The following is a 41467-nucleotide window of genomic DNA, read 5'->3' as shown; positions in this document are numbered from 1 at the left end:
CAGCAGCGGGGGCGACAGCAGGGCCCAGGCCAGGTCACGCACGGCCGGGCGGCGCAACTGGCGGGGCAAGTCGTGAAGTTGGGTGAATGGCATCATGCTGCGAGCATAGCCGGTTTGCCGCTGCCCGGTCGTTTCGCCCATAATCGCGGCATAGTCACCCCGCCGCAGAGCCTCGCAGGAGCCCCATGGAGCAATTTCGCAATATCGGTATCATCGGCCGCCTTGGCAGCTCGCAGGTGCTGGACACCATTCGCCGACTGAAAAAATTCCTCCTCGAGCGCCATCTGCACGTGATTCTCGAGGACACCATCGCCGAAGTGCTGCCAGGCCATGGCTTGCAAACCTCAACGCGCAAGCTGCTGGGCGAAGTCTGTGACCTGGTCATCGTGGTCGGTGGCGACGGCAGCCTGCTTGGCGCCGCCCGCGCCCTGGCCCGGCATAACATCCCGGTGCTGGGCATCAACCGTGGCAACCTGGGTTTTCTCACCGATATCCGCCCCGACGAGCTGGAAGAAAAGGTCGCTGAAGTGCTCGACGGCCATTACCTGGTCGAGAACCGCTTCCTGCTGCAGGCCGAGGTGCGCCGCCACCACGAGGCCATCGGCCAGGGTGACGCGCTCAACGACGTGGTCCTGCACCCGGGCAAGTCGACACGGATGATCGAGTTCGAGATCTACATCGACGGCCAGTTCGTCTGCAGCCAGAAGGCCGACGGCCTGATCGTCGCCACCCCGACCGGCTCGACGGCCTATGCCTTGTCGGCCGGTGGCCCGATCATGCACCCCAAGCTCGATGCCATCGTCATCGTGCCGATGTACCCGCACACCCTGTCAGGCCGGCCCATCGTGGTCGATGGCAACAGCGAGCTGAAGATTGTGGTGTCCAAGGACCTGCAGATCTACCCGCAGGTCTCGTGTGACGGCCAGAACCATTTCACCTGCGCCCCCGGCGACACCATCACGGTCAGCAAGAAACCGCAGAAACTGCGCCTGATCCACCCGCTCGACCACAACTACTACGAGGTTTGCCGCACCAAGCTCGGCTGGGGCAGCCGCCTGGGAGGCAGGGACGACTGATGCTCGATCCGGCGCGAAGTTTCGACATCATCGGCGACGTGCACGGCTGTGCGCTGACCCTCGAACGCCTGCTCGACGCCCTGGGCTACAAGCGTGTCGGCGGCGTGTGGCGCCACCCGCGGCGCCAGGCGCTGTTCCTTGGCGACATCGTCGACCGCGGCCCGCGCATACGCGAAGCGCTGCACATCGTCCACGACATGGTCGAGGCCGGCCAGGCGTTCTGCATCATGGGCAACCATGAGTACAACGCCCTGGGCTGGGTTACCCCGGCGCTGCCTGGCAGCGGCAAGGCCTTCGTGCGCGAGCACACGCCTCGCCATGCCAGGTTGATCGACGAAACGCTCGCCCAGTTTGCCCAGCACCCCGGCGACTGGCACGACTTCCTCCAGTGGTTTTACGACATGCCGCTGTTCGTCGACGCCGGGCGTTTCCGCCTGGTGCATGCCTGCTGGGACCCACGGCTGATCGAGCCCCTGCGCCAGCAATACCCTGACGGGCGCATCGACCCCCATTTCATCCAGGCTTCGGCAGTGTCCGGCAGCTTCGCCGCCACCGTGTGCAACCGCCTGCTGCGCGGCACCGACATGCGCCTGCCGGATGGCCTGACGCTGACCGGTGGCGATGGCCTGACCCGCGCCTTCTTCCGCACCAAGTTCTGGGAAGAAGACCCGCAGACCTACGGCGACATCGTCTTCCAGCCCGACGCGCTGCCCGATGAAGTGGCCCGCACGCCGCTCAGCCACACCGACAAAAATGCCTTGCTACGCTATGCCGAGGATGAACCGTTGCTGTTCGTCGGCCATTACTGGCGCAGCGGCCGCCCGGCGCCGATCCGCGCCAACCTGGCGTGCCTGGACTACAGCGCGGTGCTGTACGGCAAGCTGGTGGCCTATCGGCTCGATGATGAAACCCGTATCGACCCGCACAAGTTCGTGTGGGTGGACGTCGACCGACCGCAGGCCAATCAATGAATATCGTCGAAGTGATGCGCCTGCCGCTGTCGGTCGACCTCAGCGGCTTCGTCAAGCTGTTGCAACGCCTGCAGATCCCCCATCGGGTCAGCGAGGAGGGTGAGGTCCAGGTCCTCTGGGCCCCGGAAACCATGGCCGCCGATGTCCTCCAGCTGTACCAGCGCTTCCCCGACGGGAACGCCGACATCGAGCCTGCTACCGACCCTATGGGAGCCAGCTTGCCGGCGAAAGGGCCGACACTGGCTGAACAGGCCCGCGCCTGCAAGGTTACGGCCAGCGTGCTGTTCCTCTGTCTGATCGTTGCCGGCCTTACTGGCCTGGGCGACAACCTTGCCACCATCAGCTGGTTCACGTTCCTCGACTTCCGCGTCCAGGGCGAATACCTGCACTTCACGCCGCTGGCCCAAGGCCTGGCCGAGGGCCAGTGGTGGCGCTTGGTGTCGCCGATGCTGCTGCACTTCGGCGTGCTGCACCTGGCCATGAATGGCCTGTGGTACTGGGAGCTGGGCAAGCGTATCGAACTGCGCCAGGGCTCCTGGCTGCTGCTCGGCCTGACCCTGTTGTTCAGCCTGGTGTCCAACCTGGCCCAGCACTACACCAGCGGCCCGAGCCTGTTCGGTGGGCTGTCCGGCGTACTGTACGGGCTGCTTGGGCACGTCTGGCTGTACCAGTGGCTGGCACCCAACCGCTACTTCAGCCTGCCCAAGGGCGTGCTGGTGATGATGCTCATCTGGCTGGTCATCTGCCTGACGGGCGTGGTCGGCCAGCTCGGTTTCGGGCAGATCGCCAACGCCGCCCACGTCGGCGGGTTGCTCATCGGATGCCTGACGGGCCTCTTGGGCGGGGCGCTGGCCCGGCGTAAACTGTCCGCTTGATTTAGGAGACGCTATGTCCACGTTCGCGCAAATGATCGAAAACATTACCCCGGAAATCTACGAAAGCCTGAAAACGGCCGTAGAGATCGGCAAGTGGTCCGACGGCCGCAGGCTCACCCCCGAGCAGAAAGAGTTGTCGCTGCAGGCCGTGATCGCCTGGGAGATGAAGAACCTGCCCGAAGAGCAGCGCACCGGCTACATGGGCCCGCAGGAGTGCGCATCGAAGTCCGCACCGATTCCCAACATTCTGTTCAAATCGGACTCGGTACATTGATCGAACTCGCTCGTGGCTCTTTGAGCAAGATGGCGGTAAGCCTGGACGCCCCCGTGGTGCAGTACAGCTTGCGCCTGGATGACACGCAGGTGCCGGTCAACCCGCTGATCGGCCAGCGCCTGCGCCTGGAGTACCTGGGCGCTATTCACTGCAGCCATTGCGGCAAGCGCACCAAGACCAGCTTCAGCCAGGGGTACTGTTACCCGTGCATGACCAAACTGGCGCAGTGTGACGTGTGCATCATGGCCCCCGAACGTTGCCACTATGACGCCGGTACCTGCCGTGAACCGTCTTGGGGCGAACAGTTCTGCATGACCGACCACGTGGTCTACCTGGCCAACTCCTCAGGGATCAAGGTCGGTATCACCCGGGCCACCCAGTTGCCCACCCGCTGGCTCGACCAGGGTGCCAGCCAGGCGTTGCCGATCATGCGCGTGGCCACCCGCCAGCAATCCGGCCTGGTCGAAGACCTGCTGCGCAGCCAGGTACCGGACCGTACCAACTGGCGCACGCTGCTCAAGGGTGATGCCGAGGTGCTCAACCTGGTGGCCACCCGTGAACAGATCTTCGACGCCTGTGCCGACGGCCTGCGCGCGCTGCAGGAGCGCTTCGGCCTGCAGGCGATCCAGCCACTGCCCGACGCCGAAGTGGTGCAGATGAAATACCCGGTCGAGGCGTATCCGAAAAAGATCGTCAGCTTCAACCTCGACAAGGACCCGGTGGTGGAAGGCACGCTGCTGGGCATCAAGGGCCAGTACCTGATCTTCGACACCGGCGTGATCAATATTCGCAAGTACACGGCCTACCAGTTGGCCGTGCTCCAGTAAAAAGGACCTGCACATGCGTACCGAACAACCGCAAGTGATCTACCTCAAGGACTACCAGGCGCCCGAGTACCTGATCGATGAGACGCACCTGACCTTCGAGCTGTTCGAGGACCACACGCTGGTCCATGCGCAACTGGTCATGCGCCGTAACCCGGCACGCGGTGCCGGGCTGCCGCCGCTGGTGCTCGACGGCCAGCAGCTGGAACTGTTGCGCGCCTCCCTGGACGACCAGGAACTGCAAGTCAGCGACTACCAGCTCGAAGCCGACAGCCTGACCGTGCACCCCAAGGCCGAGCGCTTCACCCTGGACACCAGCGTCAAGATCCACCCCGAGCGCAACACCGCGCTCGAAGGCCTGTACAAGTCCGGCAAGATGTTCTGCACCCAGTGCGAGGCCGAGGGTTTCCGCAAGATCACCTACTACCTCGACCGCCCTGACGTCATGAGCACCTTCACCACCACGGTGATCGCCGAGCAGCACCGCTACCCGGTGTTGCTGTCCAACGGTAACCCTGTTGGCAGCGGCCCGGCTGAAGACGGCCGCCACTGGGCGACCTGGGAAGACCCGTTCATGAAGCCGGCCTACCTGTTCGCCCTGGTCGCCGGTGACCTCTGGTGTGTCGAGGACACCTTCGTGCGCCAGTCTGGCCGCGACGTGACCCTGCGCATCTACGTCGAGCCCGAGAACATCGACAAGTGCGACCACGCCATGGTCAGCCTGAAGAAGTCCATGCGCTGGGATGAAGAAGTCTACGGCCGCGAGTACGACCTGGACATCTTCATGATCGTCGCGGTCAACGACTTCAACATGGGCGCCATGGAAAACAAGGGCCTGAACATCTTCAACTCCAGCTGCGTGCTGGCCCGCGCCGAAACCGCCACCGATGCTGCCCACCAGCGTGTCGAAGGCGTGGTTGCCCACGAATATTTCCACAACTGGTCGGGCAACCGCGTGACCTGCCGCGACTGGTTCCAGTTGTCGCTCAAAGAAGGCTTCACGGTGTTCCGCGACGCCGAATTCAGCGCTGACATGAACTCGCGCACGGTCAAGCGCATCGAGGACGTCGCCTACCTGCGCACCCACCAGTTCGCCGAAGATGCAGGACCCATGGCCCACCCGGTGCGCCCGGACAGCTTCATCGAGATTTCCAACTTCTACACCCTGACCGTTTACGAGAAGGGCGCTGAAGTGGTGCGCATGGTCCGCACCCTGCTGGGCGCCGAGGGTTTCCGCAAGGGCAGCGACCTTTACTTCGAACGCCATGATGGCCAGGCAGTGACCACTGACGACTTCATCAAGGCCATGGAAGACGCCAACGGCGTCGACCTTACCCAGTTCAAACGCTGGTACAACCAGGCCGGCACCCCGCGCCTGGACGTCAGCGAGGCCTATGACGCCACCGCGCAAACCTACAGCCTGACCTTCCGCCAGAGCTGCCCGCCGACCCCGGACAAGGCCGAGAAGCTGCCGTTCGTGATCCCGGTAGAGCTGGGCCTGCTGGACGCCACTGGCAACGACCTGCCACTGCAACTGGCCGGTGAAGCCCAGGCGACTGGCACCACCCGTGTGCTGTCGGTGACCGAAGCCGAGCAGACCTTCACTTTCCAGGACATCGCCGCCAAGCCGCTGCCGTCGCTGCTGCGCGGTTTCAGTGCGCCGGTCAAGCTGAGCTTCCCGTACGACCGTGACCAGCTGATGTTCCTCATGCAGCACGATAGCGATGGCTTCAACCGCTGGGAAGCGGGCCAGCAGCTGTCGGTACAGGTGCTGCAGGCGCTGATCGGCCAATACCAGCGCGGCGAAGCGCTGAGGCTCGACCAGCGGCTGATCACCGCGCTCGGCACCGTGCTGGGCAACGTATCGCTGGACCCGGCCATGGTCGCCGAGATGCTCTCGCTGCCAGGCGAAGCCTACCTGACCGAGATCAGCCAGGTGGCCGACGTGGATGCCATCCACACCGCCCGCGAGTTCGCCCGCCAGCAGATCGCCGAGCAGCTGTTCGACGCGCTGTGGGCGCGCTACCAGGCCAACCGCGAAGTGTCGCGCAACACCGCCTACGTGGCCGCTGCCGAACATTTTGCCCGCCGCAGCCTGCAGAACATCGCCCTGTCGTACTTGATGCAGAGCGGCAAGCCGCAGGTGCTGGAGGCGACCCTGGAGCAGTTCGAGCACTGCGACAACATGACTGAGCGCCTGACCGCGCTGGCCGTGCTGGTCAACTCGCCGTTCGAGGCTGAGCGCGCCAAGGCGCTGGAAAGCTTCGCCGAGCACTTCAAGGACAACCCGCTGGTCATGGACCAGTGGTTCAGTGTGCAGGCCGCCAGCACCCTGCCCGGTGGGCTGGCGCGGGTCAAGGCGCTGATGCAGCACCCGGCGTTCACCCTGAAGAACCCGAACAAGGTGCGGGCACTGATCGGCGCCTTTGCCGGGCAGAATCTGGTCAACTTCCACGCGGCGGATGGCTCGGGCTACCGCTTCCTGGCTGACCTGGTGATCGAGCTGAATGCACTGAACCCGCAGATTGCCTCGCGTCAACTGGCGCCGCTGACCCGCTGGCGCAAGTATGACGACGCGCGCCAGGTGCTGATGAAGGGCGAACTGGAGCGGATTCTGGCGTCCGGTGAGTTGTCCAGCGATGTGTATGAGGTGGTGAGCAAAAGCCTGGCCTGATTCAGGCGACGCGTGGGGCTGCCAGGCAGCCCATCCCCGGCAAACCGGCGCCCGCAGGTGCTGCACCGCTCGCAAGACGGTGTGCGCCCTGTGGGCGTCGGCTTGCCGGCCCAGCGTTTTCTGGTTAACAAAACATAACGTCCCGCTCGTTGTGTTCCCGCAAACATCCCCGCTACGATGGCCCGAAGCTATTGCAGGCCTCTAACACAGGGTTTTCGCAGTACCTGCAAGGCACAGACCCACCAAAGAAGAACAAACAGGGGACGGTCATGAGGGAGCGGGTGATGACGCAGGTCAGGCGTGGTGCCTGGCCGCTGGCAGCTGGCGCGATGCTGGCGCTGGCATTGGGGATGTGGGCCGAAAGCGCCCAGGCCGCAGCCGCCGACGAGTACTCCACCGAGTCGGCCAAGGCCAGCCAGAGCCTGCTGATCGATGTCACCCATGCCGGCAAGCGCCTGGTGGCGGTCGGCGATCGCGGCCATATTCTGTTCTCCGACGACCAGGGCAACACCTGGACTCAGGCCAGGGTACCTACCCGACAACTGCTTACCGCCGTGTTCTTTCTCGACGACAAGCGTGGCTGGGCGGTCGGCCATGATGCGCAGATCCTCGCCAGCAACGATGGCGGCGCGACCTGGAGCAAACAGTTCGAAGACCTGTCCCGTGAAGCACCGTTGCTTGATGTCACCTTCCTCGATGCCCAGCATGGCTTTAGCGTGGGCGCCTATGGTGCCTTGCTGGAAACCCGCGATGGCGGGCAGCACTGGCAGGATGTCGCCGAGCGCCTGGACAACCCCGACCAGTTGCACCTCAACGGCATTGCCGTGGTCAAGGACGCCGGGTTATTCATCGTCGGCGAACAGGGCGGCATGTTCCGCTCCACCGACGATGGCCAGACCTGGGTCAACGTCGATAGCCCCTACGAGGGCTCGCTGTTCGGCGTGATCGGGACCGCCAAGCCCAGCACATTGCTCGCCTACGGCCTGCGCGGCAACCTGTTCCGCTCCACCGATTTCGGCGACAGTTGGCAACCGATCGTACTCAAGGCAGCCCGCGGTAACCTCGAATTCGGCCTGGCAAGCGCTACGCTTCTCGATGATGGCAGCCTGGTGCTGGTGGGCAACGGTGGCAGCGTGTTGCGCAGCATCGATGACGGGCAGAGCTTCAGCGTGTACAACCGCGCCGACCGCATTGCCCTGGCCGGTGTCAGCGGCCTGGCCAATGGCGGCCTGGTACTGGTAGGGCAGGGGGGTGTGCACCTGGCCACCGCCGATGGTGCAGAGGAGGTGCGTCCATGACCAGCCGAGAGAGCATCACCATGCACCCGCACCACCAGGACAAGCCCACACTGCTCGAACGCCTGATCTTCAACAACCGCCCCGTGGTCATCGCCCTCTGCGCGCTGGTGAGCGTCTTCCTGTTCTGGCAGGCCACGCAGATCCGCCCCTCGACCAGTTTCGAGAAGATGATCCCGCTTGAGCATCCGTTCATCGAACAGATGATGGAGCACCGCAACGACCTGGCCAACCTGGGTAACACCGTGCGCATTTCGGTCGAGGCGGTCAACGGCGACATCTTCGACAAGGACTACATGGAGACCCTGCGGCAGATCCATGACGAGGTGTTCTACCTGCCTGGCGTCGACCGGGCCGGGCTGAAGTCGCTATGGAGCCCCAGCGTGCGCTGGAGCGAGGTCACCGAGGAGGGCTTCTCCGGCGGCGAGGTAATCCCCAATACTTACAATGGCTCGCAGGAGAGCCTCGACACCCTGCGCGACAACGTGCTCAAGTCCGGCCAGGTCGGCCGCCTGGTGGGCAACAATTTCAAATCCAGCATCATCGACATCCCCTTGCTGGAAAGCTTCCCCGACCCACAGGACCCGGGCAAGCTGGTCAAGCTCGACTACCAGCGTTTCTCCCATCAACTGGAAGCGCAAATCCGCGACAAGTTCCAGGCGCAGAACCCCAATGTGAAGATTCACATCGTCGGTTTCGCGAAGAAGGTCGGTGACCTGATCGACGGCCTGGTGATGGTGGCGATGTTCTTCGGGGTGGCGCTGGTCATCACCTGGGTGCTGTTGTACTGGTTCACCTGGTGCATCCGCAGCACCATCGCCGTGCTCATCACCACCCTGGTGGCGGTGGTCTGGCAGTTGGGTTTGATGCACGCGGTAGGCTTTGGCCTGGACCCGTACTCGATGCTGGTGCCATTCCTGATCTTCGCCATCGGCATTTCCCACGGGGTGCAGAAGATCAACGGCATCGCGCTGCAGTCCAGTGACGCCGACAACGCACTGACCGCGGCCCGGCGTACCTTCCGCCAATTGTTCCTGCCGGGGATGATCGCCATCCTGGCCGATGCGGTGGGCTTCATCACCCTGTTGATCATCGACATTGGGGTGATTCACGAACTGGCCATCGGCGCCTCGATCGGTGTGGCGGTGATCGTCTTCACCAACCTGATTCTGCTGCCGGTTGCGATCTCCTACGTGGGCATCAGCAAGAAGGCCATCGAGCGCAGTAAGAAAGATGCTACCCGTGAGCACCCGTTCTGGCGCCTGTTGTCGAACTTCGCCAGTGCCAAGGTGGCGCCGGTGTCCGTGGCCCTGGCCCTGGTGGCCTTTGCCGGCGGCCTCTGGTACAGCCAGAACCTGAAGATCGGCGACCTCGACCAGGGCGCGCCGGAGCTGCGCCCGGACTCACGCTACAACCAGGACAACAACTTCATCATCAGCAACTACTCGACCAGCTCGGATGTGCTGGTGATCATGGTCAAGACCCCGGCAGAGAGCTGCTCGATCCACTCGACGATGGCACCGATCGACGAATTGATGTGGACCATGGAGAACACCCCAGGCGTGCAGTCGGCGATCTCCCTGGTCACCGTGTCCAAGCAGGTGATCAAGGGCATGAACGAGGGCAGCCTGAAGTGGGAGACTCTGTCGCGCAACCCAGACATCCTCAACAACTCCATCGCCCGCGCCGACGGCCTGTACAACGCCGACTGCTCGCTGGCGCCGGTGCTGGTGTTTCTCAACGACCACAAGGCAGAAACCCTGGAGCGCGTCACCGCCGTGGCCAAGGCATTTGCCGACAGCCACAACAAGGACGGGCTGCAGTTCCTGCTGGCGGCTGGCAACGCCGGCATCGAGGCGGCCACCAACGATGTGATCCGCTCGGCCGAGTTGACGATCCTGGTGCTGGTGTACCTCTGCGTGGCCGTGATGTGCCTGATCACCTTCCGCTCCTTTGCCGCCACCCTGTGCATCGTGCTGCCCCTGGTGCTGACCTCGGTGCTGGGCAATGCGCTGATGGCATTCATGGGCATTGGCGTGAAGGTCGCCACCTTGCCGGTGGTGGCGCTGGGCGTTGGCATTGGCGTGGACTACGGCATCTACATCTACAGCCGCCTGGAAAGCTTCCTGCGCGCGGGCCTGCCGTTGCAGGAGGCCTATTACCAAACCCTGCGTTCGACCGGCAAGGCCGTGCTGTTCACCGGCCTGTGCCTGGCCATTGGCGTGTGCACCTGGATCTTCTCGGCCATCAAGTTCCAGGCCGACATGGGCCTGATGCTGACCTTCATGTTGCTGTGGAACATGTTCGGCGCGCTGTGGCTGCTGCCGGCGCTGGCACGGTTCCTGATCAAGCCTGAAAAGATGGTGGGCAAGGCGGGCGGCTCGATCTTCGCCCATTGAAGGGGCTGGGGCCGCTCTGCGGCCCGATCGCCGGCAAGTGGTTGCTACCGGCGATTGGGCTGCAAAGCAGCCCAGGGCTATAATGCCGGTTCACTTTTTTACCGGTAACCCCATGTCCTCCCTCGCCACCGCCCTCGCTACCTGCGACATGCTGTTGATCGACGGCCTGCACGCCTTCGATTTCACCTTCGACGAAACTGGCCTCACGGTCGAATGCATGGATGGCCGCCAACTGCGCCGTTGGACCTTCACCGCCGACCAGGTCGCCGCGGCCACCGCGGTGGGGGATGACTGGCAATTGCACGATGCCCAGGGTGAGCATCGACTAGTCTGTATGAGTGCCTTTCGCGCGCCGGATGAAGACGATGAACCGAATCTGGACGAACCTGCTGACCGCTAGCCTGATGAGCCTGACGATGACCGCCCATGCCGCCACCCTGCTGGTCGGCAGCTACACCGATGGCGCCAGCCAGGGTATCTACCGCTACGCCTTCGACAGCAAGACTGGCCATATCGACCCCGCGCCGCTGCAGGTGGTCAAGAGCGTCAGCCCGTCGTGGCTGGTGCTTTCGGCTGACCAACGGCAGCTGTTTGCGGTCAACGAAACGCCGCAGGGCCATGTCAGCAGTTTCAGTATCAGCGGCAAAGGTGAGATCACGCCGCTCAACCAGGTGGCCACCCGTGGCGACGAACCCACCCACGCCAGCCTCAGCCGCGACCAACGCTACCTGTTCGTCGCCAACTACGCCGTCGCCCCCGATCCGGGCGGCAGCCTGGTGGTGGTCCCGGTGGCCAAGGATGGCAAGCTCAAGGCGGTGGTGCAACAGGCGCGGCACAAGCCCAGTGGTGTCGACCCCGAGCGCCAGGCGGGCGCCCATGTGCATTCGCTGGTGCTCTCGCCCGATGGCAGCCACCTGTATGCGTGCGACCTGGGGGCCGACAGGGTGTTTATCTATCGCTATGACGGTGCCAGCAGCGATCGCCCGCTGACCCCTGCGATCCCGGCATCGGTCGAGCTGCCGCCGGGCAGCGGCCCGCGTCACCTGCTGTTCGATGCCAAGGGGCAGCATGCCTACCTGACGCTGGAGATGAGCGCAGAAGTCGTGATGTTCGACGTGCAGAACGATGCCTTGCTCGAGCGCCAGCGCCTGCCACTGACCGAGCACAAGGAGGCGGCGGCCAGGGCGGCCGGCGGCGTGCACCTGTCGGCGGACGGGCGTTTCCTGTATGTCAGCAACCGCGGCACAGCCAATGAGATCGTGGTGTTCAGGGTGAGCAAGGACGACGGCCAGCTGGCGTTGCTGCAACGTCGCACGGTGGAGGGCGATCACCCGCGGGAGTTTGCCCTGGACCCAAGTGAAAACTTCCTGCTGGTGGCCAACCAGAAGAGCAACCAGATCGTGGTCATGCGCCGCGATCCGCGCACTGGCATGCTGGGTGAGACGGTGCAGACCTTGCCTCAGGAGGCGCCTTCGGATTTGAAGTTTATCGAGTGAATATCGATACGCGTGATAATCCCTAGCAGCGTAATGAATTTCTGTGGCTGACTTCAGCGGCGTAAGTTTGACCCAAGGCCCAAGCGGGCCACCGTCAAACCACCGCAGTCGAGGTCAGCCCCCATGAACTTCAATCTCTTCCCGGTCATCGCCGCCTCCGCCATTTCCGCTTCGGTCGTGCTGCCGACGCACGCCCATGCCGACACCAGCAGCAAGGCATCCGCCACCCACAGTTACACCGAGCAGTACCTGCGCCAAAGCGCGCATTTCCACGCGGCCTTGAGTGGCAAGCACAGCCACTGACCCAGCGCTGAGCACTGAACCTGTGGGAGCGGGTGGATAGCTATTTGGCCATCACCGCCTTGAACAGTGGTGACGCCAACCACCCCTCCAGCCAGCTCCGCACTTGCGGATAAGCCGCCTCGGCGAACCACTGCGGTTCGACCCCGGCGAACTGGCGCATCAGGGGCAACAGGGCAGCGTCGGCCAGGCTTGGATGATCGGCCAGCAGGTAGGGCCGGCCTTCGAGCAAGCGTTCAAGCGCCGCCAGCCATGTTTCGGCCTGCTGGCGGTAATGCGTGCGTGGGTGCTCGGGGTAACGCTCGGCATACTTGTACAGGTTCACCTGAGTCTTGAACTCAGTGTCATTGCGCGCAATCAGCGCCTCGGCCTGCTGTGCCGCTGCAGGGTCCGCTTGCAGGCGCCAGTCCTGCGGGTCGTGCTGTTCCAGGGCCCAGCGCATGATATCCAGGCTTTCCTCCAGCACCCGGCCACCGGTGTCGAGCACCGGGACCGTGCCCTTGGGCGACACCGCCAGCAACTCGGCCGGCTTGTTCTTCATCGCCACTTCGCGCACCTGCACCTCACACCCGGCATAGCGCAGGGCCAGGCGTGCGCGCATGGCCCAGGGGCAACGGCGGAACGAGTAGAGGATCACCCGCACACCTCTACATCACTCAGCCCATTGCCCTGGCGACGTACCTGGATCTGTACCGGGATGCGCTCGTGCATCTCCTGCACGTGGGAAATCACCGCGACCTTGCGGCCTTGTGCCTGCAGGCCATCGAGGGCGTCCATGGCCAGTTGCAGCGATTCAGGGTCGAGGCTGCCGAAGCCTTCGTCAATGAACAGCGACTCGATGCGCAAGGTGCTCGAGGCCATCGATGCCAGGCCCAGGGCCAGGGCCAGCGAAACCAGGAAGGTTTCGCCGCCGGACAGCGAGTGCACCGAGCGCAGTTCATCGCCCATTTCGGTGTCCATCACCAACAGGCCCAGTGCGCTGCCGCCGCGCTTGAGGCGGTAGCGGCGCGCCAGCTGGCGCAGTTGGGCGTTGGCGTGGTGCAACAACAGGTCGAGGTTGTAGCCCTGGGCGATCTTGCGGAACACGTCACCCGAGGCCGAACCGATCAGCGCGCTGAGCCGCGCCCAGCGCTGCCACTGTTGGTGCGCCTGCTCGATTTCCGCCGCCAGGCTCTGGTGGGCCTGCTGCCGGCGCTGGTCGTCGGCCTGCTGGGCACGCAGTTCGGCGCAGTGCTGCTCATGGCTGGCCAGGCGCTCTTGCAGTTCGCCGAGGGCGTGTTCCAAGTCTTCGGCTGAGGCGTGCACGGTCATGCTGGCGGTGTGCTGAGCGAGGCGCTGCTCACGTTCCTGAAGCACTACGCGGGTTTGTTCGATGGCTTTTTCGGCAGTTTGCAAGCGTTGACGCAACCCGCTCAGTTGAGCATCGTCCATGGCCAGCAGCCGATCGAGGCCGGCGTCGTCCAGTTCCGGGTGCTCGGCACGCCACCGGGCGATGTCACCTTGCAGCTGTTGGCATTCAGTGTCCAGCGCCTGTTGCTGCTGCGTGTTGGCCTTGAGCTCACTGGCCAACTGCACGCCCTGGGTTCGCAGGTCCTGCAGGCGTTGGGCGGTATCGACGTCGAGCGCCCGAGCCTGTTCCAGCTGGGCATCACTGTATTGTTGCCAGGCTTCGGCGCTGGCATGTTCGCCGAGCAGCTCGCCGAGCGACGTCAGGGCTTGCTGACGCTGCTCAGCCAATGCACCGAGTTTTTGCTGCAATTGCTGCTGATTGAGCAGGCGCGCCTGTTGTTGGTCGCGCAGCTTGTCCAACTGTACTTGGCGTGCTTGTTGTTCTTCCTGCTCGTCCTTGCGTTGCTCCAGCTGTTGCAAGCGCAGGGCGATCTGCTGGTCGAGGGCGAGGAAGGCATTGGCCGGGTCGTCGCTCAGGGCCTTGAGCACGTCCTCGGGCATTACCCCGGCCAGGTCGTTCAGCCCTTGTTGCAACTGCTGCTCATCGTTGGCCAGGGCTTGATGCTGCTGGTCCAGGTGGTGCTGGGCTTGCTGCTGGGCCTGCTGCGCCGCCTGCAACTGCTGGTTCAGGCGGGCTGCATCCTTTTGCAGGGCGAGCAGGGCACTCTGGCGTTTCTCGTCCTGGCTGATCTCGCCGTCCAGGCGCCGCAGCTGGCCGTCGAGCCAGGCGCTGCGGGCCTTGTCGTCCTGCGGCGCCAGTGCCGGCCAGAGGCTGTGTGCCTGCACCTGCGCCACCAGCGGTTGCAACTGCTCGCCCAGTTGTACCTGTTGCTGCTGGAGCTCCTTGAGCTGGGCATTGACCACACCCAGCCGGGTGCGCAATTCCACCAGCTTGCCATTGAGGTCTTCGACCTGCTTCTGGGCCGCTTGCTCTTCAGCCTGGTCGTGGCGGCCCAGGCTCTGCAACAGTGCTTCGGGTTGGTGGAACGGGTGTTCGGCGCTGCCGCAGACCGGGCAGGGTTCGCCCTGACGCAGTTGGCCGCGCAGTTCCTCGACACTGGTGTTGCGCGCCAGGCGCTGGCGTTCGAGCAACTGGCGGGTGATGTTGAGCGCCTGCTCGGCCGCTTCCAGCTCGGCCTTGGCCGCGGTCCCTTCGCCAATCAGGTGTTGGCGTTGCTGCAGGGCCTGCTGTTGCCGCTCATGCACGGCATCGAGCTGTTGGCGCAGTTCCAGTTCACGCCCATGCAGACGCGACAGTTCTTCGACGGCACGCTGCTGTTTGCGATTGTCCTGCAGCATGCCGCCGAGCAGGTCGATTTGTTCGGCCAGCGCGTGTGGTTCGGCCTTGGCCTCGTGGAACAGCAGTTCGAAAGCGTCGCGCTCGGCCTGCCACTGGGCATTGGCCTGGCTGGCCCGGGCTTGCAGGCCCGGCAGCTCGTCACGCCCCTTGGCCAGGCGCCCGCCGATCAGCATCACTTGCTTCAATTGGGGCAGATAGGCCTGCCAGGCGCTGGCCAGGCCAGCCAGGTGTTGGCTCTGCTCCAGGGCAGTATCGATCTGTGCCAGTTGTTGTTGGCTGCGTTGCTGGTGCTCATCCAATTGCTGCAGTTGCTGCTGGCCCTCGGCGACGTCCTGGTCCGCTTGCTGGCTGGCCGTACGTTGGGTCGCCAGTTCTGCGTCCAGGCGTGCCAGGCTGTCCTGGCCGGCAAAGGCCTGGCGCAGGCGGGGGGCGTTTGCGCTGTGTTGGGTCTGGGCGTCGACCAGTGCCTGGCGAGCGGCGGCCAGCGCCTGTTCCAGTTCGCTGGTGCGAGCCTGCAATTCGGTTTGCTGGCGTTGCTGCTCGGCGATGTGCGCCGCCAGCGGTGCGCGCTGCGCGCTCAACATCTGCTGGCGATGGAATTGGTGGCGCTGTGGCGCCAGGCGCTCCAGGCGTTGCAGGTCGAGGCGCTGTTCGGCCAGCTGTTGCCAGGCCAGTTCGGCTGCTTGCAGCGCATCACTGGCCTCGACGTGCTGGGTTTGCAACTGGTGCTGCTCATTGAGCCAGTTGCGTTGCAGCTCCAGGTGGCGCTCAGCGGCCTGATCGGCCTTCAACTGCTGCTGCGCCTGCTCCAACTGTTGGTCGAGTGCGGCACGGGCTTCGGTGGCCATCGGCAACAGGTGGCTGGCGCGCTCTTTCAGGGCATTGTGCGCGTCGCCGGTTTCGCGGGCCTTGCTGAAGGCGCGTTGGCCGAGGCGTGTGTAGATGGCCGTGTTAGTGAGCTTTTCCAGCAGCTCGCTGCGCTCTCTGTCGTCGGCCTTGAGAAACGCGCTGAACTCGCTCTGGGCCAGCATCACCGCGCGGGTGAACTGCTCGAAGTTCAAGCCCAGGCGTGCCTCGACCAGTTGCTTGTACTCGTTCTTGCCGCTGCCCAGTAGCTGTTCGCTGTCCAGGTCGTACAGGCTCTGGCGGCTGTGCTGCAATTTGCCGTTGGCCTTGTCGCGGGCGCGGTTGGCCTCCCAGCGCGCCCGGTAGCGGTGCCCGTCGATGCCGATGAAGTCGACCTCGGCAAAGCCACTGCCGGTGCCCCGGCGCAACAGGTTGCGTGGGTCGGAAGTGGGAATTTCGCCGTCGGCGTCCGGTACCTTGGCTTCACGGCCAATAGCGTTGAGCCGCGGTACGGTGCCGAACAGGGCCAGGCACAGGGCATCGAGCAAGGTGCTTTTGCCGGCGCCGGTCGGCCCGGTGATGGCGAACAGGCCAGCACTGGCCAGGGGCTCGGCGGTGAAGTCGATGTCGATCGGGCCGGCCAGCGATGCCAGGTTCTTCAGGCGAATGGCAAGAATCTTCATGGCTGCACCTCCTCGAGCTGGACGTCCTGCAACAGCAAGGCGAAGTCAGCCAGGGCCTGCTCGTCGGCGGGGTTGCCATAGGCCTGTTCCCAAGCGCGGCTGAACAAGTCCTGTGGGGTCAGCTGGGCCAGCTCGACGAACGCTAGCTCGTCATCCTCCTCGCTGCTTCGGCCGGCGTATTCAGCGCTGATGCGGATCAGCCGCACCGCCTTGCCGTGCAGGGCGCCCTCGATCTGCTGGCGCAGGTCGGGTTGCGGCTCATCCAGGCGCACGCGCACCTCAAGCCAAGGCTGGCGGTTGGGGTCTTCGAGCAGGTCGATCACAGGCAGCTCCGCCAGTTGCTCGAGCAGCTCGCCCAGCGGCGCCGGGCCGATGCGCTGCAGCGCAACAGCGCGGGGGACTGGGCGTGGTTCGACGCTGACCAGTTCGCTGCCGTTCAACTCGACTTCCAGCACCTGGTGCGGGTAGTTGATTTCGGCGAACGACAACGGGATCGGCGAGCCGCTGTAGCGGATGCGGTTTTCGCGGTTGACCTTTTGCGGCTTGTGCAAATGGCCCAGGGCCACGTAGCTGATGCCTTTGTCGAACAGCTTGGCCGGCAGCGCCTGGGCGTTGCCGATGATCAGGCTGCGCTCGGAGTCCTCGGACACCGCACCACCGGCCATGTGCGCGTGGCTGATGGCAATCAGGGCCTGGTCTTTCTTGCGCTTTTTCTGCGCAGCGGCAATCAGTTGCTGATGTACCTGGGTAATGCCTTGCAGGTAGTCGTCGCCCAGTTGCGGGCCGGTGACTTCGGCCGGGCGCAGGAAGGGCAGGGCCAGACACCAGGCAGCGACCTTGCCGCGGCCATTGGTCAGCGGGATCAACAGGCGTTCGGCATCCAGTTGGCCCTCATCGAGCCAGTGCACCCGGCCCAGTGCGTGTGTGCGCAGACGGCGCATGAGCGCTGCGGGCAGTTCGATGCGCGAGCCCGAGTCGTGGTTGCCGGCGATCATCACGATGTCCAGCTTCGGCTGTTGCTCGTGGGCTTGGACGATGAAGTCGTAGAGCCGCTCCTGGGCTTTGACCGGAGGGTTGACCGTGTCAAAGATATCGCCGGCGATCAGCAGTGCGTCGGGCTGGCGCAGGTGCAGTTGGCCGAGCAGCCAGTGGAGGAAGCAGGCGTGTTCGAAGTCGCGTTCCTGGCCGTGCAGGCTTTGGCCAAGGTGCCAGTCGGAGGTGTGAAACAGACGCATGGATGACCTGTGGTGTCGAGTCGAGCAAGCGGGGCTTGGCTTGGAGGATGGGCGTTGCGCAAGGGGGTATGGTAACCCAAGCATAGGGCCAGCAGGTGCTCGGCCCAAGATGTTCGGTGTACATGGAAAAGAGCTGAGTCGGTGGTGCAGCGCACTGTCTGATGCCCCTGGGCAGCGCCGACGGCGGCGGTGTTCGCGGCAAGCCCAGGCAGCGCATTACTTGGGATAGAGCGGCGGCAGGCTACCGTTCTCACCCGCCGGTAGCAGCACCTGTTCAGCCGGCGGTATGGTGCCAATTGCCCGCCACAAATCCTCACCCTGCCAGTACTGCCCACTCTCGCTGTACAACGCCCCGTTCAAGCCGTCCAGCGCATCCGACAACGGCACGAATCGCGCCGCCATTTCCGCCAGGGTTTCCGGCTGCTGACGCGCCCAGGCATCCAGCGCCTGGCGGGTGGCCTGGGGGTCGTTGGCCTGGCAGGCGCGCTTGAGGTCGTCCAGCAACGTCCGTGGGCTCGGGCCGTTCTGTGCGGCGCGCAGCACCGCCGGTTGCGAGCGGGCGCGCCACCACAGGGCAAACCCGAGCACGGTGGTAAGGGTGAATACCAGGGTGGCCAGCTGCCAGGGCCACAACAGGCTGGCAGCGGTGTTGTTGTCACCGGCCGGGTTGTCGGCACTCAGTGCCGGGTTGTCCTGCACGTTCAAGGTGCGGGCGGGCAGGCTGGTGTGCTCCAGGTGGTCTTCGCGGGTGTTCCACCAGCTGATTTCCAGCGCCGGCAGGGCCAGCGCACCACTGTGGGTCGGGACCAGCGCTTCGCGCTCCTCGCGGTTGGCGGTCATGCCGCGTTCGTTGATCTCGTTGCGCAGCAGCGGCTGGTCCGGGTAGCGGCGCAGGCCGACAATCTCGGTGGCTGGCAGTTGCGGCAGTTGGGTACTGGACAGCCCTTCGGCGCGTAGGGTGATGCTGCGGGTCAGCGAATCGCCAATTTGCGTCGGCTGGCTAGCGGGGTCAGGGTTCCAGTGCTCATCGAGGGTCAGGCTGCGTGCCGGCAACCACGGCGCACCTGCAGGCCAGGCGGCGGGAATCGGGCGTACGGTGAGGCGCAGGGGCAGCGAGCTCACCTGCACCTGGCGCCCGGCCCGCGTCGTGCCGGTCGGTTGCTGGGTATTATCGGCCGCCGTGGCGGTAAAGGTGAGCGGCGCAATGCTCAGGTTTCCGCTTTGCTGTGGGTAGATCGCGTAGCGTGTCTCAATCACCCCGTGACGAACGCCGTTGATTTCTTTTTCATAGGTACGCGATTCGCCCAGTGGCTCGACCTTGGCGTTTTCCAGTTGCAGCGGGCTCAGGCTGCTGTCGTCGTATAGCGATACTGAATGGTAGATACGCAGGGTCAGCACGGCCTGGGCCTGAACATACACCTCGGTGCTGTCGAGGGTGGCTTCGACGAAGACTTGTGAAGCGCTGTCCGGGCGGTTGGCGTCGGCTTGCAACACCTGCAGATCGATGGCCTGGCTGCGTGACTGGCCCAGTTGCAGTTCAGGGATGCGCAGGCTGCCACTGCGCCTTGGCAGCAGGGTGATGATCCAGCGGGTGCTGGCGCGGGTTTCACCATCGAGGGTGTGCAGGCTGTTCAACTGCCGCGTCCCGCGCACGTCGAAGTCGCCATCCAGGGCGCGCAGGTCGGGCTTGCCGAACTGGGTCACGTCCTGGCTTTCGAGGGTCAGTTCCAGGGTTTCACCGGCTTCCAGGCGGGTGCGGTCGACACTGGCTTGCAGGGTCGGATCGGCCTGGACGAGCATGGCCCACAAAAGGCAGAGGAGAAAGACGCCGAGGCGACTCATCGTGGGTTTTCCTGATGCAATTGCTGTTCATACCAGAATTTGCGGCGCAACAGCTGCGCCGGGTTGTCGGGAATCTCTCGCAGCCATTGTTCCAGGGCCTGGCGCTGTTCGGCGTCAAGGCTGGAGGCGACCGGGCGCTGGGGCGGCTGGGTGGTGCCGTCGTCATCGCCTGGCTGATTGCCGGGGGTGGCCTGGCTGTTAGTGTTGCTGCCCTCGCCGGGTTGTTCGGCATTGGCCTGCTCATCGTTGCCGGGGGTGCCTTGGGTGGGGCTGCTGGCCGAGCTGCTGTTGCCCTCGGTTTCGCTGCCAGGCGTGCCTTGGGCATTGTTGCTGGCCGGCTGTTCTTCAGCCTGGGCCTGGCGTTGCTGCAACATTTGCTGCACCAACGCCTGGTTGTCCAGTGCCGGCTGCAGGTCAGGTTGGCGTTCCAGCGCCTGCTCGTAGGCATCCAGCGCGGCTTCCAGCTCGCCGCTGCGGGCAAGGGCGTTGCCACGATTGTAGTGCGCTGCGGCGGTATTGCCTTGGGCGAATGCTTTGGCGGCTCCGGCAAAGTCACCTGCCTGGTACAGGGCCATCCCACGCCATTGTGGGTCCTGGAAGTGGCTGGCAGCTTCTGCGGGGCGGTTATGTTCGAGCAGTCGCTGGCCTTGCTGGTCGGGGCGTAGCCACAGGTCATTGAGTTCAAAAGCCTGGCTCGGTTGCGGCACGGCCAGCAGCAGCGGCAGGCAGAACAGCCAGCCACGACGGCCGGCACAGGCAGCCAGCAGCAACAGCGGAATCAGCAGCCAGTAGCCTTGGTCGGCCCAGCTGTCGAGCTGCATGTTCTGGCCGTCGTTGCGCAGGATGCGCGGGTTGTCGAACAGGCCCAGGCCGCGCAGGTCGAGGTCATCGACGCGGGCATGGCGGTAACGCCCACCGGTGCCGCCGATAAAGGCCTTGAGGCCGGGGGTGTCCAGGCGTGGTACGAGGATGCCGCCGTGTTCGTCCTTGAGGAATTCGCCGTTGGCCTGACGCACCGGCGCCCCGTCGCTGGTACCAATGCCCAGCATCAGCAGGCTCGGGCCCTGGCGGCCGAGGGCCTGGACGATGCCCTGGCGTTCCGGTGCGCTCAGTGCCGAACCGATCAGCAGCAGCCGGCCCTGGCCCAGGCCGCTCTGGGCCAGCAGGGCCAGGCCTTTTTGCACGGCCAGGTCGGCGCGCTGACCGGGTTGCGGCATGATCGACGGGTCGATCGCCTCCAGCAGGTTGCGCGTAGTGCCCAGGTCATCGGACAGCGGCACCAGGGTGTGGGCGCTGCCAGCATAGACGATCAGTGCGGTCTGGCTGTCGCGGCGGTGCTCGAGCAAGTCGAGGATCTTGCGCCGCGCCTGTTCCAGGCGATTGGGTGGGGCATCCTCGGCGAGCATCTGGGGTGTCAGCTCGAGCAGGATCACCAGCGGGTCGGCCGGGCGCTGGCGGGTTTCTTCCAGGCGCTGCCAACTCGGGCCAAGCAGGGCCAGCAGCAACAGCAACCAGGCCATGCCCAGGGCGACCCAGGGCAGCTTGCTGTTGCTGCCGCTGCCACCACCGAGCAGCACCGGGTGGAAGGCTGTGGGCAGAATCATCTGCCAGCGCCCGGCGCGTTTGCGCCGATGCCAGAGCTTGGACAGCAGCCAGGCCAGCAGCGGCACCGCCAGCAGCCAGAGAGGACGCAACCATTGTGGCCACAGGTCGATCATCGGCGCCTCCTTAGGCGCAGCCGTCTAAGGCGCTCACGCCACTGCGGGTGGGGTTGCAGGAAGCGTGGCTTGCGCAGCAGGCGCTGCAGTCGGTTGTCTGGCCATAGCACCGCCACCACCAGCAGCACGCTGAGCAGCAGGGCCAGGGCCAGTGGCCAGGCATACAGGGCCTTGGCCGTGCGTGCCTGGGTCGGTTGCTGGGCGACGGGCTCCAGCTGGTCGAGGGTGTCGCCGATGGTATCCAGCTCGGCGCCGTCATGGGCGCGGAAGTAGGCACCGTGGGTCAGCTCGGCGATCTCCTTGAGGGACGCTTCGTCGAGGTCGAGGCTGGGATTCAGGCCGAGCAGGCCGGGTGTGCCGCTGGCCTCGGGGTTGGCCCCGATGCCGATGGTGTAGATACGCACCCCCTCCTGGGCGGCCAGGCGCGCGGCGGTCAGGGGGTGAATTTGCCCGCCATTGTTGGCACCGTCGGTAATCAAAACCAGCACGCGGCTCTGGGCCGGGCGCTGGCGCAGGCGTTTGACGGCCAGGCCGATGGCATCGCCGATGGCGGTGTTCTTGCCGGCGATGCCGATCTGCGCCTCGTCGAGGAAGGTGCGGACCGTGCGCCGGTCGAAGGTCAGCGGTGCCTGCAGGTAAGCCTGGCTGCCGAACAGAATCAGGCCGACCCGGTCGCCCTCACGGTCCTGGAGGAAATCGCCCATCAGCGCCTTGACCAGATCGAGACGGCTGACTTCCTCGCCCTTCCACTGCATGTCGGGGAAGTCCATGGAGCCCGATACATCCACTGCCACCAGCAGGTCGCGGCCACTGGCGGCCACCGGTACCGGGTCGCCGAGCCATTGCGGGCGGGCGGCGGCAAACAGCAGCAACAGCCAGATCAGTACGAACGGCGCCTGCTGGCGCCAGGTGGGCAGGTTCAGCCGCGCCCGGCGCCCGGCCAGGTGCTCCAGCTCTTGCAGGAAGCCGACCTTGAGCACGGGTTCGCCGCTGTCGGCGGCGGGCAGCAGCAAGCGCATCAGCCACGGCAACGGCAGCAGCAGGAAGATCCACGGCCAGGCCAGTTCAAACATGTTTGCGAATCCAGGTTTCGACGGCCTGGCTCAGCCCGGCGATGGCTTTGTCGTCGAGCTTGCATTCAGGCTTGTACGCGCCTTCGACCAGCACCATCCAGCGGGTCAGGCCAGCGGCCGGGCAGCGGTTGTCGAGGAAGGCCAGCCATTGCCGGCCGTTGAGGGTATGGCTGTTGGCCCCAGGGTAGTGGTTGCGGCACAAGCGCTTGAGCAACGCGTTGATCTGCTGCAACCAGGCGCCGGCCGGCGCTCCGTCATAGGGGCGCGGCAGGCGGGCGAGTTCGGCCAGGGCTTCCAGACGTACCGGGTCGAGCGGTTGCTCGGCCCGCACCACCGGGCGTTTGCCCGGCCGCCAGCGGCGCAGCCGCCACAGGCCCCAAGCCAGTGCGGGCAACCCGGCGAGCAGCAGCCACCAGCCTGGTGCCGGCGGCCACAGGCCGATCGCCGCGGGCGCGATCAGCGGTTGCAGTTGATCCAGCGGGTTCATGTGCTGCTCCCGGGGCGCTGGGCGTTCAGGTATTCGCGCAACTGTTCGATCATCTCGCTCTGGGTGCTCAGGGGCATCAGCAGCACACGCAGTTTTTGCGCCATCAACTCCCAGCGCTCGATGCGCGCCTCGCCTTGCTGACGGTAGGCCTGGCGCAGGTTGGCGTCCAAGGTGTCGAGCTCGAGCTGCGCGCCGCGCTGGGCGAAACGCAACAGGCCGGCGGCGGGCAGAGCATGGTCGAGCGGGTCGGAAACCGGCATCAACAGCAGGTCACAATGACGCGAGAGCATGGCCAGGTGCTGCTCGGCCTGGGCGCTGAGCGAGCGCTCGTCGCAAATGAGAATGGCCAGGCTGCCAGGGCGCAGCACTTCCCGTGCGCGGCGCAGGGCCAGGCCCAGGCTGTCGGCTTGGGGCACCGCTTCGGTGTGCAGCGCCTGGTTGACCTTCGCCAGGCGGTTGAGCAACTGCAGAAGGCTTTGTTTGCTGCGCCGGGGCTTGATTTCGTGGTGCTCGTTGTCGCCGAACACCAACCCGCCGATGCGGTCGTTGTGGCCCAGTGCGGCCCAGCCGAACAGCGCTGCGGCTTGGGCCGCAAGTACCGACTTGAACATCAGCCCTGAGCCGAAGAACAAGCGCTGGCTCTGCTCGACAAGGATGAAGATCGGCCGTTCACGCTCCTCGTGGAACAGTTTGGTGTGCGGCTCCTGGGTACGGGCAGTGACGCGCCAGTCGATGTTGCGCACGTCGTCGCCAGCCTGGTAGACGCGTACCTGGTCGAAGTCCACCCCGCGGCCACGCAGTTTGGAATGGTGCAGGCCCACCAGCGGGCTGCGCTGGCCGGGCCGGGAAAACAGCTGGATCTCGCGCACGCGGTGGCGCATGTCGATCAGCTCGGAGAGACCGATGCGAATGCCGGGTTCGGCCTGCTGCGCGTTGGGCATGGGTTCAGGCAACGGCGACGACGTCGAGGATGCGCTGGACCACGCGGTCCTGGTCGATCCCCGCCGCTTCGGCCTCGAAGGACAGAATGATACGGTGGCGCAGCACATCGAACAGCACCGCCTGGATATCCTCGGGGCTGACGAAGTCGCGCCCGGCCAGCCAGGCGTGGGCCCGTGCGCAACGGTCCAGGGCGATGGAGCCCCGGGGGCTGGCGCCGTAGGCGATCCAGTCGGCCAGCTCGGCATCGAACTTGGCCGGGGTACGGGTGGCCATGACCAGTTGAACCAGGTATTCCTCCACGGCGTCGGCCATGTACAGGCCGAGAATTTCCTTGCGGGCGGCAAAGATCGCCTGCTGGCTGACCCGCCGCTCGGGCTTGACCTCCCCACCCAGCGCTTCGCCGCGCGCCTGAGCCAGAATGCGCCGCTCCACCGCAGCATCGGGGAAGCCGATCTTCACATGCATCAGGAAGCGGTCGAGCTGCGCCTCGGGCAGGGGGTAGGTGCCTTCCTGCTCGATCGGGTTCTGCGTGGCCATGACCAGAAATAGCGGAGACAGGTCATACGTGCTGCGGCCGACGCTGACCTGGCGCTCGGCCATGGCTTCGAGTAACGCCGATTGCACCTTGGCAGGCGCACGGTTGATTTCGTCTGCCAGCACCAGGTTGTGGAAGATCGGCCCTTGCTGGAACACGAAGCTGCCGGTCTCCGGGCGATAGATTTCCGTACCGGTGATGTCGGCCGGGAGCAGGTCGGGGGTGAACTGGATGCGATGGAACTGCGCCTCGATGCCTTCGGCCAGCTCTTTGATCGCCTTGGTCTTGGCCAACCCAGGCGCGCCTTCGACCAGCATGTGGCCGTCAGCCAGGAGCACGATCAACAGCCGCTCGACCAGTTTCTCCTGGCCTAGGATCTGGGTAGAAAGAAAGGTGCGTAGCGCGATCAGCGCTTCACGGTGTTCCATCGGCGACGGTTCCTGGAATTGGGCCAGGGCGTTCGCGGGGGGGGCGTCGGACCTGGCAGGGGGGATACTTTAATCTATCCGGGGGTGCGCCGACCAATGCGGGCCCGGATTTTTATGCGCTGTGTCGCGTCGAAATCGGCGCCTGCGGTTTAGGCGTTCGCTGATTTTTCGTGGCATTGATCTGGCGCCTGCTTGTGCCCTTCGAAGCATGAAGGAGCATGACGATGAGCCAGCAGCACGCTACACCCGCTTCACCCCGTCCGGTCATTGTGCGCATGGGCGTCTTTTTCGACGGCACCGGCAACAATCAAGGCAACGCTTCTTTCAGCCCCTTGGGCAGCGGCTGCGAAGGCGGCAGCTACGGCAATGCACGGAGCAATGTTGCCCTGTTGCATGCCCTCTACCCCAGCGGGCCGGTGGACGGCCACCTGTACCTGAAACACTATATACAAGGTATCGGGACCACTGAGGGTGCGGCGGATTCTACCTACGGGAAGGCGACCGGCTGTGGTGAAACCGGTATCGAAGCCCGGGTGGAACAGGCGTTGATGAGGCTGGATGAACAATTGCACCGGTACCCGGACGTTGAACCGGCTTGCATCGAGTTTGACCTGTTCGGCTTCAGTCGGGGCGCTGCCGCCGCCAGGCACCTGGCTAACCGCCTGGCTAAGGGGGCATCAGGTTTGCCGGTGGCATTGCAGGGTGACAGGCAGATCAATTTCATTGGTCTGTTCGACACGGTCGCGGCCTTGGTTGCGCCCCTGAAGGGCGATTTCAGCCCCGCCAACAGTCAATACCATGGTTTGCGCCTTGGTCTGCGCAAAGGCCTTGCCCGGCAGGTCGTGCAGTTGGTGGCGGGCGATGAGCTGCGGCACAACTTCCCCTTGCTACGCAGTGACAATGACATTGTCGTGCCGGGTGTGCATTCGAACATCGGCGGCGGCTACCTGGAGCGCATGCAAGAGAAGGTGCTGCTGTGCAAGCCGCACGCCAGCCGCGTGGCGCAGACGACCCCGGTCGAGCGCACTCGCGCCTACGCCTTGGCCAATGGCCTGCTGGGCTCGGCGTTTGCCAGCCTGGTGGGGCCTCGAGCGCGGCTGATGACGTGGGAGGTGCCGATCGCAGGCAGCAGGGCCAGGCGGGACACCCCCGAGAAGCAAGTGTTTGCCGCGGTCTACCGTGAACGTGAGGTGAGCGGGCATCTGTCGCGGGTGTACCTGAGCGTGATGCGTGAGCTGGCCGTGCGCGGCGGGGTGTCCTTCGCGGCGCTGGGCGGCGATGAGGCCCATCACGTGCCGGATGAGTTGCAGGCAATCAGCAACAAACTCCATGACTTTGCCCTGGGGCGCAGCGCTCAAGCGGGGCTGACGACAGAGGAGCAGGCATTGTTGCTGGCCAAGTATGTGCATACTTCCGCGCACTGGAATGCCGTCAAGGGGTTGCACAACAGTGCGCTGGACATGATGTACATCGACCGGCCGGCGGTGGGGGGCAGGGTGATGCATCAGAACCCGGCTGGCTGAGCAGGATGGATGGCGTCTTACCACCCTTTTCGCAGGCGTGGCCCACGAAGACAGGGTGGTAAGGCCTCAGTCGGTCAGTTTTTCGAGCTTGAATGCTTGCGCCCCTGGTCACACAGGGCAAACACCACCACCAAAACCCCGGCGATCGCCAGGATCAACGCCACACCATCGGTGGAGTGGGTCGCCGAGTTGGCCACCAGGGCCAGGCCGCCCAGCGGCGCCAGGCCACCGGCCACCGCCGTGCCAATCTCACGGCCGGTACCAAAGCCCGAAGAGCGCGTCTGGGTTGGGAACTGGCGGCTGAGGAACGAGCCCTGCGGCGCGAACATCATCGGTGCGAGGATGCCGGTGCCGATAGCAATGGCCACATAGATCAGGGTTGGCTCACCGCTGCTCAGCAACAGCAGGAACGGGTAGGCGAACAAGGCCGAGAGCACCCCACCGCACACCAGCACGGTCTTGCTGCTCCAGCGGTCGCACAGCCAGCCGAAGAAGGGTACGGCAAAGATCGCTACCAGACTGGCAATGGTCACCGACAGCGAGGTGACATGCGCCTCGACACCCTTGAACTGGGTCAGGTAGGCCAGCGAGAAGGTTTTGAAGATATAGCTCAGGGCGTTGTAGCCAATGGCCACGAAGAACACCACGGCCAAGCCCTTGAGGTCATTCTTGAACAGCAGTTTCAGCGGCGACACCTGTGGCTTGTCGTCGGCCTTGTCCAGTTCCTTGAAATCAGGGGTTTCGGGAATGCTCTTGCGCACCCACAAACCGATGGCCACCAGGGCGATACTGGCGATGAACGGAATGCGCCAGCCACCGGCCAGCAGGAATTCATTGCCGTTCATGGTCAGCAGGTACACGGTCAGCGACGACAGCAGCAAGCCCAGGTTGAGCCCCAGTGCCGGCCAGGCCCCCTGGCTGCCGCGTTTGCCTTCGCTCGCGTGTTCGTAGGAGGTGACGGCTGCGCCGGACAGCTCTGCACCTGCACCGAGCCCCTGGATGATGCGGATCGCCACCAGCAGGATCGGTGCCCAGATGCCGATCGAGGCATAACTCGGGATCAGGCCGATCAGCGCGGTGCACACACCCATCATGCAGAACGTGATCACCAGGACATGCTTGCGCCCGAAGCGGTCGCCCAGGTAGCCGAACAGGATGCCGCCGAACGGGCGTGCGATGAAGCCGATGGCGAACGTGGAGAACGCCAGCAGCGAGGCGACTGCCGGGTTGCTGGCATCGAAGAAGATCTTCGAGAACACGATCGCTGCCATGGTCGCGTAGAGGTAGAAGTCATACCACTCCAGCATCGAGCCGAAGATGGTCGCCGCCGCCACCTTGCGCAGGCGCTTGCGTTGCTGTTGCGGGGTTTCGCTCGCGGCCAGGGCCGCCTCGTGTACCGACATCTGATGTTCCTTATTGTCTTTGTAGTTGGGTGTGCAGCAGGGTTCAGCGGGCCTTGAGGATCTTTTCGGCGATCATCTGGCCGATGGGGATGGCCGAGGTGGCAGCCGGTGACGGGGCATTGCAGACATGCACCATGCGCGGGGTCTCGGCGAACAGGAAATCGTGGACCAGGGTGCCGTCGCGCATCACGGCCTGGGCGCGGATGCCTGCTTCATAGGGCAGCAGGTCTTCGACTTGCAGCGACGGGCAATACTTGCGGCACTGTTCCAGGTAGCCGCGCTTGAACAGCGAGTTCTTCATCTCGGCGGTACCGGAGCCCAGGTTGTTCCAGATGGTTTTCCAGAAGCCGGGGAAGCGTGCGTATTCAGCGACATCGCGCCAGTTCACCGCAAACTTGCGGTAATTCTCCCGACCGAGGCCCAGCACCGCGTTGGGGCCGACGGTAACGCTGCCGTCGATCATCCGCGTCAGGTGCACACCGAGGAACGGCAGCTCCGGGTCGGGGATCGGGTAAATCAGGTGGTTGACGATCTGGTTCTTGCTGGCTGGCAGGCGGTAGTACTCACCGCGGAAAGGGATGATCTGGTGGTCGATCTTGACCCCGGCCAGGCGCGCCAGGCGGTCGGACTGCAGGCCGGCGCAGGCGACCAGTTGGCGGGCGCGCCAGGTCTGGCTGTCGTCGCGCACTTCAACGTGCTCGCCAAGCTCGCGAATGGCCCGCACAGTAGTGGACAGGCGCACTTCGCCGCCAGCCTGTTCGATGACCTTGGCCATGGCGTCGCACACCTGTTTGTAATCGACGATGCCGGTGGCGTCGACGAACAGGGCACCGAGGCCGGCGATGTTCGGTTCGCGGCGCTTGAGCTCATGGGCATCGAGCTGCTCGACTTTCAGGCCGTTCTGCTGCGAGCGAGCGTACAGCGCCTGCATGCGCTGCATCTCCAGCGGGTTGGAGGCCACCAGCAGTTTGCCGCAGACATCGAAGGCAATGCCGTGTTCGCTGCAGAAATCCTTGGTTGCCTGGGCGCCGCGTTTGCACAGGTCGGCCTTGAGGCTGCCGGGGGCGTAATAGATGCCCGCATGGATCACGCCGCTGTTGTGGCCGGTCTGGTGGCGGCCGAGGCTGGCTTCCTTTTCCAGGATCAGCAATGACGCGCCCGGGCGCTGCTGGAGCAGGGCCATCGCGGTGGCGAGGCCGACGATGCCGCCGCCGATGATGCAGTAGTCGTAGGTCATGCAGGGGTACCTTGGTGTTCTTGTCGGTGGATCTGCTTATCAGGTTGTCAGACTAAGTAACGCGTGAAAAAAGCCCTCACGGGCGTCATAAGGGCTCCGGATCAGTCGAGGGCGGGGAGGTCGATCTTCAGGCGCTTGGCCGAGGCGCGCAGATGGGCTTCAGCACAGGCTGCGGCGGCCTGGCGATCACCGTCGGCAATGGCCTGGTACAGCGCCTGGTGCTCGCGGCTGGCGTCGGCCGAACCGCCCACCGAGTGGGCGGCGGAGTTTTCCCAGGCGGTGCGCCGTGCGCTGGCCAGCTGGCCGCCGAGGAAGTCGTGGAACGCCACGAAGTAATCGTTTTTGCTGGCTTCGGCGATGGCCCGGTGAAAGGCCACGTCGGCAGCCGAGGCGGTGGCGAAGTCGCTGCGCTTGTCGAGCATTTCCTGCAGGGCCTTGGCCATGTTTGCCAGGTCAGCCGCGTCGCGGCGGCGCGCGGCGATGGCCGCGGCCTGGGTTTCGATCCACAGGCGCATCTCGAACATCTGCGTCAGGTCCGGCTTGCGTCCGTTGCTGCCGGGGAAGCGGAATACCGTGCCGCTGGGGGTTTGCGAGATATAGGAACCCAGCCCCCGGCGCGCAATCAGCACGCCATCGGCCTTGAGCTGCGCTACCGCTTCGCGCACCACCGAGCGGCTGACATGCAGCTGTTCAGCCAGTTGCTGTTCGGTGGGCAGGCGCGATTCGGCGGCCAGGCGGCCGGAATCGATCTCTGCGCGAATGGCGCTGACAACCCGTTCGACCAAGGTGTCGGGGCGCTGGAGCTCTAGCATGGAAGCGGTTGCCTAGTAGTCAGGTTGTCAGACAATGCCTGTGGTGGGGCTGGGCTGTCAATATTTTCAAGGGGGGTTGTGGGTTCGCGTGGCCTCAAAGCTCGCTGACGAAGGTGCCGGTGTCTTTCAGAATATTGCGCAAGGTCTGCTCGACCTCGTCCAGGTCTGTGCCCGCCGACGTCAGTACGATCTCCAGCGCCTCGTCCCCCTTCAACGCATCATGGTCTCCAGCCGCCACCTCGATCAGCAAGCGCTGGGCACTCAAGGTCACTTTCAAGCCATCCAGCGTCGAAGGCTCATCGTCCAGGGTCAAATCGACAGTGTCCTCGTCCGGGTAACGGGTCAGCAGGAACATCTGCCCCTTGTCACTGTGGCAGCACAGGGTCGCCATGTTGTCTTCCTCGTCATCGCAAGGGGTGGCGAAGAGCAGGGCGGTGTGGATTTGCATGGCGGGCTCGGGTCAAGGAAATGAAAGGGAATTCTGACAGTGTTGTGGGCATCCATAAACGTAAAGTTACCGCCCCTTGACCGAAATTGTCGCAGCGCTGCAAGCGGCAATGACCGATCAGTCGTTAAGCTTCGGCGAGCCCTGAACGTGCCTTCACGTTCAACGCCTGGTTTTAACCGTCCGGCTTGCCACGGGTTGGCTATCGTTGATCCGTAATCGTCGGGCGTACACGACGCTTCAACTATTACAAAGCCCAAGCGGAGTACCACAGATGGCGTTTTTCACCGCAGCCAGCAAAGCCGACTTCCAGCACCAACTGCAAGCGGCCCTGGCGCAGCACATCAGCGAACAGTCACTGCCACAAGTGGCACTGTTCGCCGAGCAGTTCTTCGGCATCATTTCTCTGGACGAACTCACTCAGCGCAGGCTTTCTGACCTGGCTGGCTGCACGCTATCGGCCTGGCGCATCATCGAGCGCTTCGACCCCGAGCAACCGCAAGTGCGGGTGTACAACCCCGATTACGAACGCAATGGCTGGCAGTCGACCCACACGGTTGTCGAGGTGCTGCACCATGACCTGCCGTTTCTGGTCGACTCGGTACGTACCGAACTCAACCGCCGTGGCTACAGCATCCACACCTTGCAGACCACGGTGCTGAGCGTGCGCCGTGGCGCCAAAGGCGAGTTGCTCGAGCTGCTGCCCAAGGGTACCCAGGGCGAAGGGGTGCGCCATGAGTCGCTGATGTACCTGGAAATCGACCGTTGTGCCAATGCCGCCGAACTGTCGGTGCTCACCCGCGAGATCGAACAGGTGCTGGCCGAAGTCCGCGTGGCGGTGGCTGATTTCGAGCCGATGAAAGCCAAGCTGCGTGAAGTCGTGGCGCAGGTGGAACAGACCCCGTTTGCTCCGGTTCAGCACGAAAAGGGCGAGGTCAAGGCCTTCCTCGAGTGGCTGCTGGACAACCATTTCACCTTCCTCGGCTATGAAGAGTTCACCGTTCAGGGCGACAGTGACGGCGGCCAGATGGTTTACGACGAACAGTCCTTCCTTGGCCTGCCGCGCCGCCTGCGGGTAGGGCTGACGCCTGAAGAACTGCGCATCGAAGATTATGCCGTGGCCTACTTGGCCGAACCGCTGCTGCTGTCGTTCGCCAAGGCGGCGCTGCCCAGCCGCGTGCATCGCCCGGCCTACCCGGACTATGTGTCTATCCGCCAGCTGGACGCCGACGGCAAGGTGGTCAAGGAACACCGTTTCATGGGCCTGTACACCTCGTCGGTGTATGGCGAAAGCGTGCATGCCATCCCTTACATCCGTATCAAGGTCGCAGAAGTCGAGCGTCGCTCGGGCTTCGACCCCAAGGCGCACCTGGGCAAGGAGCTGGCGCAGGTGCTTGAAGTGCTGCCACGCGATGACCTGTTCCAGACCCCGATCGACGAGCTGTTCAGCACGGTGATGTCGATCGTGCAGATTCAGGAACGCAACAAGATCCGCGTGTTCCTGCGCAAGGACCCCTACGGGCGCTTCTGCTACTGCCTGGCCTATGTGCCGCGGGAGATCTACTCCACCGAGGTACGGCAGAAGATCCAGCAGGTGCTGATGGAGCGCCTGAAGGCCAGCGACTGCGAGTTCTGGACCTTCTTCTCCGAGTCGGTGCTGGCGCGGGTGCAGCTGATTTTGCGGGTCGACCCGAAAAACCGCATCGACATCGACCCGCAACAACTGGAAAACGAAGTGATCCAGGCCTGCCGCTCCTGGCAGGACGATTACTCGGCCCTGGTGGTGGAAAACTTCGGCGAGGCCCAAGGCACCAACATCCTCGCCGATTTCCCCAAAGGCTTCCCGGCCGGTTACCGCGAGCGTTTTGCCGCACACTCGGCGGTGGTCGACCTGCAACACGTGCTGGCGTTGTCCGAAAGCAAGCCGCTGGCCATGAGTTTCTACCAGCCGCTGACCCGCCTGGGCGAACGCCTGCTGCACTGCAAGCTGTACCATGCCGACACCCCGCTGGCGCTGTCGGACGTGCTGCCGATTCTGGAAAACCTCGGCCTGCGCGTGCTGGGCGAGTTCCCTTATCGCCTGCGTCACGCCAGCGGTCGTGAGTACTGGATCCACGACTTCGCCTTCACCTACAGCGAAGGCTTGAGCCTGGATATCCAGCAGCTCAACGACGTACTGCAGGATGCCTTCGTGCACATCGTCCAGGGCGACGCTGAGAATGACGCGTTCAACCGCCTGGTGCTTACCGCCGGCCTGCCCTGGCGTGATGTGGCGCTGCTGCGCGCCTATGCCCGCTACCTCAAGCAGATCCGCCTGGGCTTCGACCTGGGCTACATCGCCAGCACCCTGAACAACCACACCGATATCGCCCGCGAGCTGACCCGGCTGTTCAAGACCCGCTTCTACCTGGCGCGCAAGCTCACCGCCGATGACCTGGAAGACAAGCAGCAGCGCCTTGAACAGGCAATCCTCACGGCCCTCGACGATGTTCAGGTACTCAACGAAGACCGCATCCTGCGCCGCTATCTGGACCTGATCAAGGCCACCTTGCGCACCAACTTCTACCAGCCTGACGCTAACGGGCAGAACAAGTCGTACTTCAGCTTCAAGTTCAACCCTAAGCTGATCCCCGAGCTGCCCAAGCCGGTGCCGAAGTTCGAGATATTCGTGTATTCGCCGCGGGTCGAGGGTGTACACCTGCGCTTTGGCAATGTCGCCCGTGGTGGCCTGCGCTGGTCAGACCGTGAAGAAGACTTCCGTACCGAAGTGCTCGGCCTGGTGAAAGCCCAACAGGTGAAAAACTCGGTGATCGTGCCAGTCGGCGCCAAAGGCGGCTTCCTGCCCCGGCGTCTACCGTTGGGTGGCACCCGCGACGAGATCGCCGCCGAGGGCGTGGCTTGCTACCGCATCTTCATCTCAGGCCTGCTCGACATCACCGACAACCTCAAGGACGGCGGCGTGGTGCCACCGGCCAACGTGGTACGCCATGATGACGATGACCCGTACCTGGTAGTGGCCGCCGACAAGGGCACCGCCACGTTCTCCGACATTGCCAACGGTATTGCCATCGACTACGGCTTCTGGTTGGGCGATGCGTTCGCCTCGGGCGGCTCGGCCGGCTATGACCACAAGAAGATGGGTATCACGGCCCGTGGCGCCTGGGTGGGCGTGCAGCGCCACTTCCGTGAGCGCGGCATCAATGTGCAGCAAGACCCGATCACTGTGATCGGTGTCGGTGACATGGCCGGTGACGTGTTCGGTAACGGCCTGTTGATGTCTGACAAGCTGCAACTGGTCGCGGCGTTCAACCACCTGCACATCTTCATCGACCCCAACCCGGACCCGGCCACCAGCTTTGCCGAGCGCAAGCGCCTGTTCGACTTGCCGCGTTCAGCCTGGAGCGACTACGACAGCAGCATCATGTCCGAAGGCGGCGGGATCTTCCCGCGCAGTGCCAAAAGCATCGCCATCAGCCCGCAGATGAAGGAACGTTTCGCCATCGAGGCCGACCGCCTGACCCCGACCGAGTTGCTGCATGCGCTGCTCAAGGCACCGGTGGACCTGCTGTGGAACGGCGGTATCGGTACCTACGTCAAAGCCAGCAGCGAAAGCCACGGCGATGTCGGTGACAAGGCCAACGACGCGCTGCGGGTCAACGGCAATGAATTGCGCTGCAAGGTGGTAGGCGAGGGTGGCAACCTGGGCATGACCCAGCTCGGCCGGGTCGAATTCGGCCTGCACGGTGGCGCTACCAACACCGACTTCATCGACAACGCCGGGGGCGTGGACTGCTCCGACCACGAGGTCAACATCAAGATCCTGCTGAACGAAGTGGTGCAGGGCGGTGACATGACCGAGAAGCAGCGCAACCAACTGCTGGGCAGCATGACCGATGAAGTGGCCGGCCTGGTGCTGGGCAACAACTACAAGCAGACCCAGGCGCTGTCGCTGGCGGCTCGCCGCGCCCGCGAGCGGATTGCCGAATACAAGCGCCTGATGGCCGACCTCGAGAGCCGCGGCAAACTCGACCGCGCTATCGAGTTCCTGCCTACCGAGGAGCAACTGGCCGAACGCCTGGCCGCAGGCCACGGCCTGACCCGCGCCGAGTTGTCGGTGTTGATCTCCTACAGCAAGATCGACCTCAAGGAGCAGTTGCTCAAATCGCTGGTGCCGGATGACGACTACCTGACCCGGGACATGGAAACCGCCTTCCCGCCGTCGCTGGTCAGCAAGTTTGCCGACGCCATGCGCCGCCACCGCCTCAAGCGCGAGATTGTCAGCACGCAGATCGCCAACGACCTGGTCAACAACATGGGCATTACCTTCGTCCAGCGCCTGAAGGAGTCCACCGGGATGAGCCCGGCCAATGTTGCCGGTGCCTATGTGATCGTGCGCGACATCTTCCACCTGCCGCACTGGTTCCGCCAGATCGAGGCACTGGACTATCAGGTGCCGGCGGAGGTGCAGTTGACCCTGATGGACGAGCTGATGCGCCTGGGCCGCCGCGCCACCCGCTGGTTCCTGCGCAGCCGGCGCAACGAACAGGACGCTGGGCGTGACACCGCGCACTTCGGGCCGAAAATCGCGCAGTTGGGCCTCAAGCTCGATGAACTGCTGGAGGGGCCGACCCGCGAGCGCTGGATGGTGCGTTACCAGCGCTTCGTCGATGCCGGTGTGCCGGAGTTGTTGGCGCGCATGGTGGCGGGCACCAGCCACCTGTACACGCTGTTGCCGATCATCGAGGCCGCCGACGTGACCGGGCACGAACCGGCTCAGGTGGCCAAGGCGTTCTTCGCCGTGGGCAGCGCGCTGGACCTAACCTGGTACCTGCAAGAGATCAGCAACCTGCCGGTGGAGAACAACTGGCAGGCCCTGGCCCGCGAGGCGTTCCGCGACGATATCGACCTGCAGCAGCGGGCAATCACCATTTCGGTCCTGCAGATGGCCGATGCCCCGCAGGACATGGACGCGCGCGTCGCGCTGTGGGCCGAGCAGCACCGGGTGATGGTCGAGCGCTGGCGCGCGATGCTCGACGACCTGCGCAATGCCACCGGCAACGACTATGCGATGTATGCGGTGGCCAACCGCGAGCTGGTCGACCTGGCGATGAGCGGGCAGGCGGCGGTGGTACCCTCCTGATCGCTCGGTGAAATGAACAAGCCCCGGCAGTGATGCCGGGGCTTGTTCATGTCTGTTCTGGCCTACCGTCGGCAAGGTACCTGTGGAAGCCAGCCGGCCGGCGACAGGGCCAGTGCAGGTTTACTTGAACCTGCGCTCCACGCCTTTTTCCACCAGGATCTTCGCTGAGATCTCTTCCACCGAGAAATGCGTCGAATTGATGTTGGGGATGTTCTCGCGGCGGAACAGGCTCTCGACCTCGCGAACCTCGAACTCGCACTGGGCAAAGCTCGAATAGCGGCTGTTGGGCTTGCGCTCATGGCGGATGGCGGTCAGGCGGTCCGGGTCGATGGTCAGGCCAAACAGCTTGTTGTGGTGCTTTTTGAGCACAGCCGGCAGTTGCAGGCGCTCCATGTCGTCTTCGGTCAGCGGGTAGTTGGCGGCGCGGATGCCGAACTGCATGGCCATGTACAGGCAGGTCGGGGTCTTGCCGCAGCGCGATACGCCCACCAGGATCAGGTCGGCCTTGTCGTAGTAGTGCGTACGCGCCCCATCGTCGTTGTCCAGGGCGAAGTTGACCGCCTCGATGCGCTCCATGTAGTTGGAGTTGCCGCCGATCGAGTGCGATTTGCCGACGGAATACGACGAATGGGCTGTCAATTCCTGCTCGAGCGGGGATAAAAACGTCGAAAAGATGTCGATCATGAAGCCATTCGACGTCGCCAGGATCTCGCGGATGTCCTGATTGACGATGGTGTCGAAGATGATCGGACGCATGCCGTCGCGTTCGGCGGCGGCATTGATCTGCTGCACCATGGCCCGCGCCTTGTCCGGCGTGTCGATGTACGGACGGGTGAATTTGTTGAACGGAATGCTTTCGAATTGAGCGAGCAGGCTTTGGCCCAGGGTTTCGGCAGTGATACCGGTGCCATCGGAGATGAAGAACGCGGTTCGTTTCATTTGCGATCTGGGCCTTAAGCTGATGACGTTTCTTGGATATGATAAGTTCGGTTTGCCGAATGCGGCTGTCGGCATTCTCACTTATTTTCCAGGTACAGGCCACAAGCGCCCGGCCCAGTCAATGAAGGCAGGCGGGTGCCCTTGAGCTTTTCCAATACAGTTAGTGGAGAGATCACCTTGGTAGAGTACGTAGTTTCCCTCGATAAGCTCGGCGTCCATGATGTAGAGCATGTGGGGGGCAAGAACGCATCCCTGGGCGAGATGATCAGTAACCTCGCAGGTGCCGGTGTGTCGGTACCGGGCGGCTTTGCCACTACGGCTCAGGCGTACCGCGACTTTCTCGACCAGAGTGGCCTGAACGACCGCATCCACGCCGCACTCGATGCGCTGAACGTGGATGACGTCAATGCCTTGGCCAAGACGGGCGCACAGATCCGTCAGTGGGTCATGGAAGCCGAATTCCCGGCCCGTCTGGATTCGGAAATCCGTACGGCGTTCGCCGAAATGTCCAAGGGCAACCTGAACATGGCCGTCGCCGTGCGGTCTTCGGCCACTGCCGAAGACCTGCCGGATGCCTCGTTCGCCGGCCAGCAGGAAACCTTCCTCAACATCCGTGGCGTCGACAACGTGATCCGCGCGGCCAAGGAAGTGTTCGCCTCGCTGTTCAACGACCGCGCCATCGCCTACCGCGTACACCAGGGCTTCGACCACAAGCTGGTAGCCCTGTCGGCGGGCGTGCAGCGCATGGTCCGTTCGGAAACTGGCACAGCCGGTGTGATGTTCACCCTCGACACCGAGTCGGGCTTCCGTGATGTAGTGTTCATCACCGGCGCCTACGGCCTGGGCGAAACCGTGGTGCAGGGCGCCGTCAACCCTGACGAATTCTACGTTCACAAGAGCACCCTGCAGGCCGGTCGTCCGGCGATTCTGCGCCGCAACCTGGGCAGCAAGGCGATCAAGATGGTCTACGGCGACGAAGCCAAGGCCGGGCGCTCGGTCAAGACCGTCGAAGTCGAGCGTGCCGAGCGTGCGCGTTTCTGCCTGAGCGATGACGAAGTCAATGAGCTGGCCAAGCAGGCGATGATCATCGAGCAGCACTACCAGCGCCCGATGGACATTGAATGGGCCAAGGACGGTGACGACGGCAAGCTGTACATCGTTCAGGCTCGTCCTGAGACCGTGAAGAGCCGTGCCAGCGCCAACGTCATGGAACGCTACCTGCTCAAAGAGAAGGGTACCGTGCTGGTCGAAGGCCGTGCCATCGGGCAACGCATCGGTGCTGGCAAGGTCCGCGTGATCAACGACGTGTCCGAGATGGACAAGGTGCAGCCAGGCGATGTGCTGGTGTCCGACATGACCGACCCGGACTGGGAACCGGTGATGAAGCGCGCCAGCGCGATCGTTACCAACCGCGGTGGGCGTACCTGCCACGCGGCGATCATCGCCCGTGAGCTGGGTATTCCGGCAGTGGTCGGTTGCGGCAACGCCACCCAGCTGCTCAAGGACGGCCAGGGTGTGACCGTATCGTGCGCCGAAGGCGACACCGGCTTCATCTTCGAAGGCGAACTGGGCTTCGACATCCGCCAGAACTCGGTGGACGCCATGCCCGAGCTGCCGTTCAAGATCATGATGAACGTCGGCAACCCGGACCGCGCCTTCGATTTCGCCCAGTTGCCCAATGCCGGTGTCGGCCTGGCGCGTCTGGAATTCATCATCAACCGCATGATCGGCGTGCACCCCAAGGCGCTGCTGAACTATGCCGGCCTGCCGCCGGAGTTGAAAGAAAGCGTCGACAAGCGCATCGCCGGCTACAACGACCCGGTTGGGTTCTACGTCGAGAAGCTGGTCGAGGGTATCAGCACCTTGGCGGCGGCCTTCTACCCGAAAAAGGTCATCGTGCGCCTGTCGGACTTCAAGTCCAACGAATACGCCAACCTGATCGGCGGCAAGCTGTACGAGCCGGAAGAAGAAAACCCGATGCTGGGCTTCCGGGGTGCCTCGCGCTACATCAGCGAGTCGTTCCGCGACTGCTTCGAGCTTGAGTGCCGCGCCCTCAAGCGCGTGCGCAACGAGATGGGCCTGACCAACGTCGAGATCATGGTGCCATTCGTGCGCACCCTGGGCGAAGCCAGCCAGGTGATCGACCTGCTCGCCGAGAACGGCCTGGCCCGTGGCGACAACGGCTTGCGCGTGATCATGATGTGCGAACTGCCGTCCAACGCCATCCTGGCCGAAGAGTTCCTCGAGTACTTCGACGGCTTCTCCATCGGCTCCAACGACCTGACCCAGTTGACCCTGGGCCTGGACCGCGACTCCGGCATCATCGCCCACCTGTTCGATGAGCGTAACCCGGCGGTGAAGAAGCTGCTGGCCAACGCCATTCAGGCGTGCAACAAGGCTGGTAAGTACATCGGTATCTGTGGCCAAGGCCCGTCGGACCACCCGGACCTGGCCAAATGGCTGATGGAGCAGGGTATCGAGAGCGTGTCGTTGAACCCGGACTCGGTACTTGAAACCTGGTTCTTCCTGGCCGAAGGTCAGGGCGCGGCCTGATGGAGTGAATGCGCAGGCGTGCCTGACGCGCCTGCGCCTGGTTTTTTCCAGGGCGAGTTCCAGCAATGGATCCCGCCCTTTTTTGTGCACCAAACCTTATGCAAAGCAGCAGCAATCTATTTCCCGTGGCCTTGCTCAGTGCCGAGCGCCGCGGCGACCTCAGCGAAGACGTGTACCGGATCAAGGCTGGCAACAGCCCTGACCCTAGCGTTGAGCTGGCCGTTACCCGCCTGGGTGTGGCCGACCAGGGCCGGGCCCAGGGCGTGCCGGTCATACTCCTGCATGGCAGTTTCTCCAACCGGCGCTTTTGGTATTCGCCCAAGGGCATTGGCCTGGGCGCCTACCTGGCACGGGCGGGTTTCGATGTGTGGATCCCGGAGATGCGCGGCCATGGTCTGTCACCGCGTAACCGCAATTGGCGGCACAACCGGGTTGCCGATTATGCCCGCCATGACCTGCCGTTGATCGCAGCCTTCGTTGAAGAGCAGTCAGGCCGAGCGCCGCACTGGGTCGGCCATTCGTTGGGCGGGACCACCCTGGCGGCGGCCCTGGGCGGTGGTTTTCTGCGTGCCGAGCAGGTCGCCAGTGCCGCGTTTTTCGGCACGCAGGTCAGCCGGGTGTATTGGCCGTTGAAGGTGCCGCCAGTGGCCTGGGGCGCGAAGCTGCTGCTCAAGCGCTGGGGACAGATTTCCGGGCCACGCTTCAAGCGCGGGCCTGAAGATGAACCGATTGGCCTGGCTCTGGAGAGCATGCGCTGGCATGGTCTGTTTGGCCGCTTTGGTGACAAGGACAGCGATTGGTGGGCTGGCCTGGCGGACGTCGACGTGCCCGTGCTGGCAGTCGCGGGCGCGGGCGATTTCCAGGACCCCGTGTGGGCCTGTCGCAAGCTGTTCGAGCAACTGGGCGGGGAACGCAAGCAGTTCCTCAGGTTGGGCCGCGAGGAAGGCTTCGAGGCGTTCGGGCATGTCGACATGCTGGTGAGCAAGGCGGCGCAGGTACAGGTGTGGCCGTTGGTAGAGCGCTGGTTGCGCGCGCCTCTGGCACCGGTGCATGCATCGATTGTGAGGGTGGAGCCTGTGCCAGTCGGTTGATGTTCTACTGCCTGTGCGGGCCCTGTCTTCGGAGCAGACGAAATAGCTATGACCGATCAGTCCCGGATGACTGCAACAGCCTCCCCGGTGTAGCCTTGGCCGATACCCGCTTTTCGTTGTGACTGACAGGAGCTTCCCATGCAGCATTACGTAACGCCCGACTTGTGCGACGCCTATCCAGACCTGGTCCAGGTGCTGGAGCCGATGTTCAGCAACTTCGGTGGCCGTGATTCATTCGGCGGCCAGATCGTCACCATCAAATGCTTCGAAGACAACTCGCTGGTCAAGGAGCAGGTCGAGCTCGACGGCAAGGGCAAGGTCCTGGTGGTCGATGGTGGCGGTTCGCTGCGCCGCGCGCTGCTGGGCGACATGCTGGCGGAGAAGGCCGCCAGCAATGGCTGGGAAGGCCTGGTGATCTATGGCTGTGTACGTGACGTCGATGTGCTGATCCAGACCAACGTGGGGGTGCAGGCACTGGCCAGCCATCCGATGAAGACCGACAAGCGTGGTATCGGTGACCTGAACGTGGTCGTGACCTTCGCCGGGGTGACTTTCCGCCCGGGTGAGTACGTGTATGCCGACAACAACGGCGTGATCGTCTCGCCAAGCCCGCTGAAGATGCCGGAGTGACGCGCCGCGCGCGCTGATGGAGCTTTGATGTTCGAGGAAGACAACGCGCAGTGGGGGCTGGTGCATGCCCTGGTGCTCGATGGTAAAGGCGGCGCACGCTCGATCGCCCGGACTGAGCTGGACGACCTGCAGTTGCAGCCACAGGAAAGCCTGTGGCTGCACTGGGACCGCAGTCATCCGCAAACCCGAACCTGGCTGCTGCGCCACAGCGGCCTGACTGAATTCGCTTGTGATTTGTTGCTGGAAGAGAACACCCGTCCGCGCCTGCTGCCGCTGGCCGAGGAACAGCTGCTGCTGTTTTTGCGCGGGGTCAACCTCAACCCGGGTGCTGAGCCCGAAGACATGGTTTCGGTGCGTATCTTCGCCCAGGCGCGGCGGGTCATTTCGCTGCGCTTGCGGCCGTTGCGCGCCAGCGACGAAATTCTTCAGCAACTGGATGAGGGCAGGGGGCCGAAATCGGCCTCCGCGCTTTTGCTGCTCATGGGTGAATTACTGACCGAAAAGGTGCAAGGGCTGGTCAGCGACCTGTCGGAACTGGTCGACCTGGAAGAGGAAAAGGTCGAATCCGACGAACGGTATACTCCGGAGCAAGGCAGCTTGCAGCAGATCCGCCGTCGGGCTGCTGGCCTTCGGCGTTTTCTGGCGCCGCAGCGGGAGATCTACGCACAGCTCTCGCGCAGCAAGTGGAGCTGGTTCGCCGATGTCGACGCCGACTACTGGAACGAACTCAACAACAGCCTGATCCGCTACCTCGAAGAATTGGAGCTGACCCGCGAACGGGCCGCGCTGGTGCTGGAAAGCGAAGACCGGCGGCGTAGCGAGCGGATGAACCGGACCATGTACCGGTTTGGCATCATCACCTGTATTTTCCTGCCCATGAGCTTCATTACCGGGCTGCTGGGCATCAACGTCGGCGGTATTCCGGGGGCTGAAAACCCCTATGGCTTCCTGTTCGCCTGCATCGTCGTGCTG

The 41467-nt window shown here is 64.0% G+C and carries 31 protein-coding genes and 1 pseudogene; 17 read left to right on the top strand and 15 right to left on the bottom strand.

Features of this window, described 5'->3' with window-relative positions; translation table 11 throughout:
• Positions 1-141 (bottom strand): annotated as a pseudogene (locus tag L6D80_RS27640) (DUF1853 family protein); the annotation flags it as partial.
• 44 nt (positions 142-185) lie between these two features.
• Here L6D80_RS27640 and L6D80_RS27635 point away from each other — a divergent pair.
• The 11 genes from L6D80_RS27635 to L6D80_RS27585 all read left to right on the top strand — a co-directional run bounded on the left by L6D80_RS27635 (position 186) and on the right by L6D80_RS27585 (position 12187).
• Entirely contained in the window at positions 186-1076 is an 891-nt protein-coding gene (locus L6D80_RS27635) for an NAD(+) kinase (RefSeq protein WP_023632574.1), read from the top strand.
• Positions 1076-2047: a metallophosphoesterase gene (locus tag L6D80_RS27630; RefSeq protein ID WP_054902362.1), complete on the top strand. Its 972-nt coding sequence runs from the start codon at positions 1076-1078 to the stop codon at positions 2045-2047. The genes L6D80_RS27635 and L6D80_RS27630 overlap by 1 nt, the downstream gene beginning before the upstream one ends.
• Positions 2044-2922, top strand: coding sequence for a rhomboid family intramembrane serine protease (locus tag L6D80_RS27625; protein WP_176514625.1), 879 nt, complete (start codon positions 2044-2046; stop codon positions 2920-2922). The genes L6D80_RS27630 and L6D80_RS27625 overlap by 4 nt, the downstream gene beginning before the upstream one ends.
• Positions 2923-2935: 13 nt before the next feature.
• Positions 2936-3196 (top strand): YeaC family protein, encoded by a 261-nt coding sequence (locus L6D80_RS27620; protein ID WP_176514627.1) that lies wholly within the window; start codon positions 2936-2938, stop codon positions 3194-3196.
• Positions 3193-4023 carry a DUF2797 domain-containing protein gene (locus tag L6D80_RS27615; RefSeq protein WP_176514629.1) on the top strand — a complete coding sequence of 277 codons (831 nt, stop codon included), beginning with the start codon at positions 3193-3195 and terminating at the stop codon, positions 4021-4023. The genes L6D80_RS27620 and L6D80_RS27615 overlap by 4 nt, the downstream gene beginning before the upstream one ends.
• A gap of 13 nt (positions 4024-4036) precedes the next feature.
• Positions 4037-6694: an aminopeptidase N gene (gene pepN, locus L6D80_RS27610; protein ID WP_176514631.1), complete on the top strand. Its 2658-nt coding sequence runs from the start codon at positions 4037-4039 to the stop codon at positions 6692-6694.
• A gap of 269 nt (positions 6695-6963) precedes the next feature.
• Positions 6964-7992 carry a YCF48-related protein gene (locus tag L6D80_RS27605; protein WP_054902357.1) on the top strand — a complete coding sequence of 343 codons (1029 nt, stop codon included), beginning with the start codon at positions 6964-6966 and terminating at the stop codon, positions 7990-7992.
• A 20-nt stretch (positions 7993-8012) separates the two neighbouring features.
• Positions 8013-10388: an efflux RND transporter permease subunit gene (locus L6D80_RS27600; RefSeq protein WP_176514660.1), complete on the top strand. Its 2376-nt coding sequence runs from the start codon at positions 8013-8015 to the stop codon at positions 10386-10388.
• Between the two features lie 112 nt (positions 10389-10500).
• Positions 10501-10788 (top strand): DUF5629 family protein, encoded by a 288-nt coding sequence (locus L6D80_RS27595; protein ID WP_176514633.1) that lies wholly within the window; start codon positions 10501-10503, stop codon positions 10786-10788.
• A complete protein-coding gene (locus tag L6D80_RS27590) occupies positions 10754-11884 on the top strand; it encodes a lactonase family protein (protein WP_176514635.1) in 1131 nt (376 codons plus the stop codon). Before L6D80_RS27595 ends, L6D80_RS27590 begins: the two co-directional genes overlap by 35 nt.
• 123 nt (positions 11885-12007) lie before the next feature.
• On the top strand, positions 12008-12187 hold the full coding sequence (locus L6D80_RS27585; protein ID WP_054902354.1) for a hypothetical protein: 180 nt from the start codon (positions 12008-12010) through the stop codon (positions 12185-12187).
• A gap of 40 nt (positions 12188-12227) precedes the next feature.
• Here L6D80_RS27585 and L6D80_RS27580 read toward each other — a convergent pair whose 3' ends face one another.
• From L6D80_RS27580 to L6D80_RS27540, 9 genes are all read right to left on the bottom strand, one after another.
• Positions 12228-12821 carry a glutathione S-transferase gene (locus L6D80_RS27580; protein WP_054902353.1) on the bottom strand — a complete coding sequence of 198 codons (594 nt, stop codon included), beginning with the start codon at positions 12819-12821 and terminating at the stop codon, positions 12228-12230.
• The gene (locus tag L6D80_RS27575; protein ID WP_176514637.1) at positions 12818-16462 is read right to left on the bottom strand and encodes an AAA family ATPase; all 3645 of its coding nucleotides are present in this window, start codon (positions 16460-16462) and stop codon (positions 12818-12820) included. The genes L6D80_RS27580 and L6D80_RS27575 overlap by 4 nt, the downstream gene beginning before the upstream one ends.
• A complete protein-coding gene (locus L6D80_RS27570; RefSeq protein WP_176514642.1) occupies positions 16459-17697 on the bottom strand; it encodes an exonuclease SbcCD subunit D C-terminal domain-containing protein in 1239 nt (412 codons plus the stop codon). Before L6D80_RS27570 ends, L6D80_RS27575 begins: the two co-directional genes overlap by 4 nt.
• 216 nt (positions 17698-17913) lie before the next feature.
• Positions 17914-19539 (bottom strand): BatD family protein, encoded by a 1626-nt coding sequence (locus tag L6D80_RS27565; protein WP_054902350.1) that lies wholly within the window; start codon positions 19537-19539, stop codon positions 17914-17916.
• Entirely contained in the window at positions 19536-21257 is a 1722-nt protein-coding gene (locus tag L6D80_RS27560; RefSeq protein WP_176514644.1) for a tetratricopeptide repeat protein, read from the bottom strand. Before L6D80_RS27560 ends, L6D80_RS27565 begins: the two co-directional genes overlap by 4 nt.
• Positions 21254-22330 carry a vWA domain-containing protein gene (locus L6D80_RS27555; protein ID WP_054902348.1) on the bottom strand — a complete coding sequence of 359 codons (1077 nt, stop codon included), beginning with the start codon at positions 22328-22330 and terminating at the stop codon, positions 21254-21256. Before L6D80_RS27555 ends, L6D80_RS27560 begins: the two co-directional genes overlap by 4 nt.
• The gene (locus L6D80_RS27550; protein ID WP_054902347.1) at positions 22323-22817 is read right to left on the bottom strand and encodes a DUF4381 domain-containing protein; all 495 of its coding nucleotides are present in this window, start codon (positions 22815-22817) and stop codon (positions 22323-22325) included. The genes L6D80_RS27555 and L6D80_RS27550 overlap by 8 nt, the downstream gene beginning before the upstream one ends.
• Positions 22814-23758: a DUF58 domain-containing protein gene (locus tag L6D80_RS27545; protein WP_054902346.1), complete on the bottom strand. Its 945-nt coding sequence runs from the start codon at positions 23756-23758 to the stop codon at positions 22814-22816. The genes L6D80_RS27550 and L6D80_RS27545 overlap by 4 nt, the downstream gene beginning before the upstream one ends.
• A gap of 4 nt (positions 23759-23762) precedes the next feature.
• Complete coding sequence (locus tag L6D80_RS27540) at positions 23763-24722, bottom strand: AAA family ATPase (protein ID WP_054902345.1); 960 nt, start codon at positions 24720-24722, stop codon at positions 23763-23765.
• Positions 24723-24946: 224 nt separating this feature from the next.
• Here L6D80_RS27540 and L6D80_RS27535 point away from each other — a divergent pair, with 224 nt between their 5' ends.
• Complete coding sequence (locus L6D80_RS27535; RefSeq protein ID WP_176514646.1) at positions 24947-26245, top strand: phospholipase effector Tle1 domain-containing protein; 1299 nt, start codon at positions 24947-24949, stop codon at positions 26243-26245.
• A 74-nt stretch (positions 26246-26319) separates the two neighbouring features.
• Here L6D80_RS27535 and L6D80_RS27530 read toward each other — a convergent pair whose 3' ends face one another.
• From L6D80_RS27530 to L6D80_RS27515, 4 genes are all read right to left on the bottom strand, one after another.
• Positions 26320-27648: an MFS transporter gene (locus tag L6D80_RS27530; RefSeq protein WP_176514648.1), complete on the bottom strand. Its 1329-nt coding sequence runs from the start codon at positions 27646-27648 to the stop codon at positions 26320-26322.
• Positions 27649-27691: 43 nt separating this feature from the next.
• Entirely contained in the window at positions 27692-28885 is a 1194-nt protein-coding gene (gene lhgO / locus L6D80_RS27525; protein ID WP_176514650.1) for an L-2-hydroxyglutarate oxidase, read from the bottom strand.
• A gap of 101 nt (positions 28886-28986) precedes the next feature.
• Positions 28987-29697 carry a FadR/GntR family transcriptional regulator gene (locus L6D80_RS27520; protein WP_054902341.1) on the bottom strand — a complete coding sequence of 237 codons (711 nt, stop codon included), beginning with the start codon at positions 29695-29697 and terminating at the stop codon, positions 28987-28989.
• A gap of 94 nt (positions 29698-29791) precedes the next feature.
• Positions 29792-30145, bottom strand: coding sequence for a hypothetical protein (locus L6D80_RS27515; protein WP_176514652.1), 354 nt, complete (start codon positions 30143-30145; stop codon positions 29792-29794).
• A 271-nt stretch (positions 30146-30416) separates the two neighbouring features.
• On the opposite strand from L6D80_RS27515, the gene L6D80_RS27510 reads away from it, so the two are divergent.
• Entirely contained in the window at positions 30417-35282 is a 4866-nt protein-coding gene (locus L6D80_RS27510; protein ID WP_176514654.1) for an NAD-glutamate dehydrogenase, read from the top strand.
• 120 nt (positions 35283-35402) lie between these two features.
• Here L6D80_RS27510 and ppsR read toward each other — a convergent pair whose 3' ends face one another.
• Entirely contained in the window at positions 35403-36221 is an 819-nt protein-coding gene (ppsR, locus tag L6D80_RS27505; protein ID WP_054902338.1) for a posphoenolpyruvate synthetase regulatory kinase/phosphorylase PpsR, read from the bottom strand.
• Between the two features lie 177 nt (positions 36222-36398).
• Here ppsR and ppsA point away from each other — a divergent pair, with 177 nt between their 5' ends.
• The 4 genes from ppsA to L6D80_RS27485 all read left to right on the top strand — a co-directional run.
• Positions 36399-38774 (top strand): phosphoenolpyruvate synthase, encoded by a 2376-nt coding sequence (gene ppsA, locus L6D80_RS27500; protein ID WP_176514656.1) that lies wholly within the window; start codon positions 36399-36401, stop codon positions 38772-38774.
• Between the two features lie 65 nt (positions 38775-38839).
• On the top strand, positions 38840-39865 hold the full coding sequence (locus tag L6D80_RS27495) for an alpha/beta fold hydrolase (protein WP_176514658.1): 1026 nt from the start codon (positions 38840-38842) through the stop codon (positions 39863-39865).
• A 138-nt stretch (positions 39866-40003) separates the two neighbouring features.
• On the top strand, positions 40004-40495 hold the full coding sequence (rraA, locus tag L6D80_RS27490; RefSeq protein WP_054902335.1) for a ribonuclease E activity regulator RraA: 492 nt from the start codon (positions 40004-40006) through the stop codon (positions 40493-40495).
• 27 nt (positions 40496-40522) lie between these two features.
• The coding region (locus L6D80_RS27485; protein ID WP_236183085.1) for a zinc transporter ZntB at positions 40523-41467 on the top strand (945 nt) is incomplete at its 3' end.

Origin of the sequence: Pseudomonas ceruminis (assembly GCF_021602025.1) — a bacterium.
GTDB classification, from domain to species: domain Bacteria; phylum Pseudomonadota; class Gammaproteobacteria; order Pseudomonadales; family Pseudomonadaceae; genus Aquipseudomonas; species Aquipseudomonas ceruminis.
The sequence above is the reverse complement of the archived record's forward strand: the minus strand, read 5'-3'. Positions and strand labels throughout refer to the sequence as shown.

Excerpts from the sequence above, each read along its gene's own strand:
- L6D80_RS27625 (WP_176514625.1), top strand. The coding sequence starts at position 2,044 with ATGAATATCGTCGAAGTGATGCGCCTGCCGCTGTCGGTCGACCTCAGC.
- L6D80_RS27510 (WP_176514654.1), top strand. The coding sequence starts at position 30,417 with ATGGCGTTTTTCACCGCAGCCAGCAAAGCCGACTTCCAGCACCAACTG.
- ppsR (WP_054902338.1), bottom strand. The coding sequence starts at position 36,221 with ATGAAACGAACCGCGTTCTTCATCTCCGATGGCACCGGTATCACTGCC.
- L6D80_RS27545 (WP_054902346.1), bottom strand. The coding sequence starts at position 23,758 with ATGCCCAACGCGCAGCAGGCCGAACCCGGCATTCGCATCGGTCTCTCC.
- L6D80_RS27595 (WP_176514633.1), top strand. The coding sequence starts at position 10,501 with ATGTCCTCCCTCGCCACCGCCCTCGCTACCTGCGACATGCTGTTGATC.
- L6D80_RS27570 (WP_176514642.1), bottom strand. The coding sequence starts at position 17,697 with ATGCGTCTGTTTCACACCTCCGACTGGCACCTTGGCCAAAGCCTGCAC.
- L6D80_RS27495 (WP_176514658.1), top strand. The coding sequence starts at position 38,840 with ATGGATCCCGCCCTTTTTTGTGCACCAAACCTTATGCAAAGCAGCAGC.
- L6D80_RS27605 (WP_054902357.1), top strand. The coding sequence starts at position 6,964 with ATGAGGGAGCGGGTGATGACGCAGGTCAGGCGTGGTGCCTGGCCGCTG.
- L6D80_RS27630 (WP_054902362.1), top strand. The coding sequence starts at position 1,076 with ATGCTCGATCCGGCGCGAAGTTTCGACATCATCGGCGACGTGCACGGC.
- L6D80_RS27515 (WP_176514652.1), bottom strand. The coding sequence starts at position 30,145 with ATGCAAATCCACACCGCCCTGCTCTTCGCCACCCCTTGCGATGACGAG.
- L6D80_RS27520 (WP_054902341.1), bottom strand. The coding sequence starts at position 29,697 with ATGCTAGAGCTCCAGCGCCCCGACACCTTGGTCGAACGGGTTGTCAGC.
- L6D80_RS27600 (WP_176514660.1), top strand. The coding sequence starts at position 8,013 with ATGCACCCGCACCACCAGGACAAGCCCACACTGCTCGAACGCCTGATC.
- lhgO (WP_176514650.1), bottom strand. The coding sequence starts at position 28,885 with ATGACCTACGACTACTGCATCATCGGCGGCGGCATCGTCGGCCTCGCC.
- L6D80_RS27555 (WP_054902348.1), bottom strand. The coding sequence starts at position 22,330 with ATGTTTGAACTGGCCTGGCCGTGGATCTTCCTGCTGCTGCCGTTGCCG.
- L6D80_RS27550 (WP_054902347.1), bottom strand. The coding sequence starts at position 22,817 with ATGAACCCGCTGGATCAACTGCAACCGCTGATCGCGCCCGCGGCGATC.
- L6D80_RS27590 (WP_176514635.1), top strand. The coding sequence starts at position 10,754 with ATGAACCGAATCTGGACGAACCTGCTGACCGCTAGCCTGATGAGCCTG.
- L6D80_RS27585 (WP_054902354.1), top strand. The coding sequence starts at position 12,008 with ATGAACTTCAATCTCTTCCCGGTCATCGCCGCCTCCGCCATTTCCGCT.
- L6D80_RS27530 (WP_176514648.1), bottom strand. The coding sequence starts at position 27,648 with ATGTCGGTACACGAGGCGGCCCTGGCCGCGAGCGAAACCCCGCAACAG.
- L6D80_RS27560 (WP_176514644.1), bottom strand. The coding sequence starts at position 21,257 with ATGATCGACCTGTGGCCACAATGGTTGCGTCCTCTCTGGCTGCTGGCG.
- L6D80_RS27635 (WP_023632574.1), top strand. The coding sequence starts at position 186 with ATGGAGCAATTTCGCAATATCGGTATCATCGGCCGCCTTGGCAGCTCG.
- L6D80_RS27535 (WP_176514646.1), top strand. The coding sequence starts at position 24,947 with ATGAGCCAGCAGCACGCTACACCCGCTTCACCCCGTCCGGTCATTGTG.
- L6D80_RS27565 (WP_054902350.1), bottom strand. The coding sequence starts at position 19,539 with ATGAGTCGCCTCGGCGTCTTTCTCCTCTGCCTTTTGTGGGCCATGCTC.
- L6D80_RS27575 (WP_176514637.1), bottom strand. The coding sequence starts at position 16,462 with ATGAAGATTCTTGCCATTCGCCTGAAGAACCTGGCATCGCTGGCCGGC.
- pepN (WP_176514631.1), top strand. The coding sequence starts at position 4,037 with ATGCGTACCGAACAACCGCAAGTGATCTACCTCAAGGACTACCAGGCG.
- rraA (WP_054902335.1), top strand. The coding sequence starts at position 40,004 with ATGCAGCATTACGTAACGCCCGACTTGTGCGACGCCTATCCAGACCTG.
- L6D80_RS27620 (WP_176514627.1), top strand. The coding sequence starts at position 2,936 with ATGTCCACGTTCGCGCAAATGATCGAAAACATTACCCCGGAAATCTAC.
- L6D80_RS27540 (WP_054902345.1), bottom strand. The coding sequence starts at position 24,722 with ATGGAACACCGTGAAGCGCTGATCGCGCTACGCACCTTTCTTTCTACC.